This is a genomic window from Curtobacterium pusillum, assembly GCF_007673235.1.
In the GTDB taxonomy this organism is placed as follows: domain Bacteria; phylum Actinomycetota; class Actinomycetes; order Actinomycetales; family Microbacteriaceae; genus Curtobacterium; species Curtobacterium pusillum_C.
In genome coordinates, this window is the sequence record NZ_VDZH01000008.1 from 1 (window position 1) to 56429 (window position 56429).

At 68.1% G+C, this 56429-nt stretch carries 62 protein-coding genes (1 of these 62 running past the window's edge); 34 read left to right on the forward strand and 28 right to left on the reverse strand.

Features of this window, described 5'->3' with window-relative positions:
- Positions 1-281 precede the first annotated feature (281 nt).
- Positions 282-1445 (forward strand): MFS transporter, encoded by a 1164-nt coding sequence (locus FS532_RS17525; RefSeq protein ID WP_144757139.1) that lies wholly within the window; start codon positions 282-284, stop codon positions 1443-1445.
- Between the two features lie 430 nt (positions 1446-1875).
- Positions 1876-2544, forward strand: coding sequence for an Abi family protein (locus tag FS532_RS17530; protein WP_144757141.1), 669 nt, complete (start codon positions 1876-1878; stop codon positions 2542-2544).
- Positions 2545-2614: 70 nt separating this feature from the next.
- On the opposite strand, the gene FS532_RS17535 is transcribed toward FS532_RS17530, so the two are convergent.
- Entirely contained in the window at positions 2615-3523 is a 909-nt protein-coding gene (locus tag FS532_RS17535) for an S-4TM family putative pore-forming effector (RefSeq protein WP_144757143.1), read from the reverse strand.
- A 5-nt stretch (positions 3524-3528) separates the two neighbouring features.
- The gene (locus FS532_RS17540; RefSeq protein WP_144757145.1) at positions 3529-4353 is read right to left on the reverse strand and encodes an SMODS domain-containing nucleotidyltransferase; all 825 of its coding nucleotides are present in this window, start codon (positions 4351-4353) and stop codon (positions 3529-3531) included.
- Between the two features lie 499 nt (positions 4354-4852).
- Between FS532_RS17540 and FS532_RS17545 the strand changes: the two genes are divergently transcribed.
- Positions 4853-5173 (forward strand): hypothetical protein, encoded by a 321-nt coding sequence (locus tag FS532_RS17545; RefSeq protein ID WP_144757147.1) that lies wholly within the window; start codon positions 4853-4855, stop codon positions 5171-5173.
- 134 nt (positions 5174-5307) lie between these two features.
- Positions 5308-5871: a hypothetical protein gene (locus tag FS532_RS17550; RefSeq protein WP_144757149.1), complete on the forward strand. Its 564-nt coding sequence runs from the start codon at positions 5308-5310 to the stop codon at positions 5869-5871.
- 4 nt (positions 5872-5875) lie between these two features.
- Here the strand turns inward: FS532_RS17550 and FS532_RS17555 are convergent, their stop codons facing one another.
- Positions 5876-6481 carry a hypothetical protein gene (locus FS532_RS17555; RefSeq protein ID WP_144757151.1) on the reverse strand — a complete coding sequence of 202 codons (606 nt, stop codon included), beginning with the start codon at positions 6479-6481 and terminating at the stop codon, positions 5876-5878.
- A 433-nt stretch (positions 6482-6914) separates the two neighbouring features.
- Here FS532_RS17555 and FS532_RS17560 point away from each other — a divergent pair, with 433 nt between their 5' ends.
- From FS532_RS17560 to FS532_RS18815, 6 genes are all read left to right on the forward strand, one after another.
- On the forward strand, positions 6915-7577 hold the full coding sequence (locus tag FS532_RS17560) for a hypothetical protein (protein ID WP_144757153.1): 663 nt from the start codon (positions 6915-6917) through the stop codon (positions 7575-7577).
- A gap of 93 nt (positions 7578-7670) precedes the next feature.
- Positions 7671-8330, forward strand: coding sequence for a hypothetical protein (locus FS532_RS17565; RefSeq protein ID WP_144757155.1), 660 nt, complete (start codon positions 7671-7673; stop codon positions 8328-8330).
- 311 nt (positions 8331-8641) lie between these two features.
- The gene (locus FS532_RS17570) at positions 8642-8824 is read left to right on the forward strand and encodes a hypothetical protein (protein ID WP_144757157.1); all 183 of its coding nucleotides are present in this window, start codon (positions 8642-8644) and stop codon (positions 8822-8824) included.
- A gap of 46 nt (positions 8825-8870) precedes the next feature.
- Complete coding sequence (locus tag FS532_RS17575; RefSeq protein ID WP_144757159.1) at positions 8871-9170, forward strand: hypothetical protein; 300 nt, start codon at positions 8871-8873, stop codon at positions 9168-9170.
- Between the two features lie 841 nt (positions 9171-10011).
- A complete protein-coding gene (locus tag FS532_RS17580; protein ID WP_144757161.1) occupies positions 10012-10404 on the forward strand; it encodes a DUF3846 domain-containing protein in 393 nt (130 codons plus the stop codon).
- 101 nt (positions 10405-10505) lie between these two features.
- Positions 10506-12041, forward strand: coding sequence for a ParB/RepB/Spo0J family partition protein (locus FS532_RS18815; protein ID WP_186322122.1), 1536 nt, complete (start codon positions 10506-10508; stop codon positions 12039-12041).
- 374 nt (positions 12042-12415) lie between these two features.
- On the opposite strand, the gene FS532_RS17590 is transcribed toward FS532_RS18815, so the two are convergent.
- A complete protein-coding gene (locus tag FS532_RS17590) occupies positions 12416-12601 on the reverse strand; it encodes a hypothetical protein (RefSeq protein WP_144757163.1) in 186 nt (61 codons plus the stop codon).
- 452 nt (positions 12602-13053) lie between these two features.
- Here FS532_RS17590 and FS532_RS17595 point away from each other — a divergent pair, with 452 nt between their 5' ends.
- From FS532_RS17595 to FS532_RS17650, 12 genes are all read left to right on the forward strand, one after another.
- Positions 13054-13260 (forward strand): hypothetical protein, encoded by a 207-nt coding sequence (locus FS532_RS17595; RefSeq protein ID WP_144757165.1) that lies wholly within the window; start codon positions 13054-13056, stop codon positions 13258-13260.
- A gap of 80 nt (positions 13261-13340) precedes the next feature.
- Positions 13341-14249 carry an ArdC-like ssDNA-binding domain-containing protein gene (locus FS532_RS17600; protein WP_144757167.1) on the forward strand — a complete coding sequence of 303 codons (909 nt, stop codon included), beginning with the start codon at positions 13341-13343 and terminating at the stop codon, positions 14247-14249.
- A gap of 94 nt (positions 14250-14343) precedes the next feature.
- A complete protein-coding gene (locus FS532_RS17605; RefSeq protein WP_144757169.1) occupies positions 14344-14895 on the forward strand; it encodes a hypothetical protein in 552 nt (183 codons plus the stop codon).
- A gap of 270 nt (positions 14896-15165) precedes the next feature.
- Positions 15166-15357 carry a hypothetical protein gene (locus FS532_RS17610; protein ID WP_144757171.1) on the forward strand — a complete coding sequence of 64 codons (192 nt, stop codon included), beginning with the start codon at positions 15166-15168 and terminating at the stop codon, positions 15355-15357.
- Positions 15358-15697: 340 nt separating this feature from the next.
- A complete protein-coding gene (locus tag FS532_RS17615; RefSeq protein ID WP_144757174.1) occupies positions 15698-15958 on the forward strand; it encodes a glutaredoxin domain-containing protein in 261 nt (86 codons plus the stop codon).
- Positions 15958-16470, forward strand: a complete 513-nt coding sequence (locus tag FS532_RS17620) for a hypothetical protein (protein WP_144757176.1) — start codon at positions 15958-15960, stop codon at positions 16468-16470. The genes FS532_RS17615 and FS532_RS17620 overlap by 1 nt, the downstream gene beginning before the upstream one ends.
- Before the next feature lie 13 nt (positions 16471-16483).
- Positions 16484-16714, forward strand: coding sequence for a hypothetical protein (locus FS532_RS17625; protein ID WP_144757178.1), 231 nt, complete (start codon positions 16484-16486; stop codon positions 16712-16714).
- 63 nt (positions 16715-16777) lie between these two features.
- Positions 16778-16987 (forward strand): hypothetical protein, encoded by a 210-nt coding sequence (locus FS532_RS17630; protein WP_144757180.1) that lies wholly within the window; start codon positions 16778-16780, stop codon positions 16985-16987.
- A 419-nt stretch (positions 16988-17406) separates the two neighbouring features.
- Positions 17407-17790, forward strand: a complete 384-nt coding sequence (locus FS532_RS19100) for a hypothetical protein (RefSeq protein WP_260852804.1) — start codon at positions 17407-17409, stop codon at positions 17788-17790.
- A 14-nt stretch (positions 17791-17804) separates the two neighbouring features.
- Positions 17805-18053, forward strand: a complete 249-nt coding sequence (locus FS532_RS17640; RefSeq protein WP_144757182.1) for a hypothetical protein — start codon at positions 17805-17807, stop codon at positions 18051-18053.
- Complete coding sequence (locus tag FS532_RS17645; RefSeq protein ID WP_144757184.1) at positions 18050-18553, forward strand: hypothetical protein; 504 nt, start codon at positions 18050-18052, stop codon at positions 18551-18553. The genes FS532_RS17640 and FS532_RS17645 overlap by 4 nt, the downstream gene beginning before the upstream one ends.
- Before the next feature lie 57 nt (positions 18554-18610).
- On the forward strand, positions 18611-18913 hold the full coding sequence (locus tag FS532_RS17650; RefSeq protein WP_144757186.1) for a hypothetical protein: 303 nt from the start codon (positions 18611-18613) through the stop codon (positions 18911-18913).
- Between the two features lie 56 nt (positions 18914-18969).
- Here FS532_RS17650 and FS532_RS19185 read toward each other — a convergent pair whose 3' ends face one another.
- The gene (locus FS532_RS19185; protein ID WP_144757188.1) at positions 18970-19191 is read right to left on the reverse strand and encodes a double zinc ribbon domain-containing protein; all 222 of its coding nucleotides are present in this window, start codon (positions 19189-19191) and stop codon (positions 18970-18972) included.
- 6 nt (positions 19192-19197) lie between these two features.
- Positions 19198-19638: a hypothetical protein gene (locus tag FS532_RS17660; RefSeq protein ID WP_144757190.1), complete on the reverse strand. Its 441-nt coding sequence runs from the start codon at positions 19636-19638 to the stop codon at positions 19198-19200.
- A 446-nt stretch (positions 19639-20084) separates the two neighbouring features.
- Between FS532_RS17660 and mobF the strand changes: the two genes are divergently transcribed.
- Entirely contained in the window at positions 20085-24443 is a 4359-nt protein-coding gene (gene mobF, locus FS532_RS17665) for a MobF family relaxase (protein WP_260852805.1), read from the forward strand.
- A 145-nt stretch (positions 24444-24588) separates the two neighbouring features.
- On the opposite strand, the gene FS532_RS18820 is transcribed toward mobF, so the two are convergent.
- Positions 24589-25311, reverse strand: coding sequence for a CPBP family intramembrane glutamic endopeptidase (locus tag FS532_RS18820; RefSeq protein ID WP_186322123.1), 723 nt, complete (start codon positions 25309-25311; stop codon positions 24589-24591).
- An 81-nt stretch (positions 25312-25392) separates the two neighbouring features.
- Here FS532_RS18820 and FS532_RS18825 point away from each other — a divergent pair, with 81 nt between their 5' ends.
- The 4 genes from FS532_RS18825 (at position 25393) to FS532_RS17685 (ending at position 30001) form a co-directional block, all read left to right on the forward strand.
- Positions 25393-25929, forward strand: coding sequence for a serine acetyltransferase (locus FS532_RS18825; protein WP_186322124.1), 537 nt, complete (start codon positions 25393-25395; stop codon positions 25927-25929).
- Positions 25930-26122: 193 nt separating this feature from the next.
- Positions 26123-27559 (forward strand): polysaccharide biosynthesis tyrosine autokinase, encoded by a 1437-nt coding sequence (locus tag FS532_RS17675; protein ID WP_144757196.1) that lies wholly within the window; start codon positions 26123-26125, stop codon positions 27557-27559.
- A gap of 13 nt (positions 27560-27572) precedes the next feature.
- Positions 27573-28538 (forward strand): hypothetical protein, encoded by a 966-nt coding sequence (locus FS532_RS17680; protein WP_144757198.1) that lies wholly within the window; start codon positions 27573-27575, stop codon positions 28536-28538.
- A gap of 62 nt (positions 28539-28600) precedes the next feature.
- Positions 28601-30001, forward strand: a complete 1401-nt coding sequence (locus FS532_RS17685; protein WP_260852806.1) for a sugar transferase — start codon at positions 28601-28603, stop codon at positions 29999-30001.
- Between the two features lie 7 nt (positions 30002-30008).
- Here FS532_RS17685 and wecB read toward each other — a convergent pair whose 3' ends face one another.
- Positions 30009-31160, reverse strand: coding sequence for a non-hydrolyzing UDP-N-acetylglucosamine 2-epimerase (wecB, locus tag FS532_RS17690; RefSeq protein WP_144757202.1), 1152 nt, complete (start codon positions 31158-31160; stop codon positions 30009-30011).
- A 453-nt stretch (positions 31161-31613) separates the two neighbouring features.
- Here wecB and FS532_RS17695 point away from each other — a divergent pair, with 453 nt between their 5' ends.
- From FS532_RS17695 to FS532_RS17720, 7 genes are all read left to right on the forward strand, one after another.
- Positions 31614-32570 (forward strand): hypothetical protein, encoded by a 957-nt coding sequence (locus FS532_RS17695; RefSeq protein WP_144757203.1) that lies wholly within the window; start codon positions 31614-31616, stop codon positions 32568-32570.
- Between the two features lie 49 nt (positions 32571-32619).
- Positions 32620-33843, forward strand: coding sequence for a lipopolysaccharide biosynthesis protein (locus FS532_RS17700; protein ID WP_144757205.1), 1224 nt, complete (start codon positions 32620-32622; stop codon positions 33841-33843).
- A gap of 10 nt (positions 33844-33853) precedes the next feature.
- The gene (locus FS532_RS17705; RefSeq protein ID WP_144757207.1) at positions 33854-35044 is read left to right on the forward strand and encodes a glycosyltransferase family 4 protein; all 1191 of its coding nucleotides are present in this window, start codon (positions 33854-33856) and stop codon (positions 35042-35044) included.
- Positions 35045-35064: 20 nt separating this feature from the next.
- A complete protein-coding gene (locus FS532_RS18830) occupies positions 35065-36087 on the forward strand; it encodes a glycosyltransferase (protein ID WP_186322125.1) in 1023 nt (340 codons plus the stop codon).
- Entirely contained in the window at positions 36084-36968 is an 885-nt protein-coding gene (locus FS532_RS17710; RefSeq protein ID WP_186322126.1) for a glycosyltransferase, read from the forward strand. The genes FS532_RS18830 and FS532_RS17710 overlap by 4 nt, the downstream gene beginning before the upstream one ends.
- Before the next feature lie 129 nt (positions 36969-37097).
- Positions 37098-38807 carry a DUF4012 domain-containing protein gene (locus FS532_RS17715; protein WP_144757211.1) on the forward strand — a complete coding sequence of 570 codons (1710 nt, stop codon included), beginning with the start codon at positions 37098-37100 and terminating at the stop codon, positions 38805-38807.
- A gap of 97 nt (positions 38808-38904) precedes the next feature.
- Entirely contained in the window at positions 38905-39465 is a 561-nt protein-coding gene (locus FS532_RS17720) for a sortase (RefSeq protein WP_144757213.1), read from the forward strand.
- Between the two features lie 159 nt (positions 39466-39624).
- Here FS532_RS17720 and FS532_RS17725 read toward each other — a convergent pair whose 3' ends face one another.
- From FS532_RS17725 to FS532_RS17820, 20 genes are all read right to left on the reverse strand, one after another.
- Complete coding sequence (locus FS532_RS17725) at positions 39625-40236, reverse strand: hypothetical protein (RefSeq protein ID WP_144757215.1); 612 nt, start codon at positions 40234-40236, stop codon at positions 39625-39627.
- Positions 40237-40378: 142 nt separating this feature from the next.
- Positions 40379-40762 carry a DUF4913 domain-containing protein gene (locus FS532_RS17730; RefSeq protein WP_144757217.1) on the reverse strand — a complete coding sequence of 128 codons (384 nt, stop codon included), beginning with the start codon at positions 40760-40762 and terminating at the stop codon, positions 40379-40381.
- 97 nt (positions 40763-40859) lie between these two features.
- Complete coding sequence (locus tag FS532_RS17735) at positions 40860-42479, reverse strand: type IV secretory system conjugative DNA transfer family protein (protein ID WP_144757219.1); 1620 nt, start codon at positions 42477-42479, stop codon at positions 40860-40862.
- Positions 42479-43234: an HNH endonuclease family protein gene (locus FS532_RS17740; protein ID WP_144757221.1), complete on the reverse strand. Its 756-nt coding sequence runs from the start codon at positions 43232-43234 to the stop codon at positions 42479-42481. Before FS532_RS17740 ends, FS532_RS17735 begins: the two co-directional genes overlap by 1 nt.
- A complete protein-coding gene (locus FS532_RS17745; RefSeq protein WP_144757223.1) occupies positions 43231-43461 on the reverse strand; it encodes a hypothetical protein in 231 nt (76 codons plus the stop codon). Before FS532_RS17745 ends, FS532_RS17740 begins: the two co-directional genes overlap by 4 nt.
- Positions 43455-44192: a hypothetical protein gene (locus FS532_RS17750; protein ID WP_144757225.1), complete on the reverse strand. Its 738-nt coding sequence runs from the start codon at positions 44190-44192 to the stop codon at positions 43455-43457. The genes FS532_RS17745 and FS532_RS17750 overlap by 7 nt, the downstream gene beginning before the upstream one ends.
- Positions 44193-44236: 44 nt before the next feature.
- Entirely contained in the window at positions 44237-45319 is a 1083-nt protein-coding gene (locus tag FS532_RS17755; protein WP_260852807.1) for a C40 family peptidase, read from the reverse strand.
- Between the two features lie 4 nt (positions 45320-45323).
- Positions 45324-45785, reverse strand: coding sequence for a hypothetical protein (locus FS532_RS17760; protein ID WP_144757227.1), 462 nt, complete (start codon positions 45783-45785; stop codon positions 45324-45326).
- Between the two features lie 5 nt (positions 45786-45790).
- Positions 45791-47155, reverse strand: coding sequence for a nucleotide-binding protein (locus FS532_RS17765; protein ID WP_186322127.1), 1365 nt, complete (start codon positions 47153-47155; stop codon positions 45791-45793).
- A 31-nt stretch (positions 47156-47186) separates the two neighbouring features.
- On the reverse strand, positions 47187-48653 hold the full coding sequence (locus tag FS532_RS17770) for an ATP-binding protein (protein ID WP_260852808.1): 1467 nt from the start codon (positions 48651-48653) through the stop codon (positions 47187-47189).
- 68 nt (positions 48654-48721) lie between these two features.
- Entirely contained in the window at positions 48722-48928 is a 207-nt protein-coding gene (locus tag FS532_RS17775; RefSeq protein WP_186322128.1) for a hypothetical protein, read from the reverse strand.
- A complete protein-coding gene (locus FS532_RS17780) occupies positions 48928-50457 on the reverse strand; it encodes an SCO6880 family protein (protein ID WP_144757235.1) in 1530 nt (509 codons plus the stop codon). The genes FS532_RS17775 and FS532_RS17780 overlap by 1 nt, the downstream gene beginning before the upstream one ends.
- Entirely contained in the window at positions 50450-51772 is a 1323-nt protein-coding gene (locus FS532_RS17785) for a hypothetical protein (protein ID WP_144757237.1), read from the reverse strand. Before FS532_RS17785 ends, FS532_RS17780 begins: the two co-directional genes overlap by 8 nt.
- A complete protein-coding gene (locus FS532_RS17790) occupies positions 51765-52388 on the reverse strand; it encodes a hypothetical protein (RefSeq protein ID WP_186322129.1) in 624 nt (207 codons plus the stop codon). Before FS532_RS17790 ends, FS532_RS17785 begins: the two co-directional genes overlap by 8 nt.
- A gap of 186 nt (positions 52389-52574) precedes the next feature.
- Complete coding sequence (locus FS532_RS17795) at positions 52575-52928, reverse strand: TrbC/VirB2 family protein (protein ID WP_144757241.1); 354 nt, start codon at positions 52926-52928, stop codon at positions 52575-52577.
- Positions 52925-53746: a hypothetical protein gene (locus FS532_RS17800; RefSeq protein WP_260852809.1), complete on the reverse strand. Its 822-nt coding sequence runs from the start codon at positions 53744-53746 to the stop codon at positions 52925-52927. The genes FS532_RS17795 and FS532_RS17800 overlap by 4 nt, the downstream gene beginning before the upstream one ends.
- 56 nt (positions 53747-53802) lie before the next feature.
- Entirely contained in the window at positions 53803-54939 is a 1137-nt protein-coding gene (locus tag FS532_RS17805) for an alpha/beta hydrolase family protein (RefSeq protein WP_144757243.1), read from the reverse strand.
- Positions 54936-55853 carry a hypothetical protein gene (locus tag FS532_RS17810; RefSeq protein WP_144757245.1) on the reverse strand — a complete coding sequence of 306 codons (918 nt, stop codon included), beginning with the start codon at positions 55851-55853 and terminating at the stop codon, positions 54936-54938. The genes FS532_RS17805 and FS532_RS17810 overlap by 4 nt, the downstream gene beginning before the upstream one ends.
- Complete coding sequence (locus FS532_RS17815; RefSeq protein WP_144757247.1) at positions 55850-56368, reverse strand: hypothetical protein; 519 nt, start codon at positions 56366-56368, stop codon at positions 55850-55852. Before FS532_RS17815 ends, FS532_RS17810 begins: the two co-directional genes overlap by 4 nt.
- Positions 56369-56409: 41 nt before the next feature.
- A protein-coding gene (locus tag FS532_RS17820; protein ID WP_144757249.1) for an XRE family transcriptional regulator crosses the window boundary here: on the reverse strand, positions 56410-56429 show its 3' portion. It continues 652 nt past the right edge of the window; the window shows 20 of its 672 coding nt (coding positions 653-672); its start codon lies off the right edge, out of view; the stop codon is at positions 56410-56412.

Here is a 56429-nt window from a genome sequence, read left to right on the forward strand (position 1 = left end):
GCCGAACACACCCCGTGCGAGGGTGGAGAACCAGCGATGTGCGGCTGGTGAGCGCTCCGGGTGACTCCCGGTCTGTGCAAGCTATTCGGCGCCCTCCGGCGAGGAGATTGGAATCCCGTACCCCGTTACCGCATCGTGACCAGCGCCGTCTTGATAGCCGATCGGCTACCGAGACGTCGACATGACCCGCGCGGTGTGCGTACGATCGGCGCTGTCGGCGCTTCCGTCGGCGGATTGGGAGTGTGTCTCCCGGGTGGGTGGGCTCCGTTCGTGGAGCTCTCATGGCTGTCGTCTATAAACGTCTCCTCGCAGATCGGCCCTTCGTCGCCGGTATCGGATCGGTTGCCCTCTCGGCTATTGCGCTCGGGATGATCCCCCTGTCGCTGATCCTCTCCTCCGGAACGTCCCTGGTCGGCGGAGCTTTCGCCGCTGGCGCGTTCGGTCTGGCGAACGCGGTGGGCGTCCCGGTGCAGGGGGCCCTGATGGCTCGGGTCAGTGCGCGTTGGGTCGTGGGTATCAGCGCATGTGTGAGCTGCGGCCTCATGCTCGCGGTCTCTGTAGCGCCGGTTTCGGCGGCGCTGGCGGTCCTCCTAGCTGGAGCCGGGGTGTCGTTTCCGGCCCTTGCTGCAGCACTCCGAGCGTCGATCCCGCGCTCGTTCTCCGAGCCGGGGGAACGCGCCGGCGCCTACGCGCTGCTCTCGGTCGCGTTCCAAGCGGGACTCGCGGTCGGGCCGGTGGTGGCGAGCCTTGTGGCGACCTCTGCCTGTCGACGTCTGAGTTTCGTGATCGTCGCGGCAGTGATCGTGTCTGCGGGGCTCCTGCTGGCGTTCTCGACGGGGGAAAGCGCTCCCGCGCGCTGTTCCGGGCCGCCCCTTGGAATGGCCGGCGTGGCGACGTTCGGCCGGGTCCTCGCGATCGGCGGGCTGGTGAGCATGGCGACTGGGTCGTTGACCGTCATCGTGCCGGCGGTCGCACAGGCGGTCGGGAGCCGAGGACTGGCGGGGCCGGTGTTGGCGGCGCTGGCGCTGGGTGAAGCGGTTGGTGCGCTGCTCGTGGGCGCCCGCCCGTTGCCCGGCAGTCGGCGGTCGCACCTGGTCGCTGCTCTGGCGCTGACCGCGAGCGGGTACGCGGCATTGGCGCTCGTTGCTGACCAGCTCGTGCTCGTGGCGGCCTTGGTGTTCATCGCCGGGGCGCTGTCGAGCCCGGTGGCGATCCTCCTATCCGCTTCGCTCGACGACGTCGTGCAGCCGGGGATGCTTGCGAGCGCGTACGGCTTGGTCGTCGTGGCTGCTGTCGGAGGCGCTGCACTCGGGACGAGTGTGGCCGGCCTCATCGTCGTTGGCTCGTCTGGCATCGCCGGCGCAGCTGCCATGTCGGCCACCACGATCGCGGTCGCCGCGGCACTTGCTATTCCCCGCATCAAACGTCCGCCGATGTCGCACTGAAGGATCGGCTATCGGACACTCGTGCGGTACAGCCGGGAAGCGTTGCGCGCCTCTGCGCGGCCGTCCTCGTTCAACACTCGTGTCGCGCATCGGCTTTGAACCCAGAAAGTGTGGTGACGCTCGGCGCGGACGGATGGCTCCAGTAATCGTCAGCGGCCGGGGTGGGCGCTTTTGGGGCGCCGCGACGCCATGTCTAGTCCGGGACGGTTCCGCTGGCGGCCGACCAGCCGACGCATACGGATCGGGGGCGCCTAGTAGTTGGTCAGGCCCGAGCGTCCCAGCCACCCATGTGAAGCGGACCTCGCCGGGTCGCGGGCAATGTCACATGCCTGGTAGAAAAGCAGAACCCCGGCCGTGTGATCTGACCAACAGGTGGCCTACAGGGACGGTTCCGGGGTGTTGACTCAACACTATACGCAGGTGGGGGAGCATGAGCAACCAGTCTTGGGCGTTCTTCGAGCGACACTTCGGACCGGATCGGTTGAAGCACTACCTCGCGGCCGCGGGTAACGACACGGCAAAGGCTGAGGCGCTGTACGAGTGGAACGTCGATGCTGCATCGGCGTTCTGGGGATCACTCGGGCACCTTGAGGTCGCGCTCCGCAACACGATTGATGAGCGTATGACGATCCGACATACGCGCCTGGGACGACCGAGCCACTGGATCTTCGACGACGACCATGAGTTCGGCCGACGGAATCCGCCGGCAAAACACAGGTACCCGTACGTCGATGTGGACACAGCGAAACGACGTGTGACGAAGAACCACAAGCCGGTCACCCCCAGCCAGGTGATCTCGGAGATCTCGTTCGGGTTCTGGCATCAGATGGTGTCGCAGGGCCAGATGGTCTTCTGGCCGGACATCGCCACTGGGTTCCCGCATGCCCCGGACCGCGCGCAAAGCACTGTGCGGGAACCGATCAGTCGGCTTCGTGACTTCCGGAACCGCATCGGTCACCACCATCGCATCTGGTCGGAGGATCTTCATGCTCGGTACGGCGACATCCTCACCGTTGCCGGCTACATCGCTCCCGACCTTCGGGCGTGGATCGATGCCCAGTCCGCTGTTCCGGGGGTACTCGGAACACGTCCGGTCTAGGCCGAGCGGTCTGGCGTAGGGAGCGGTTTATCGGGTGTCGGGTCGCCCCCGTGGTCTGTGTACCGCTGCGTTAGCCGTTGCCGCGCAGCGTGGCTGCAGCGGCGTGCATTGCTCGTTCGTTGCGTCGGCGGGTAATCCGGTAGAGCCAGTCGGGGATCTGTGGGGTGGTTCGACGGAGGTCGAAGAGCCGTTCTTGCCACACCAGAAGCTCCTGACCGTCGATCGCGGGTTGGTCCGGGGACAGGCGCAGGGCGATGGTCGCGGCGAGGTCGGAGCGGTCCCGGGCAGCTTTCCAGGTACTCACGAGGTACTCGCTGACGTCGAGAACCGCTGGCAAGACGGGGAACAGCGCGCCGAGGAGGAAGTCCGACAGGGTGATGTCTGTTACGGACGCCCAAACGATCAGGATGACGGTCCATAGGACCGCGACCGCAGCCCAGATGATGACCGTGGTGCGGATGAGCCGGCCGGTGTAGGAGGCGTTACTGCGCTGGGCGATCGCGACGGATACCGCACCGGCATCAGCCGGGTCGATCGGGTACCAGTCGAGCAGGTTCTCCTTCGCCGCGATCTGGTGCAGGCGGTCGTCCCTGCCGCTCAGGAGCGCTACTTCCTCGGGCTCTGGCCGTTCAGACCGGGTGATGGTTCTGGGCATGGCGAAGAGCATCTGGTCGAGCTCCTCCTGCACGCAGGCGGCTTTCACCATCGTGCGGGCCTCCAGTACCGTCAGGAGGGTTCGTCCAGCGAACAGCCACGCCCCGGTGATCGCGCCGATGACCACTGCTGCGCTCGGGACCAGCAACGCCACGAACGGGGCTGCGAGGCCGAGCACGAGCAGCCCGACCCATCGGATGCCCTGCCAGGCCTTGGCGCGCGTGTAGAGGCGCCGCTGCGCGATGAGTAGTCGGAGCGCGCCAGCCTCGTTCTGGCGTTGCTTGATGACGGCGCTCTCCGGCGGCGTGTACTCCGCGTGCGCCATGGGCATCAGACGCCGAGGAGCAGCTTCAGCTGCGCGATGGCGTTCACAGAATCCCCTGCCGCGTCGTACTCCTTCGCCTTGCGCGCCCGAGAGACTGCCGTGTCCAGCTTCGACAGCGCATCAGTGCGGGTGGAATCGGATGATGTTGCGGTGAACCGGGATCCCAGACCAGTCGGATCGTTCATGGCGGCGAGCTCGGCGTCGTGCATCTTCTTCAACGCCGCGTGTAGGTCCCAGACCGCGGAGTACGAGGACTCACCGTCGATGTGCTTCGCTGCGCGCATCTCGAGGTAGCAGGACGACACCGGCACGTTCCTCTGGTACTTCCAGATCTTGACCTGCCGAGCGAGCTTCTTCGCAGCGCCGTCGAACTTCTTGTTGACGGTGTTCACCCACGTGTTGTGGTCATCGGGGTGTGTCTTCATCCACCCGCCGGTGGGGTCTGGGATCGAGTAGCCGCTGTCCGTGATGTAGCCCGGGACGACTTCCACGTCACCGTCCGCGAACCGGCAAACCACCGCCGGTCGTCGGACGACGACCGTGGTGAACGGGAACCGCTCCTGCAGGGCGCTCTTGACATTGTTGAGGGCCGTCCAGGGAGACTCGGGCTTGGTTCCCTTCAGGGACACCAAGTAGTCGGCGTCGCTGTAGCTGCGGATGCCGGTGCCATGGCGGAGCGACCCGATCTCGAACATTCGGTAGACGCCGAGCTTTGCGTCGAGCTTGTTCTCGATCTCGGTCCGGTGCCGTCGTGCGCCGTCGAACTGCGTGGACGAGGGGATCCAGGCCCGGGTTGTGTCCTGGAGCCATGCGGAGGCCGTCTGTGTCACGAATGTCCTCGTCTCTAGTGTCGGTCAGCGCGGAAGCGCTAGTGACAATTATTCACCCAACGTCCGACATCTCCACAAAGCCCGCGGCGCGGGAGACGGTCACGGTGGGGGAGGGCTGTGCGGCCAGCGCTAGGGGGCGCTGGCCGCACGAGGTGCCGCGTATCCGGTTGGTGGTGGAGCTGCTACCGGGTGGGATCAGTCACCCGGTGGGACCCAGTTCGTGCCGCGGGTATACGCCCGGCTCAGGGAGCGCGCCGGAAGCATTCCAAGATCATTCGAACGCACCGCAGCATCGTTGTTGAACCGTCAGTAGGGAAGATCACTCCAAATCTCACCCGGTCGCGAGCGGTTGCGGAGCTCGGGCGTGAGTCAGGTGCGATCTCGCGATGCCGGCAGGGCGAATTCTGCTCACATCGCGCGCAAGCGGATCGGCTAACGGACTCGCGGTGACGGCCAAGGTTCGGCTATCCGCTTAGCCGAAAGGTGGTTCGGTGGAGTAATGGGTGATGCGATGGCGGACCGGATTGAGCGAGTGGCGGCGGACGCGATCCGTACCGGGTTCCAGGAGCAGGGGAGTGCGCAGGTCGCAGCTGGCGATCTCCGGCTGCCGCCCGAGCGGTGGCGTGCGCTTGCGCGCAAGGTCGGGCGTGAGGTCGGTCGCGGCGTGCAGACGCTGGAGTCGGGCGGTTCGGTGTGGGCGGTATTGCGGGACTGGCCACGCGATGAACGCGAGCAGGGTATCCACGACGCCGCGCTCCGCGCGGCGTCCGCCGCAGCCGTCCTGCATCCGCCGAAGGGCGGCCCGCGCCCGATCCTCTGAGGAGGGTGTGCGCGGGGCTGTGGCTCTCGACATCGACGCCTGATGGTGGGAAGTTATCCACAGGCCCTTCGGGGTGATCGGGAGGAGACAGGATGCGTTCGGATCAGCCCATCGAGTCGGCGTGGCCACAAGACATGGCGTTGGTGATCGAGGAGTTCCCCGCCCCGTTCATGCAGTTGCTCTATGTCCGTCACGCGTGGCGGATAGAGAACTGGATCCAGGTGCCGGCGCTGGACCCCGAACCGGCTGTCGGGTCGTCGGCGCGGCCGGCGTCCCTGTCGGCGGAGACCGCGGCAGCCCGGTGGGAGGCGGCGTGGAAGCAGAACTTCTACTGGTACCACCGGCCGCTACCTGGCTCGAGCACCGAGGAGTTCGACCTCGCGGAGCACTTCGGGTACACGGGTCCGTCGTGGTGGTTCACGGAGTACGGCACGGACGGTATCGACGTCGCCGCGTACGACGCGTGGACGAAGCAGCTCGAGGCGTTGAAGACCACGCATGTGTTCCAGACGCCGGAACGGGTCGCTGTCGACTCGGTCGCGGCGGCATGGCGGAAGGGGCTGCGGAGCATCTTCGTGATGCCGTTCGCGACGTCGGATGGCGCGGAGTGGAACGGGGTCAGTTCGGTGACGGTGGGCGCGCGAACGCGGTTGGACCCGGACCGGTATCCAACCGCGTTCACCTATCAGCCGGCGTGAGTGCTCACCAGGTGTCGAACGGGCCGCCGGAGTAGCAGACGTCTCCGTCGACGAGGATTGCGTACGAGCCGAGGGTGACCTGCGCGTCACCGCCGCTGCCGGAGTACGCGATCGTCGCCGTCTGCGGCTGCCCGGTCCAGCTGGGGCTGCTGTTCAGGCCGGAGAAGTTGAACACGTGTGCGATCTTCCCCGTTGCGGCGGGGACAGCGTTGACGTGCCAGTTCTGCGAGACCGAGGTCAGGCGGACCTTGTAGCTGGTAAACACGGTCACCTTCGCGGGGCTCGTGTAGTACGCGGTGACTGTGGAGGAGCCGCAGTCGCCGGAGACGGTGTTGAGTACGTGCACACCGGTCGGCTTGGAAGCGGCGACGAGCGCTTTCGCGTCGTCGGTGACGGGTACGGAGCTCTGGGTGCCGTCGGCGGCGGTGACGATCTTGAAGCCGTGCGCTTCGGCGACCTTCGCGTCGTAGCCCTTCGACACCATCGGGGCAGTCGAGGTGACCACCTTGGGTGCGGTGTCGGCCAGCGCGGGGGCGCCTGCGCCGAGTGCTCCGAGCGCGACGACTGCTGCTCCTGCAGCGGCCAATGGGCGCCATGAACGATGAGTCATTGCTGTTCCCTTCAGCAAGAATCCGGGCCGCGCGGCGGAGATGCCGGACTGCTACCGGAGCCGGAGCGTGTCCGACGGGGACAGGTCTACGCCCTGGTAGGCCGCACCGATAGGGCGCAATGACGTTCCGTCACGAAATCATCCTCTGGGAGGAGGAGGAAACTGCCCACCAAAGTGCGGCGAACGGGGCACACAGCGAGGTATGCCCTGACGTCGCTGCGTTGCGCAGGCCTTCGGAGGAGTCGTGGCAATCTTGTCGATATCGGCTGCTCAAGGTGGATGCGTACGGGCAGAGTGGTGTTCTTCCCGGCTGGCACACCAATCACGCAGTCGGAGCTCGCGGACGCCGTCAGTCGGTTCGCTGGGGGTGGACTGGCCGTTCTGCTGAACGTCCCCCGCTTGAGGTACAGTCCTGCCAACAAGGGAGGACCGGATGGTGAATGCGATTGTCAGTGCCGCCGTGTGGGTGGTTCTGAACACGTTGATCGTATTGGGGGCGCTGTGGCTGTGGAACCGTCGAGGCGACCGCTCCGCGCGCCAAGCCCAGCGTCTGGTTCTCTTGACCAGCCTTGCGATGATCTTCCTTGGACTGCTGCCCCTGTATGAGCACCCGGTGCTGTTGCAGCGAGCGTTCTTGTTCGCGTTCACACTCGGCCTAGTCGGAGCTGTCTTCGGCGTCATCCTGGACGTGCGTGAACGAATGGAGGCTCGCCGCCGGCGGAGGGACGCTCTCTTGCGTGGCTACCCCACGGTCCCAACGTACGTCGGCGGTTGGGGAGCGTTCTGGATCGGGATGGCCACGTACTTCATCGCGGGGCTCGTTCTCCTCGCCGCGGCGTCCGCGCTGTCGTGGGTAAGCGCGGTAGCGGCGGTGGCCGACGGATCGCCGGAACGGTGGCACACCCTCACCTCCGACAACTTGATCACGTTGGCGTGCGTCGCGCTTGTCATCAGCATCGTTGTTGGTGTTGCTGTCTGGGCGCGCGGCGTTGTTCGCAGGCGTTACTGGGCGGACTTGACCGCCGGCATCGAGTACCGAGAAGCGGCCGCGGGCGAGCGAGCTGTACAGCAGCTGCGCGGCGAGGCCGTGCAGTAGCGTCACGGCGCGCCCGCTGACGCGGTCAGCATTGATCGTCTATCGGGACGGGAAATCGCGCGCTTGGACCCCTCGACCTCCTACCCTGACGGGATGGACTCCTGGATGATCGAGGCTCAACTTCCGGACCACCCTGTGACACTCATCGTCATCAGCGCGTACGGGTTGGTGGATCATGTCGCTCCATTCGACTCGCCCTTGAAGATCGCGCACGACATCGACGGATTCAACGACGTTGGGACCGAAGGGTTCCCTTTTGATCCGCCCACTGTGCCCATCTTCGAGGCGACCGAGGGGGGACGGGATGTTTCGGGTATGGAGCTGCAGTTCAGAGCGTCGGCCTCCACCCCGATCAGGTCGAGCGCCGTGGTCCTCAACATCACGTACGTCCCAGACTTCACGATGCCGACAGCTGCCGAGGAGTCGCTGGCGCAGGCACGCATCGACTCAATGGAGCAGTACCAGAAAAGCACTGACGGTCCGCAGCCGGGCGACGATGTACCGGTCGCGGTGACCGTTCGGCAAGTGCAGAAGATCGCAGCCATCATCGATGCTGCCCGGCAGGGCCAGGCGGCGTATGCGGACCTGCTCGACAAGGTGACCTGGTTCCTCACGGTCGCGGCTCTGGAAGCGAACCCGCACATCGACGCTCGACACAGCCGGTCGGCGGCGGAACTTTGGGCGGAGCTCGATGTTTCGGTGCCGTGGCCACTCCATGGTCCGCCGCGTTCCCAGCCGGACATCGACTCGTGACGTATCAGGGCTAGCACCGAAGCGATGCACGGCGTAGCCTGCTGCTCGGATTCGGTTTGAGCTTGCTCCTGGGTCCTCGGCTCGCCGTCCGTTCGCGGTGAGGTCGCGGCGACGGTGCCGGACCAGTGGGGCATTGGCACCGTCGCAGCGATCGACACCAGAGTCGGCCGCTGCGCGGCTGCGCCCTGTCTCCGCTGCGCTGCGCAGGCCATCGAATGGGCCGTGGATGGTGTCCGACGTCGGCCGTCTGTGCTCGAGGTGGCCGGTAGTGGGGAGGGGGTGTGCCCTGTTCATCGGGTTACGCTCCGCGGGTGGACGATGAGCTCGAGGCGTTGCGGTGGCTGACCGTGGACGAGCTCGCGGCCGCGCGTCGACGAGCGATTAAGGCGTGGAATCTTCTGGACCGCTCGGCGCCGGACTACGCGCAGCGGCAGGCGGCGTTGCAGCGGGAGTTGTTGAAGATCCGGCTGGTGCAGGACGAGCGGCGGTCATGACGCGCACTGTTCGAACATACGTTCGAACACGTGGGATCATGGCCCGATGTCGAAGAATCGCCGCTACGGGACTGACGTCTCACGTGCGGCGATCAACGAGTTCCTGACCCGGCCAGCGCCGGTGACACTGACCCCTGAGGAGATCGGCTCCGGGCCCGTCCAGGACGGGGCGGGGGAGAGCGTCGACGTGTGGTTGCGGTTCGTGGAGATCCGCGACCAGGAGCGCGCCGTGGTGCTCGCGTACACGGACCGCGCCGTGCAGGTCGAGGTCACCCGTCGGGACGGGTCGACGTACCGGGTGTGGGTATGGCGGGGCGCGGTCACGACGCCGGGACGTGACCGGTGACGGCCGCGCCGGTAGAGGAGCACCGGTGGTCACCGCCGTCGCATCCAGATCCGCCAGAGGACCAGCCCCTCGGCGTCGACGCGCCGGCGTCGTCGACGCCCGTCGACGGGTACCCGGCGGTGCATGTGCCGGTGCGGTTCACGAAGACGCCGGGGGAGCAGCGCTGCCCTGGGCTCGTCGAGCGTGACGCCGGCGCGGTCGTCACGTGCAGCTGGTGCACATGGGGTTCGTGCACCACGTTTGGATCCCGCGCGAGCACGTCACCAGGCGCACTCTCCGGCTTTGCACCGGCTCAGCAGCCTCATAGCGCGACGGCGCGACTTGCTAGGCGCTCTAGGGATACCGTTGATGTGCGCTCGAGCTGTTCCCCCCAACGCCTCGAGCGTTGCTACTTGGACTGTTCCCCCCAACGGTCCGGGCAGCCGGCCCCGGCTCTGCATCCCCCGCAGGCTGGGGCCGCTTCATGCCTGGAGTAGCGCGTCGACGGTGTCCCGCAGCTCGAGGTGAAAGACCTCAGCGGGCCGCCGTGCCGGCGGACTGTTCTGGTCTAAGCTGCCCCGCCTTCGGCGGACTGTCCGACTGAGGGGAACCGGCTTCGCCGGCCAGTGCTGGTCGAACCCTGCGGGTTCGTTGTTTGCCCGTGAAGCCTGCGGCGATTGTACGGTCGGCTCTCTCCGTGCAACCCGCTCCGCTTCGGCCCGCACGCGGAAACTTCCTTCCCCCGCTGCGCTCCTCCAGGAACTTTCCGGAGCGTTCCGGCTCCGGGGTTGCACTCCGATCCCCTCCCTGATCGGCACTTCGTGCCTTCACGGGCAAACAACGAAAGGGAAGGAAGAACGACATGAAGTTGATGGGTATCCGAGCAACCGCGGATGGTCGCGTGGACGGCGCTGTGGTGAACGTGGGGGAGTCGATCCTCGCGGGCCTGCAGGAGCAGATCGGGTGCGGCGCGGTGGACGTGGTCCGCCTGTCGAACCAGATCGAGGCGTGGGTCGATGACGACGGCGCGTACGTCGCCGACGTCAACCCGCTGGCGACCGTCGCCGCGGTGATCCTGGGTCGGCCGCGGCACGCGGCCCCGCTGTACGGGTCGGTGGTGTTCCTCACCGCGGACCGGGCCGGGGACGTCCGGTCGCTGTCACCGGATCAGTACAAGGCGGTCATGGCTGCGTTCGAGCACGCAGCCGCGGCGCTCGACCGAGCCGAAGCCCTGACCGCGGCGCTCCACCAGTAACACACCAGCAGCACCCATAGAAAAGACCGGGTGCGGAATCCCTGACAAGGACTAGTTGCCAGGACCTGCACCCGGTCACTACCGGAAAGCGTAGCAAGACAATGAGCATTGCAGAACACATCACCGTCACCCACCTGACGGACCAGCCCGACACGACCACCGACGCCAACATCATCGAGGCCCCTGCCGAGGCGGCTCCCGCCGCGACCGGCGTGGACCTGGTGCACGTCCCCGCGGGGGACGTGGTGATCGAGGACAACGTCCGCACCGCGGCCGACCTCGACCCCGCGTTCCTGGCGTCCGTGAAGCGTCACGGTGTGCTCCTGCCGACCATCGGCTACCGGAACGCTGACGGGGCCGTGGTGGTCCGCGACGGCCAGATGCGCGTCCTCGCCGCCCGCGAGGCCGGACGCAACGTCCCGGTGTTCGTCACCGAGCGCGGCGACGGTGCCGCGGCGCGGATCGCGGAGCAGTTGGTCGCGAACGAGCGCCGTACCGCCTTGACGGACGGTGACCGGCTCGCTGCCTACCGCCAGTTGGAAATCGAAGGCCTGTCGGTCACCGCGATCGCCCGCGAGACGGGCACGAAGCGGGACACCGTCAAGCAGACGTTGGCGGTGGCGAAGTCGGACGCCGCGGCGACCGCGGTCGCTTCCGGTCAGGCGACGTTCACGCAGGCGTTGATCTTGGCCGAGTTCGACGGCGACGCCGAAGCGATCACGGAACTGACCGGGTGGATCGAGGAAGGCTACGACGACGACGAGTTGACTCACGTCGCCGCGCGGCTGCGCCGCGATCGGGAACGCGCCGCCGCGGTGGCCACCCTCACCGCGGAGTTGACTGCCGCGGGCAAGCGGGTCGTGACCGATGAGGACGACTACGAAGTCCTCTCCCGGTTCACGAACGCTGGTGACGACGTGACCGACTACGACGAGCGGACCCCGATTACCGAGGACGAGCACGCCGAGTGCCCCGGCGCGGCGTTCGAGGTGATGCAGTACGGCGACGTCGTCGCCCGCCCGGTGTGCACCACCCCGACCGTCCACGCCCGCCGCAGCCCGGCGTACGTCCCGGCCGGTACCGCCGCCCAGGCGGAACCGGTGTCGGACGAGGACGCCGCCGCCGAAGCGGAGGTCCGCAAGGCCGAACGACGCGAACTGATCGCGAACAACAAAGCGTGGGACGCCGCGGAGGACGTGCGCCGCGAGTGGGTCACCGGCCTGTTGCAGCGCAAGAACGCGCCGAAGGACGCCGCCCGGTTCCTCGGCCTGGCGCTCACCCGACACGCCACCACCCGGTACAGCAACGGCGTGGTCAGCGTCCGGAGCCTGCTCGGGATCGAGAAGTCCGGGTGGGAGCCGGAGGTCATGGGCGCATGGGTCGAGCAGCACCCCACCAAGGGCATGCACGTGGCTCTCGCGGTCGTGATCGCCGGGTTCGAGAACACGGCAGACCGGAACTGGTGGCGGTACCCGAACGAGCACAGCCGCGGCTACCTCACCCAGTTGGCCGCATGGGGGTACCCGCTGAGCCACGTCGAGCAGTTGGCCGCAGACATCCAGCCCGCCACCGACCAGCCCGACACCGACGGGGCCGACGCCGAGCCGGAGGACGGCGAGGACACGGCCACCGAGTAGGTGACACGGCGTGAGGGTCGCAGCCAGCTGCCCTCACGCCCACCCCGCCCCGGTTCGTGTCCCACCTGGCCCCGAACATGTCCCATCGGTCCGTCTGGGTGTTCGTGGGCTGCGTCCCGGCTGCGCCGTGACTCGAAGGGGCTTCGCCCCCTCGAAGCTCCCCGGAGCCGCTCGACGGAGCTCGCGGCTGTCACCGCCTCCGGCGGGCCAGGGGAGCATCCGAGGTGTTGGGCCCGCCGCTCGAGCTGCGGTCGTCGACGTCGACCTGGAGGCTGTCCGCGAACCCGGCGAACAGCCACTCGAGCGAATCGTCCGGATGAGGTGTGCGATCGTCCATGCCCGACCACGGTCGACGCCGCGCCCTCCGTCGCGACTCAGGTTCGCGCCGGCGGGACCGGGCCGAGCAGCGTCGCGGGGTCCTCGCTACGCGCGGCCGCGTCGTACTTGTCCCATGACTCCAGCTGCAGCGGCGACGATTCGATGCCGGCCTCACGGGCGGCCTGGATCTCGGCGCCGTACATGTCGCGCATCTCCTCGGCGTGCTTGCGCAGTGGTGCCATGACGTCCCCCCTCGGGTCGGAGTGCAGCACCGACGATGCGCCCCCCAGGGCGGTGCGCCACATCGTCGATGCGCTCGCATGATTCTGCCTCACGTTATGGCCTGCGCGGTCTACCTCGTCTACCCCACAGCAGGGGCCAGTCCCGCTCAGTGCTTCCGGCCGGGGGCCGGGAGTCGCCTTCGGCTCCGAGGGGAACCGGGCTCCGCCCGGCACTGTGAGGCCCTTCGGGCCGTTGTTTTGCCGTGAAGCCTTCGGCAGCGTACGTCCGTCCGGGCTCCGCGCAAGCGGCAAGCCGCCGGCTCCTCCGAGATTTTCGGCACGCGGTCGCTTCGCTCCCTTATTTCGCGCCGAAATTCTCTCCCCCACCGCCCTCCGGGTTGCACTCCGCCCTCCCCTCCTAGCGGCGACAAGTCGCCTTCACGGCAAAACAACGAGAGAGAGAGGAAGAGCACATGCGCTACCAGATCGAAACCATTCGGACCGTGGTCAGCAAGGCCGACGACGCGACCGAGACGAGGACGGCAGCCCTGCGCGAGCGGGACGCGGAACTCAAGACCGCGGCGTCGCTGGGGTGGACGCTCGCGAACACCGCCGTTCTGGAGGGCGTGGAGATCGCAACGTTCGTCGACACGATCACCTACACGCCGCCCGCGGAGTGACCCAGAGCGGGAGGGGACGAACCGTAATCGCCCCCTCCCGTCTCCCATCCTCACCGATCGAGACCCCGGAGGTACAGACCATGACCACCACCACCGCGAAGCGCACCGGCAAGACCCGCCGCCCCGCCGTGACCCCGGAGCAGCGGAAGGAGCAGGCGGCCACGCTGCACGAGTCCATCGCAACCCAGGTGGAGGCGCTGCGCGACTCCGACCGGTGGACCGCGTTCCTGCAGTTCGCGTCCGCGTTCCACGCCTACAGCCTCAACAACGTGTTGTTGATCCTCAGCCAGCGCTCCGACGCCGAGCGCGTCGCCGGGTTCCGGAAGTGGCAGGCCCTCGGCCGCCAGGTGCGCAAGGGGGAGAAGGCGCTCCGCATCTTCGGCTACAGCACCAAGAAGGTGACCGAGCAGGACGAGAACGGCGACGACGTCGAGAAGCGTTACCCCCGGTTCCCCATCCTGCCCGTGTTCGACATCGCCCAGACGGACCCGATCGACCCGGACGCTGACGACCCGTCGACGCTCACCGCGCCGCTGACCGGTGCGGATGACCACGGCGTGATCGACGCGCTGACCGCGCACCTGGTCGCGGACGGGTGGACCGTCGAGCACACCGAGCCGGGGCAGCACCGCAACGGCTTCACCGACCCGGAGGCCCGTCGCGTCGTCATCGGCTCGCACCTGTCGCCGGAGCACGCGGCGAAGACGCTGATTCACGAGCTCGCGCACATCGTCCTTGGCCACACCGACGACCTGACCGAGTACGCCGAGCACCGCGGCCTCATGGAGACGGAGGCCGAGAGCGTCGCGTACGTCGTCGCCGGACTCGTCGGGTTCGACACCGCCGCCTACTCGGTCGGCTACGTCGCCGGATGGTCCGACGCGGACGCCGACCTGATCCGTTCCACCGCCGCCCGCGTCCTCAAGGCGGCGCACCAGGTCGCCGCGATCCTCACGCCCGACGACGACGACGAGGCCGCGGCCGAGTGAGACGGGCCGCGCCGCCGATAGCGACGGCGGCGCGGCCCGTAACCCGCGGCCCCGGACCAGAGGCCGACCCGTGAACTCTACGAAGGAGCACCGCATGATCATCACCTACGAACGCCCCACCGACCTCCACGAGGAACAGACCGACCCGGACGCCCCGGCCGCGGACATGGCACCCGGCGCCGACGTCGACCCGCGCGTGCCCGTGTGCGGTGCGACGACGCACGACGTCGCCGGGGCGCACTGGACGTGCACCCGGCCGCCGCAGCACGACGACGACGAACACCGCGCCGTGTTCGACCGGTACCACGGCGGACCCGTCGGCCAGGTCGCGATCGCATGGGCCTACGACTGGGGCGGAGCCGGACATGGGCCGTCCTCCACCGAGCCCATGACGACCGTCACGGTGACGGTGCGGTTCCCGTCGACGGCGTGGACGAACGAGCAGCTACCCGAGTCGATCGCTGACCAGGTGCGCATGGCGTTCTGGGAGTGTGACCACGACGACGTCGAGGTCACCACCACGGCGACGAGCACTCCCCGCGCCCAGGCCGGGTGCACGCCGGCGGGCGGCCGTGGGGCGTGGCCGGCCTCCGGCCGTCCGTGGAGGCGGCCCGCCCCCACACCCCTGGCGCGCCTTCGGCGCTGATGGAACCGGCGACGGAACGCCGGCCCTGCCGGGTCTGCGGCCCGCGTTTATTTACCGTGAAGCCTTCGGCAGCATACGGACGTCCAGGCTCCGCGCAACTGGCTTTCGCGGCATATCCTCCCTTGCTCCGCTTCGCTCCACTCGGTCCGGTATTCCACGACCAGTTGCACTCCACCTTCCCGTCCTAGCGGCGACAAGTCGCCTTCACGGCAAAAAACGAGAGGGAGAGAAAGAACAATGACAAACAACACTATTACCGCCTCCGATGCCATGCAGCAGATCGCAGCGTTGGAAACAGAATGGGCGACAGCCGACATGAACGCCGAACGGTTGGTCGACATGTACGACGACCCGCACGCCGGCGACCACCTCCGCCAGCGGCAGGCCCAGATTCGGCACCAGATCGCGGAACTCGCTGTCCGCGCAGGCATCGGCTACGAGGACGACGGCCCGGAGCGCTGACCGTCCCACGGATGGTGAACCCCGCCGGGACGAGCGACGTGGGAAGTGCGCTGCACGCTATGCCTGTCGGGTACCGGTGCGCGTAAATAGGGTTTCATGCGCCCGGGGATTACCAGCCCTCTCGCTGTTATATATGCCCCAGCCGTACGTTCGTAAACGTCATGCCCTGGTGCCAGATAATGCGTATGCAATGACCTGACAGTAGGTGTGCTGCCCGGTAGAAAATACCGTAGAAAAGGCCGGGAAAAGGGTTCCTATATAGCCCCCGGCGTTATAGAATAGACGCATGCAACGGGGAAGGGGTCCCCGGCATCACAAACTTTACGAAAAGGTGATTTCGATGAGCATCACGGTTTACACCAAGTCCGGGTTCTGCGGCATGTGCAAGGCCACGGAGCGTGCTCTCGCATCCGCCGGCATCGAGTACACCGAGCTGCACCTCGAAGACGTCGACCAGGCGCAGATCGAGGAGTGGAAGACCACCCTCGGGATGAACGCCCCCATCGTCGTCACCGACACCGAGACAGGCTCCTGGAGCGGGTTCCGCCCCGACAAGATCGACGCCGTCGCCGCGCTCATCGAGACGGGGAAGGCCGCGTGATGACGATGACGCTCGAACGCCCGACCACCGTCCGACCCGACCTGATCCAGCCGGAGACCCGCGCAGCCGTCGACGAGCTCTACGCCGGCGACACCGTCACCGCGTTCCGCGCGATCGACGCCGCTACCGCGGACCCGACCGAGGACGTCCGCACGTGGGAACTCGACGACCAGCAGCGCCAGGTCTACGAAGCGGGGTTCATGATGGGCTACCAGCTCGTCGCCCCGGCCCTCGCCGCCGAGGTCATGGAGCTGCGAGCCCGCCTCGAGCAGGCCGAGCACGACGCGGACCGGTATTACGCCGAGATGTGCCGCCGACCCCCGGCACGCGACCACGCCACCATCGAGGAGTTCCTCGCCGCGCAGAAGCACCGCGGCGCCGAGGCCGCTGCCAAGCGCGCCGCGCAGATCCGGGCGGAGATCGGCGGGAGCGCGGCCGACCAGTGGGACACACCGGCCGAGACTCAGGCAACGGCGGCGCGACCGTTCCAGTTCGCCGGCAACCGCGCCTAGAAAGGGAGCCACCATGGACGGACTCAACAGCGGCCCTACCCGGCCGCCCCTGCACATCTTTGACACTCTCGGACAAGGGTGCGTTGTCGTGGCTATCGCTGCGGCCGTCATCGCTCTCGTGGGCGTGATCGTGTGGTTCCGCGTGCCTGCTGCACGCCACAGCCCGATCATCGTGCGACTGTGGCTCGTCTGCGCAGGTGTCGGTTTCTTCGCGATCGTCTTCGCGATTCTGCTGCTCGCCTGACCACCCAACCACCCCGCGCGCTGACAGCGCTTGGTAGAATCGACCCAGAGCAGGGGAGTCCCCATGAGCATCAACACTGAGCACAACACCGCCCGCACGATCGACGTGGAGCAGGAGATGGCGCTGGTCGAGAAGGGCCAGCAGCTCGCCGGCCACTTCCCGAACGCGGAAGCGCTCGGCCGTGCCCGGCGCATCCTCGAGGGGACGTTGTCGCCGGAGGACGCGCGCGCGGAGGTCGCAGCGAAGCACGGGTTTCCGCTCCGCAAGCGCTGAGCGTCGACGTCCTGCGGGGGAGCGGATGAGCGTCGACGACAAGTACACCTACCCCGGCAGCGGCGGGGTGCTAATCAACGCCGCCGGCTACCGGACGCACCGTGAACTCGACGAGGCGATGAACGACGTCGCTTCGATCACGATGGCCGAGGTCCGCTCCGAACCGGTCCCGGACCGTCCCGGCTATGACTACCTGCAGAGCATCCACGAGCGCATGTTCGGCGACCTGGTGCCGGGCATCGCCGGACGGCTCCGCGACGTCGACGTGCAGGCCACCGGGACGGGGATCCCGTACTGCCGGCCGGAGTACATCGACGCGAACCTGTCGACGTTGTTCGGGAAGCTCGAGCGGGAGGACTACCTCGCCGGCCTCGACGCGGACACGTTCGCGGACCGCCTCGCGGACCGGTGGGGGGGAGTTGTCGGCGATCCATCCCTACCGGGACGGCAACACCAGATCGCAGAGCACCTACGTGGGCGCGATCGCGGAACGCGCCGGCCACCCGATCGACTGGGAACGTGTCGACGTCGACGAGCTCCGCACCGCAAGACTCCACGCTGTCGCCGGCAACGACCGTCCCCTCGCGGACTACCTCCGCACACACCTGGTGAGCGCCCACGTCGATGCCGCACGCGACGGTCGCGAACTCGGAGCATTCGAGCGTGAAGACCTCGAGATGATGCGCGACGCCGGCGTCGACCTCGACGCCGCATCCCGTGCGCCCAGCACCGACCTATCGAGTCGTCTGGAGCAGTGGCCGTCACTGCCCGAGCAGTCCCGCGGCAGCGACCTCGAACGGTAACCAAGGAGCCCGACATGACCGACCGCACCGACGACCTGATCGTGCAGGACAACTACGACCTCGCCGTGGCTCTCGCCACGGCACTGCGCGACGCCCGGTCCGCCGGCGACCCCCAGTGGGAGCGGACCCTCGCCGCAACACTCGCGCAGACGGCGCACCACCTCGCGTTGACAGCCGGCCCAGGCCAAGAGGTCATGCCCGCGATCACGCATCTGAACGGGTACCCGGACCCCACCGCGATCCGGACCCTGCTCCGCCGATGACTCCCGGACCGCAGCCCACGTCCGCCGCCGAGCGCTTCTGGACGCACGTCGTCAAGGGACCGGGAGCGTCGGACTGTTGGATCTGGACTGGCGCGATCGGCGACGACGGATACGGCCGGTTCTGGGTGCCACAGCCCGACGGCGGGCAGCGCGCCATGCGACCCCAGCGGTGGCTGTTCGAGCACCTGACGGGCATCGCACTGCACCCGCGGGTGCTGCTGCTGCACGCGTGCGACGTGCCGTTGTGTGTGCACGTCGACGTCGACCAAGCGGCGTCGCACCTGGCGCCCGGTACGCACCGCGGGAACATGCTCGAGCGTGTTCAGCGCGGCCGCCACCGCAACGCCTCGACCGCACTCCGCATCGCGGGCCTGCCGCGGTCGGAACGGGTCCGGCTCTCGCGTGAGCTCCGCCAGGCGTTCCGCGACCACGGGTGGGACGCGGCCGCGGTGCGCGCTTGCCGAACGGGGATCGCGACGGGCACTCCGACGTTGTTCTGACGAGCACTGTCGGACGCCGGCGGTACGGTCACCGGCAACCACGAAGGAGACAGGACTATGACGAACTACGGACCGATCGGGTGGGTACCCGCTCCGCAGCCGGCGCAACGGGTGAGGTCGAAGGTTGCGGGGACGCGGCTGTCGCGCTGGAGCGTGTTCCTCGGCATCCAGTCGGTGGTGTTTGGGTTCCTCCTGCCGATCCCGATCCTCGCGGCTGTGTTCGGCATCGTGGCTCTCTGCCGTGGCACGGCGATCCCCGGTCGTGCGACCGTCGGGATCGTGTTCGGCTGGTCGGGTCTGACGTTCTGGGGCGGCGCAATCGCAATCGCCATCTGGTCGATGCACGTCAACTACATCTAACGGCCACAGCACACACCACGGCCCTCGATCACTCATCCAAGTGATCGAGGGCCGTGTCACGTGTAAGAGACGCTACCGCGCCCGATCCGGAACGGGCGCCCACACTCGGAGCACTCGCTGTCGTCGCGGGTGAAGGCCGCTTCGCATGTCGGGCACCGTTCGATTTCCATCGGTTCTCCGGTGCTGCGCCAGTCGCTCGGGAGATACATCAGCGTGTGCCGGCAGCGCGGGCAGTACCGTGCCTCATCGTCGAACTCACCGAAGCACCACGGGCACACGTCTGGCTACGCCGCGACCGACTCGTGGGTGCCGCCCTGCGCGTCGTCGACGTCTGCGGTCTGGGGCTCGCCTACTGCCTCTCCTGTGTCCACGTCGGCGGTTGGCGCCGCCTTCGGCTTGCTCCGCTTCACATCGCGCACGGACAGGCCCAGTCGTTCGGCGACCTCGTCGCGAGTGACCTTCGTGTCGAGCATCCGCCCGACGATCTCCTGCGCGCGTGCTTCCGCCTCCGTGACTGCGGCGGCGGCTTCGTCGCGGATTTTGTGGATGCGCGTCTCGGCGTCATCGTTGATCGCATCGACCGCGTCAACGGTGACGAAGTACTCCGCCGCGAGCTCTTCGAGCTGTTCCTGCCTGCGGCGGAACTGTGCTGCTTGCTCTACCGCTCGCTCACGCGCAGCTTTACGTGCTGCGGCCTGCTTCCCCGACGTCCGAACCTGAGTCATGTCACTCCCCAATCCCTAACGGCCACCACCCGCCTGAACCGGGCGGCACCTGCCTATCAGCGGTGCCCTGCGGCGCTTCTGTTGTCGCCCAGTGTAGCTCGCACCTGCGGCGCGGCCTGTGACAGTTATCGACCCGGATGCGGACGGCCCGACGCTCCTCGTTCCTCGTCGCTGGCCGCCGCTCCCAGTCTCCACCTGTCTACCGCGCTCGGATCTCCGCCGATTCCGCTCCGCTCCACCGACTCCGACCCTCCCGGCCACGCCTCCCTCCCTTCAGCCTGCGCTCGTTCCTCGCTCCAGCCTCCGGTCATCAACGCGTCACACCTCAGGCATTACAAATGAATGAGGTAGAGTCGCCCCATGCAGACCGTCAGCAGCCGGCACCGCGGCTGGGATGGACTGCGGTCGGTGACACGTCCCCGAGGCGGTGACCGCGGATGATGACGATGCACGTTCTCTCCGCCGGTGACGGGTACACGTACTACACGTCCGAGGTCGCCACTGGCGACGCACGGCGTGACCACGACCGTGAGCTCGGGGACTACTACACCGCCGACGGGAACCCTCCGGGACGGTGGATGGGCGGCGGCGCCGCCGTCCTCGGCGTCTCCGGGACCGTCACCGAAGAGCAGATGAAGGCGCTGTTCGGTGAGGGGCTGCACCCCGACGCGGACCGCATCATTGCCGAAGCCCTGCAGGCCGGCAGGAGCGGCAAGGAGGCCCAGGGGGCGGCGAAGCTCGGCCGGTCCTACTACGTCTACAAGGCCGACGAGAACAGCCTGCAGGGACACATCCAGGCCGGATACGCGACCTTCCAGCGCATTCAGGGACACGAGCCCAACACCGAGGAACGCCGCCTCATCCGCTCCCGCGAGGGCGCCCAGGCGTTCCGAGACGCGAAGGGCCGCGAACCCGCCGACAAGGAAGAACTCGGCCGCTACATCACCGCCGCAACGCGGCCCGACCAGCAGGCCGTCGCGGGGTTCGACCTGGTGTGCTCACCCGCGAAGAGCGTTTCTGTTCTCTGGGCACTCGGTGACGACGAGACCCGGAGGGCCATCGAGCGGGCGCAGGATCGCGCCGTCGCATCGACGATCGCCTACCTCGAGCGGGAAGCCCTTGCCACCCGCGCGGGGACGAACGGTGTCGAGCAGATCGAGGTCAACGGTGGTGTCGCGGTGACGGCGTTCCGGCATTTCGAGTCCCGCAACGGCGACCCGCAGCTGCACGACCACCTCGTGGTCGCGAACAAGGTGCAGGGCTCCGACGGCAAGTGGCGCACCATCGACTCCAAGCTGCTACACCGCATGAACGTCCCCATCTCCGAGTACTACAACGCAGCCATCATGTCCGAGGTCACGAAGGCCCTCGACGTCACCACAGAGGCCCGCACCGTGTCCGCCGGCAAGCGCCCCGTGATGGAGATCGCCGGCGTCGACACCGACCTGCTCGAGACGTTCTCCTCCCGCTCCGCGTCGATCCGCGAGCAGGTGGAACGCCTCACCGCGGAGTACCAGCGCGACCATGGACGCGCCCCGGACACGAAGGCGCAGATCCGCATCGCCCAGCAGGCGACGTTGGAGACGCGTCCGCAGAAGGAGCACGGACGGTCCCCGCAGGCAACCCACGACGACGCCGTTGCCCGCGTCGGCCAGGAGCGTGCCGACCAGGTCCTCCCCGCCGCGCGGCGCGTCGCGGAGACTCGCGCACGTGACGGGTTCGGTGTCCCGACCGTCGACGTCGACGAGCGGGCGAGCCTCGTCCTGGCCGCGGTTGAGGAGCGGTACTCCGTGTGGGGTGCCGGCGTCATCGAGGCCGAGGCCCGCCGACAGCTCGCGCAGATTATCCCGGATCAGGACGTCGCCGAGCCCCTCGTGCAGCAGGTCGCCAAGACCGCCCTGCACGGGTCGATCTCGCTCACGCCGCCGTCCCCGCACGGTGCGTTCAAGCCGCTGACCCGCTCGACCGGCGAGTCGGTGTTCGAGCACAAGGGCAAGACCGTCTACACCTCCGGTGCCATCCTCGCGGCCGAGGACCGCCTCCTCGACGCCGCTCGCACCCGCACGATGGCGTCCGTGTCGATCGACGTGTTCGAGCGCGTCGCGGCCGCCTACGACGGTCCCCTCGACCAGGGGCAGCGGGATCTCGCGAAGGCGTTCGCGACGTCCGACCGGCAGCTGCTGATGGGGATCGGTCCCGCCGGCGCGGGCAAGACCACCGCACTCAAGCTCGCCAACGACGCGCTGGAGTCAGGCGGTGTGCGCATGATCGGCCTCGCCCCGTCTGCCCCTGCCGCATCCGTCCTCTCGGACGCGGTCGGCATCGAAGCAACCACGATCCACGGCTTCATCGTCGCCCACCAGCAGGATGAGGTCGCCGAGAAGTACGCGCTCAAGCCCGGCGACGTGATCGTGGTCGACGAAGCCGGCATGGCCGGTACGTTCCGCCTCGACGACGTCCAGGCGATCGCGAACCAGTACGGCGCCGTGGTCCGCGGGATCGGTGACGACCGGCAGCTGTCCGCTGTCGAGGCCGGCGGCGTGCTGCGGCTCATCGACCGCGAGGTGGGGTCCGTGCAGCTTGAGCACGTCCACCGTTTCGGTGACGCAGGCGAAGCCGAAGCGTCCCTCCGGCTCCGCGACCCGATGCGAGCCGGCGACCCGTTCGCCTGGTACCAGGACAACGGCCGTGTCGTCGGCGGCGACAGCGAACGGATGACCGCCGCGGTGTTCGAGGGCTGGCAGCACGACACCCTCACCGGCACCCGGTCCCTCATGCTCGCCCCGACGGCCACTGCCGTCGCGGACCTCAACGCGCGTGCGCAGGCGTTCCGGATCTCCACCGGCGACGTCGACACCAGCCGTTCCGTCCCGCTGCGCGACGGGCTCGCCGCGCACGTCGGCGACACCATCGTCACCCGCCGCAACGAGTCCGATCTGCGGATCCAGGGCGGCCGCGACCGGGTCAAGAACGGCGACCTGTGGTCTGTCACCGGGATCCGCGACGACGGCGCCCTCGACGTGGCCCACGCCGAGTCCGGCGCCGTGATCCAGCTCCCCGCCGGCTACGTCAGCCGTCACGTCGAGGTGGGCTACGCCCGCACCATCAGCCGCTCCCAGGGCCTCACCACCGAGCGCACCCACGTTCTCGGCGACGCGACCATGAGCCGCGAGGACGCCTACACCGCCCTCTCCCGCGGCAAGGAGAGCAACCGGCTCTACCTGGCCCTCGACGACGCCGCGACCGTCCCCGACGCCCTCGAGCAGATCGCCGCCCGCTCGGAGCGGATGCTGTCCGCTCACGAGACGATCCGCCTTGAGCAGGACCGCGTCGAGGACCTGGTGACGTTGATCGACCAGCACGCCGACGTCGCCGTGCACGCCGACGAGCTCCGCGCCGGCGCAGTCGTCACCACAGCCCTCGGCGCCGAGCTCGCCACGTCGCTCGAGGCGCAGGAGTCGTGGGGTGCCCTCGCCGCGTCGCTCCGCCACGCGGAGGACTACGGCCACGACCCGATCGCAACGCTGCGAGACGCGTACAAGCAGCGAGAGCTCGGCACCGCCGACGACGTCCCCGCGGTGCTGCACTGGCGCATCGAGAAGGCCCTCGAGGGGATCGGTCAGCCGATCGTCCGCGTCGTCGACCGGGAGCCCGTCGACGGCGTTCCCGCGTGGATCGCCGACGGCCGCCGCCACCAGGACGAGCTCCTGCCCGCCGAGTGGCGTGACCACCTCGCTGAGCGGCACCACTACATCGGCGTCCGCCTCAAGGAGCGCGGCGCAGCCCTCGCCGTTGAGCAGCCGGCGTGGACGCAGGATCTCGGACGACTCCCGTCGGAGCCGTGGCGCATGTTCGACTGGCACCGCACCGCGGCCGAGGTCGACGTGCTCCGCACGAAGTACCGCATCGACCCGTCCGAACCGCAGGCGATCCCCGACAAGCTCCGCGGCAACCCCGTCGCCGACTACCTGCAGGAGCGCGTGACCGCGTTACACAAGGCTGCGGCCCTGTCGACCGCACCCGAGGTCACCGAGTCCACTCGGGCGCACTACGCGGCGTCGGCTGCCGAGCGGTCAACATCGGCCCGTACCGCGCTCCGCGCTGCGGCCGAGCGCGCACAGCAGTCCGCATCGAGCGCTGTGAAAACCGCGCCCGATGGCGTTACTGAAACCCGTACCGAGACCGCCACGGAGGCCGCTCCGCAGCAGTCCCCGGCCGAAGCCGCACCCGCGACGTCGGCCGGCACCGGGACCACTCCAGTGGCCTCGGCGCCGCCCACCGTTACGCAGGAAGGAACCACCATGAGCGACCCCCTCGACGAGACCCTTGACCACCTCGGTCGGCATGCTGGCCGCGCCGGGCAGACGATCACCTCCGAAGTTGCCCGTCAGATCCAGCGGGCCAATGACGACCGACGCCGGGCCCTGCTCGACGCTCAGCGCAAGGCCGAACGCGACCAGGAGCAGGCAACGCGCGACGCCCAGCGCAAGGCCAATCGAGACCGTGAGCAGGTCGCACGTGAAGCGGCGAAGGAGAAGGAGCGCACCGACCGGCTCGCTGCCCTCTACGGGACTGCGAGCTCGAGCGAGACGTCCGCTCCCGCCAATACCGCCGCCGCCGGCGGCGAGCCCACCGAGCCCGCCGCCGGCACCCGAGCCGAGCGGGAGCGTCGCCTGCTTGAGGGCGCCGGCTTCGACCCCGACAAGCGCGCGACCTCAGAAGAGATCAAAGCTCGCGAGGAAGAACGCCGCACTGAGCACCGCGACACCACGCGTACTCGAGGTGACGAGGGCTTGGAACGCTGAGCGACAGTAGAAGGCGCACGACCACCTGACTGAGCGGACGACTTGGGAGAACACGCGATATCGCACCATCCCGCGGTCGAACGGCTCCACCGGGTTGGTATCTCGCTGACTACTTCGCGGGCGGTGGTATCGGTCTAGGACGCCTTCAGGAGGGCCAGGAGAGGGCGACTGCGACGCTGTTGAATAGAACGTGCGCCAGGATGGCCCCGCCGACGCGGCCGGTTATGGCAACGAGTGTCCCCGTCAGCAGGCCGAGCACGAACGTCGTCACGAAGATCTCGAATCCCGCGACCGACGATGTAGTCGTCGTGATCGCCAGGTGCGCCAGCGCGAACGCCAACGTGGTCGCCAGTACAGCGAGGAACCGCGTGCGCGGCGTCAGCTCGGACGATAGTCGGCGCTGCATTACCCCGCGGAACACGATCTCCTCGAGCACCGGACTGACCAGGCACACCCCGATCGCCGAGACCACGAGCAGCACCACATCCGGCGTGCCAAGGGTCACCTGCGGCGTCAACCCGGTCGTGCCGAAGAACGTGACGGACAGCACCGCATCGAGTCCGCGGCACACGATGACGATGCCGATCGCCGCGACTACGTCGGCCCACCCGAGCCCGAGTCGCCGTACGAGCACCGTCGGTGACGACCTGCGGAGCACCCACCCGACGCCGAGCGCGAGCGGTCCCCACACGGCAAGGTCGGCTGCGAGCATCTGTGTGACCGGGGACGGCAGGCCCCCAGTCCGGGCGACGCTACCGACGATCCGGGACAGCAGCACGGCGACCAGGAGCGCGATCATGATGACCAGCAGGTCCCGCACGGCCGAGGAAGGGCGGGCGGCGGTGGGCGCGTCCGGTTCGGGCTGCATGTCGCCACCGTACGGGACGAGGCCCAGCGTCGCCGGCCAGCCTCCCGCGCGCACTGCGGCTACCTTTGCACGTGAGTCGACATGCGCATCGACAGCAGGGGATGGCAGATGGCACGCGGGACGCAGATCGATCTTCCGTTGCGGAAGTGGCTGTTCCAAGACTGGGGCGTCAATGCCTGGAATTCCCGGTTCGTGCTCTTCAACTTCCGGGCGACGCAGTACCTCTACGCTCGAGCGGGTCTGCTCGGACGGCTCTGGGCGATCGGCTACCGCCTCGTGACGTCGCTGGTGCTCACGGTCGAACTCCCGCCTGAACTCAGTGCGGGTCCGAGGCTGCGTAGCTTCCATCCGCACGGGATAGTCATCCACGGAGCAGCAGTGCTCGGCGCCGACTGCCTCCTGCGACAGAACGTGACGATCGGGGCCATCACCCGCCGCAACGGGCAGGACACAGCCGCGCCGACGATCGGGAGCGGTGTCGAGTTTGGCGCGAACTGCGTTGTCGTCGGGAAGACGAGGATCGGAGATCGCGCGCGGATCGCGGCCCTCGCGCTCGTGACCGTCGACGTGCCAGAGGGTGCGACCGCTTCTGGGAATCCCGCTTCCGTGCGGGCGTAGGAGGAAGGCGACGCCTCCGCGGGTCCTCAACCGTCTCGAACTTCCTCAGGTCCAGCGGTCGACCCACTGGTGTGGGCGAGGTCAGCAGTCCTCCTCGGTGTGGCAGTATTTCCCTGCCGAACGCTGGGACGATCCCGGTCGACCTGCGACAGGGACTCTGCAGGGCGCGGCCACAGTCGGGGAAGGGTGCCGCGTGGAGCTACGCGACTACATCGCGGTCTTGCGCAAGGGATGGGTCTTCATCCTGGTGCTGGCACTGGTCGGCGTCGCCGCGGCGGCGGGCTTCTCGCTCCTCAAGCAGCCGGTCTACTCCGCGTCGGCGCAGGTCTTCGTCTCGACGCAGACCAGTGGCAGTGCGAGTGACCTGGCGCAGGGGAACACCTTCACGCAGCAGCGGGTGCTGACGTACTCGAACCTCGTCGATACGCCGATCGTGCTGCTCCCCGTCATCTCGAGCCTCAAGCTGGACATGACGTCGGACGAACTCGCCGAGCTCGTCACCTCGGATGCGCCGCTCAACACGACGCTCATCTCGATCACCGTGAACGACACGGGCGCCAAGCAGGCCGCCGACATCGCGAACGCGACCTCCGAGAGCCTGACGAACGTGGTGCAGAACATCGAGGCCACCGACGCTGACGGTACGAGCACGGTCAAGCTCACCCGTGTGAAGGAGGCCCAGGTGCCGAGCGCGCCGGTCAGCCCGAACGTGCCGGTCAACGTCGTGCTGGGGCTGCTCGTCGGCCTCGCGCTCGGTGTCGGTGTCGCGGTCCTGCGCGAGACGCTCGACAACCGTGTCCGCACCGAGTCCGACGTCGAGAAGATCAGTGAGAAGCCGGTCGTCGGCGGCATCGCCTTCGACAGCAAGGCGTCGGAGCGTCCCCTCATCGTGCAGGTCGACCCGCGCAGCCCGCGGGCCGAGTCCTTCCGAACGCTCCGCACGAACCTGCAGTTCCTCGACCTCGGCACCGGGTCGCGTACGTTCGTGATGACGTCGTCGGTCGCGGCCGAGGGTAAGAGCACCACCGTCGCGAACCTCGCCATCGCGCTCGACAGCGCCGGCTTCCGCGTGATCCTGATCGACGCCGACCTGCGTCGACCGAAGATCGCCACCTACATGGACCTCGAGGGCGCTGCCGGGCTCACCGACGTGCTCATCGGGCGCGCCACCATCGAGGACGTCGCCGTGCCGTGGGGCCGCGGCAACCTCGTGGTGCTCCCCGCCGGGCCGATCCCGCCGAACCCGTCCGAGCTGCTCGGTTCCCGCGCGATGCAGGACCTGATCGCCGGTCTCGAGCAGCAGTTCGACTACGTGCTCTTCGACGCACCGCCCCTGCTGCCCGTCACCGATGCCGCCATCCTGTCGAAGAAAGTCTCCGGTGCGATCGTCGCCGTCGCGTCCGGCCGCACCCACAAGGGTCAGCTCGCCGGCGCCGTCAGCGCACTCGAGAACGTCGGCGCCCCGATCGCCGGCTTCGTCATGACGATGATGCCGACCAAGGGCCCGGGCGCCTACGGGTACGGCCGGTACGGCTACGCGTACGGCTACGGCATGGAGGACGAGGACACCCCCATGCCGAAGCCCCCGAAGCGCGGGCGCGTCGCCGCCACCCGTAGGGCTACTCGATGACGGCGGTCCGCACGTGAGTCCGCGCCGAGGGTTCCGCACCCTCGGCAGCGTCTCCTCGCGCCGCACGCTCGTCTGGGTCGCCGTGATCGTGGTCGCCCTGGTGGTTGTCGACGTGCTACTCGTCGCACTCGCGCTGACGCGCACCGCACCGGCGTCCAACGGGAACCCCGGACCAGTGCCCACCTTCTCGAGCGCGCCCCGTTCGCCGAGTCCCACGACGGCCGAGCCGTCCGACGCCGTCACGACGGATCCCGCAGCAACGGTCGCGCCCGTCCGCCGTCTGCTGTCCGCAGTGGACGGACAGGAGGCATGGCGCGCCTCCAGTGGGGTGTGCGACGGAACCGACGGGGTACTGGAACACACTGTGGACGGCGGACGCACGTGGGCGCCGGTCGGTCGCGGGGCAGGATCCGGCGCCGTGCTGGCGCTCCGCGCCGGCACCGACGGCGTCTCGGTCGTCGTCGGCACGGGCGACGACTGCGAGCCGGCTGTTCGGACGTCGGTCGACGACGGACGGTCCTGGAAGTACGAAGTCGCCGGCGCGGCGGGAGCCGGTGTCGGACCGGACGGTCTGATCCTGTCGACCGGCACCGTCGACTCCCCGTGCGCCGACCCCATCCAGGCGTACGAGGGTACGTTCACCACCGCGGTCGTCTGTGCCGACGAGGTGCAGTGGCGCTCGGGTGACGGCGCCTGGGTGGGCGTGCCGCTCGTCGGGGCGCGGTCGCTGGCCGATGACGGTAACTCGTATCTCGTCGCCCGTGTCGGTGCCGCCACGTGCGCCGGTGCGGAGATCCGGTCGATGCCGGCGACCGGTGTGACACCTTCAACGAAGTCCACCGTCGTCGGGTGCGCTGCGGACGCGGACGCGGACGAGGACCCGGACGCGCCGCTTGCCATCGCCCGGGCAGGCGAGGCCGTGTGGTTGTGGACCGGGGCCGAGGTCCGCACCTCGAGCGACGGTGGTGCGACGTGGTGACCCTGAACGGTCGGCAGCCCACCGCCGCAGTGCCGTGGGCGGCGAACTACGCTCGCCGACTCGTGACCACCGACGTCCTCGTGCTGATCTGGGTGATCTTCGGCGTGCAGATCGCCTGGTTCGGACTCGACAGCGCGGGCGTCGCGGTCAGTGGCAGCATCGCGGACCTGGCAATCGGCTACACGACGGTCTCCCTGGCGATCATCGCTGCCTGGCTGGTCGTCCTCGCGCTCTACGACACCCGCGACAACCGGTACGTCGGCACTGGTTCGGCCGAGTACCGCAGGATCGTCGACGCCTCGATCCGATTATTCGCGTTCGTCGCGATCGTCGCCTACGTCTTCAAGATCGACCTGGCTCGCGGGTACATATTTATCGCCTTCCCACTCGGCACGTTGGTCCTGATGTTCAGCCGATGGATCTGGCGGCAGTGGTTGAACGCACAGCGTCAGGGCGGTCGGTACTCGGCGAAGGTCCTGTTGGTGGGCTCCACGTCGAGCGTCGCGCACCTCGCACTCGAACTCGCACGGCATCCGGAGGAGGGGTACCGGGTAGTGGCCGCATGTGTGCCGGAGGGTGCCATCGGTGACACCGTCGCCGGGACGAGCATCCCGATCGTCGGTCGGATCCCCGATGCGCTCCGGGCACTGAACAGCAGCGATGCCGACACGGTGGCAGTGACGAGCTCCGAGGAACTCGGTGCGCAAGCCGTCCGCGAGCTGAGCTGGGGTCTCGAAGGCGGCCGACAGCACCTGATAGTCGCGCCGAGTCTCACGCAGATCAACGGCCCGCGGATCCACACTCGTCCCGTCGCCGGGCTGCCGTTGATCCACGTCGAGATGCCTCGGTACGAGGGCTCAACACACTTCATGAAGCGCGCGTTCGACCTCGTCGGATCTGCGGCACTCATCACGGTGTTGTCGCCGGTGCTGATAGTCATCGCGCTCGCGGTCAAGCTGACGAGCGCTGGGCCCGTCTTCTACCGTCAGGAGCGGATCGGCCAGAACGGAGAGCCGTTCCTGATGCTGAAGTTCCGGTCGATGCGCGTCAACGCCGACGACGAACTCGCCGCGCTCCTCGTCCAGCAGGGGACCTCCGACAAGCCGCTCTTCAAGGTTGAGAACGATCCCCGCGTCACGTCGATCGGGCACTTCCTCCGCAAGCACTCACTGGACGAGTTCCCGCAGCTGTTCAATGTCCTGCAGGGATCGATGAGCCTGGTCGGGCCCCGCCCTCAGCGTGCAGGCGAAGTTGCGATGTACGACGATGCCGCGCGGCGGCGACTGCTCTTGAAGCCCGGTATGAGTGGGCTCTGGCAGGTCGGAGGACGGTCGTCACTCGCCTGGGAAGACGCAATCCGACTCGACTTGTACTATGTCGAAAACTGGTCGATAACCGGCGACATGGTCATCCTCTGGCGAACGATCAAGGCAGTCCTGCAGCCGGGCAGCGACGCCCATTAGCGAACTCCTAGCCGCGGTTGGACGGAGCAAAATCCGCGACGCCCGAGACCGGCCGTCCTGCAGTGAATGCTTCAAGGGCAGCGATCGTCCGTTCGGTCGCACGTCCATCGCCGTAGGGGTTCACTGCCTGCGACATCGCGGCGTACGCCTCGTCTGATCGCAGCAGATCATCGACCGACCGGACGATCGTCGACGGGTCGGTGCCGACGAGCTTGACGACACCGAAGTCGACCGCCTCCGGCCGCTCAGTGGAGTCGCGCATCACGAGCACCGGTTTCCCCAGTGCGGGCGCCTCTTCCTGGATGCCGCCGGAATCAGTGAGCACGATCGAGCAGGCGTCGAGCAAGTGGATGAACTCGCCGTACCCGACTGGCTCGATGATCAGGACGTTGGGTAGCGACTGCAGTGGCGGCAACAGAGCGTCGCGAACCGCCGGGTTCTTGTGGACCGGGAGGATGATGAGGAGGTCCGGGTGGGCGATCGCCAAGGTTCTGAGTGCCGAGGCGATCTGCTCCATCCCCCCGCCGAGGTTCTCCCGCCGGTGCGACGTGACCAGGAGGATCCTCCGATCGGTCTTGATCGCTTCCCCGAGTGCTGGGTCGGAAAACGCGACGTGGCTGCGGGAACGTGCTTCGAGGAGCGCATCGATGACGCTGTTCCCCGTGACGACGATCGCGTCAGCGGACACGCCCTCGTTCACGAGGTTCTGACGGCTGTGTGGTGTCGGAGCGAGGTGGAGCGAAGTGATCTGCGTCAGGAGCTTCCGGTTCCCCTCCTCAGGGAACGGAAGGCGGAGATCATGGCTCCTGAGCCCGGCCTCGAGGTGCACGACGGGGATCTGGTGGTAGAAGGCAGTCAGGCCCGCAGCGAAGGCAGTTGAGGTGTCTCCCTGCACCATCACGACGTCGGGATTCTCCGCTCCGAATAGGACGTCGAGCCCGTGCATCGTGGCTGTTGCGATGTCGACCAGCGTCTGGCGCGGTTTCAGGATCGCCAGATCGGTGTCCGGGATGATCCCGAAGACCTCGTTCACCTGGTCGAGCATCTCCCGGTGCTGACCGGTGACCGTGACGTGCGAGGCCAAGGAGGGGTGCGATCGGAGTGCCTTGACGATCGGTGCGAACTTGATGGCTTCCGGACGCGTGCCGTAGATCGGCATGATGTTCAAGTTGATCTCCGAGCGACGTGGGGAGCTCGTGTGCCCCCTCGCGAGATTCTAGACGTCGGAAGACCCCAGTCCGGTTGGATCTTCGTGGCAGAATGACCGAGCGCGGGGCTGGCCAGGTCCGCCGCGAAAGGGGACCTGTTGCCACGTCAGACCGTTGCGGATCGTTCCGCGGTTGGTGTGCGACGGGCCCCGGCGATCGAGACCCGTGCAGCCACCTTCGGCGTTACCGCCATTTTGCTGGCGCAGTGGACACTGCCGACCGTCGGTTTTGCGCTGCTCGTGCACGATCGGGGGCAGGTGCGCGGGACGGCTGTCGTGCTGCTTGCGCCGCTCGTTTTCGCTGCCGGGGGCTTCCTCGCCAGCCGCGTCGGTTCTCGAGGACTGGTCGGGGAACCGGACGAGCCAGCGTGGCTTCCCGCATTCCTCCGTGGCTGCATCTTGGTCTTGGGGTTGCTCGCGGTGGTGCACTTCTCCGCCGTCGGCATCCCGCTCCTGAGCAGCAGCGTCGAGACGAGCCGGTTCGACATCGGTTCGAGCGGGCTCGGTGGGTTCCCGAGTCGAGCGGTCCTGTACGCCCTGCCGATCGCGGCATTGATCGGTCTCGCGACCATCCGCGCTGCCTCGAAACGCGCCGCGGTGACCCTCTGGGGCCTGTTCGTCGTGACCCAGGTCTTCCTCGGGTTCAAGGGTGGCCTCATCGAAGTGCTGATCATCACCGCGCTCGGCCTGGCAATCCGGTACGGACGTCTCGGATTCAAGCAGCTCGCGGGGTTCGCGGCCGGTGCAGTAGTGGCCATCGGGTACGTCACGTACGTCGGCTCGAGGTACCAGACGCTCGCCGGCTCGGACGCTGGCATCGCCTACGTGATCCGGCGATCGACGAGTGACGCGATCATCGCCGGGTACACGGCACTGACAGCTCGGCCGGTGGGGATCTCAGACCACACCTCAGTGCTGTTGCGCGATCTCGGTGTGCTCTTCGGCCGCTACCTGGGGACTGCCCCGGAGGGGTACTCCTTCGACGAACTGGTCTCGTCGGTCGTGACGGGGACACCGATCCAGCGCGGGGCGTTCCTCGTGCCGGTGACGGTGGGCGGACCCGTCTACCTGCTCTACAGCATGCCGGTCCTCGCGTGCGTCCTCGTCCTCCTGGCGCTCGGGGTCGTGTGGCGGTCAGCGGTGGTGCGACTGCAGCGGGCAAAGGCGCCCCTGCTCACTGTCGGCGCCGGCGTGCTGGTGTACGGGATCCGTCTGTTCCTGATGAATGGAAACGGCGCCTACCTCCTGATCAACTTGACGTTCACGTTCGGGCTCCTGGTGATCTGCTTCGGCGTCGGTCACGTGTTCCTCCGACCACGTCGGGCTACACATGTCATCGCTGTGGGGAGACCACTCCATTAGCGCGCATCGAATCCGCTTCGCACTCTTCCAAGCCGGGCCGATTGCCGTCGTGGGGACCACGCTCCTCGTGTGGCCGCTCCTCGGTCGCCTTCTCGCACCGGCGTCCGTCGGTCAGTTGTCAGGTGTCCTCGCGTTCAGCAGCATCTTGGCGCCGGTGGTGACGCTCGGTGCGCACCTGCACGTCGCGAACCGTCTGGCAAGGGAACCGATGAGGGCCGGTGCGGCGGACGGCCGCCTCGTACGGTTCCTGCTCGTGGTTCTGATCGCGGTCGCGGTCGTCAGCGTCGTCGGCTTGGCCGTGACGAACGGGAGCCCGGTCCTGAGAGTGTCGGCAGTGGTCGCGGCGACGGGCTGCTCGATCCTAGGTCTCGGGGTGGTCCGCGGACTGAACAGGGCCGGTCTGTACGCTGCGGTGACGATCTGGTCGCAATTCCTGGCTCTGCTCCTGCTCTCTGCGGTCGCCGGGATCACCGGGTCTCTCGACGCCGGTCTCACCGTCTACGTCGTCGCCCTGATCCTCGGCGCGACCGTCGTAGCGCCACTCGTCAAGCACCAGCCCGACGCGGGCGTCTCAGAGAGCCCCCGGCAGATCGGCTTCCAGTCGGTCGGTCTCGTGCCGCACCTCGTGCTTGCTGTCGCCACGCTCCTCCTCGCACGAATCATCGTCGGGCTGGTCACCGGTCCGGTCGGGCTCGCAGGTTTCCAATACGCGTCGCTGCTGATCGGCGGAGTCACCACGATCGGAGCGTCCCTCGACGCGCACTGGTCCACCCGAGCGCAAGTCGCGGCCAGCGTGACGGAACTGCGCAGCCTGCTCAACCGGAACCTTGTCCGCATTCAGGTGGTGCTCGTGGCCGTCGCGATCGGCGTCGTAGTGTTCATCTTCGTGCTCCTGCCCCTGTGGCTTCCTCCCTCATACGACGCCAGCGCAGTGCGGCTCGCCGTCCTCGTCTCGCTCAGTGCAGGGTCGTTCCAGGCGCTTGCCGACAACAGGGCTGCAGCGCTGATGTGGCTCGGACGGTCCGGGGCGGTATCGGCCGGGACGACCGTCGGCGTGGTCATCGCCTCAGTGAGTTGCTTCCTACTGGTCACAGCGTTCGGCTGGGAGGCGGCGGGCGCAGCGATCGCGCTCGGCACCGCGTCACGAGCCTTGGTCACCTCTGTGCTCCTCCGTCGCGCCGAGCCTGCTCTCGGCCTCGACCGTCCAGCCGTGGTCGTCTCGACTGCCGCCGTCGGACTCGTCCTCGGGGCCGTCCTCCTCACGCAAATCTGAAGAAGGCGCAATGCGAATCCTGATGCTGACGAACAGCTACGTCGACCGGACCCGGGGCGGTGTGGAGCTGCACGTCTACAACCTGGCCAAAGAGCTCGAGGCAGCCGGCCACACGGTCACGGTGGGGCGCACCAGCCCGGGAGAAAGCTTGCTCGCGGTCGACGGGCCCGAATTGTGGGTCATCGACCCGCACACCGCAGGCACCGAGGGGCGTGCGCGGACCCGTCGGAGCACCGGGCGCGGCCGGTTCCTCTCGAACTTCCTCGCGCGCGTCCAAATCGGTCGACGCATCGGTCGGACCCTGCAGAGCGCGGAGCTGGAGCGCCGATTCGACGTCATCCACCACCACGACTTCGTCACGAGCGCCGTCATCGCGCGACGTCTCCGTCGCTCCGGTATCCGCCAAGTCTGGACAAACCACCTCGGAGAGTTCCTCATCCTGCGCCGGGTTCCCGTGATCGGTCGGTGGGTCACCAGATGGCTCACGACGCCGTTCCAAGCGGCGACCGGACCGTCACCCGAACTCGCCGACCAAGCGGCAGTGCGTTGTCCGATCCGGTACGTCCCCAACGGCGTCGATGTTCAGACCTTCCGGCCCGCAGAGGCCGTCGAGCGACGAGAATCTCGCGGCGACCTCGGCCTCCCTGCGGCGGAGACCGTCTGCATCGTCCCGCGACGCTGGGCACCGAGCAAGGGAGTGGTCTTCGTCGCCGAAGCGATCACACTGCCCGAGTGGCCCGCCGAGGTCGCCATGGTGTTCGTGGGAGCCGGCGAGTCCGACTTCCCCGAGTACGCGCAGGAAGTCCGCGGGCTTCTGGCGCGCGCACGAGGCACGATCGCGGTGGTCGATTCGGTCGACGCCGCCGGGATGGCGAGCTACCTCCGCGCCTCCGACCTGTGTGTGATCCCGTCGCTCCTGGAGGCAACCAGCCTCTCCGCCCTCGAGGCGATGGCGAGCGGACTCCCACTGGTCGCATCCGACGTCGGCGGGCTTCCCGAACTCGTCAACGACCGCACCGGTTTACTCGTTCCTCCGCGTTCACCGATCGAGCTGGCCGAGGCAGTGTCGCAGCTCGCGGCGCTGCCGGTCGAGGCGCGGCTCGCCATGGCGGAGGAGGCGCGTCGTTTCGTGGAAGAGTCGTACGCGTGGTCGAACATCGCGAACCGTATCAGCGAGATATACGACGTGGCAGCGTCGTGAGGATCGCCTACCTCTCCCACGTGAGCAGCAGGTGGATCAAGCAGCGTCCGCATTTCCTGAGTGAAGCGCTCGGCCGTGTCGAGGGCGTTGACGTCGCCTTCTTCGACTCCCTGTTCGTCAAGCGAGGTCGGTTGGTCAAGGGGCAGCGACTCGCCGTTCCGGTCTGGCACCTGCCCCTCGTCCCGCAGCGGCTCCGCGAACGCCTCACGGCAGTGGACGCAGTTATGAGTACCATGTCCGCGCTCTTGCTCTTCGTGCTCTGGCACCCAGACGTCGTCATCGTCACCCACGCACGACACCAGCGCCTCGTCCGGGTGCTCCGCACCGCGCGGGTGCGGATTATCTACGACTGCATGGATCTCAACCGCGAGTTCTCGGACGCGACCCAAGCGGACATCGCCGCCGAGCACCAGCTGCGGGCAGCAGCCGAGCTCGTGTGGTGTTCGAGTGCTGCCATCGCGGACGACGTCCGTTCGACACATCCAGACGCGAGGACCCAGGTGGTGAGGAACGCACTCGATCGAGCGAGTGCCGAATCGGTGTTCGCCGCACCCGGCGCGGTCGAGGCGGGTACCGTGCGGTTCATCGGCACAGTCTCGGAGTGGTTCCGGTTCGAGGACGTCCTCGCTTTGCTCCAGGCGGAGCCCGACATCCGTGTGGAGCTCGTGGGACCGACCGACGTTCGCGTTCCGAGCCATCCGCGTCTGATCGCGATCGGTCCGAAGCCGCATGCCGAGGTCTTGTCGCTCATGGCGACGAGTGACGTCCTGGTGATGCCGTTCGAGATCACCCCACTCGTCCTCGGAGTCGATCCCGTCAAGGTGTACGAGTACGTCGTGTCGGGGCGCCCGGTCGTGTGCTCCGACTACCCAGAGCTCGCGCACTTCGGGCCCGACATCTCTCGAGTCTCCGGAACGGAATCCTTCGTCAGTGCGGTCCTGGCGAGCATGGGCGCTCCGGGTCGTACCCAGACGGACGTCCGGTCCTTCGTGGACCACAACAACTGGGATGCGCGCGCTCGGTCGGCCACGGAGGCGCTGTGAGCGCGGTAGCCGTCGTCATCGTCTCGTACCGGTCAGAAGCTGCTGCCGTCTCGGCAGCGAGATCGGTGGCCTTCGAGCCGGACGTCGTGAGTATCACGATCGTCGACAACTCGGCGAGCGAGCGACGAGACGAGGAGTTCGCGCTCGGCGAAATCAGCGATCGCGTGGTCGTCGTGCGCCCTAGCCGGAACCTCGGGTACGCCGGCGGCAACAACGTCGGAATCCGAGCGGCCATCGCTGCAGGACACGAGTTCGTGCTGGTGCTCAACCCGGATGTCGATCTGCCTGCTGGCACGGTTCGCGCTCTGATCGAGGAGTCGGCGAGTTCGGGAGCGCACGTCGTGTCACCCGCACTCGCGGAAGCCCCGAACGGCCACGAGACCGTGCTGCGTCGACCGGGGTTCGACCTTCTGCTCGGCCGAGGGGTGCTCGAAGCGCCCGTCGGACGACGATTTATCCCCACCTTCTTCGGCGCCGCGTTCCTGGCAAGGCCTCGAACTTTCGAGATGTTCGGCTTCCTCGATGAACGGCTGTTCTTGTACTGCGAAGAGGTTGAGTTCGTCGAGCGACTCACCCGGCGGGGGGAACGTGCGGTGTTTCGGCTCGCCGAGGACGTCGTCGTCCGCCACAGACGGGGCGGCACGGTCTCTCCAGGCGGCTACGACGCCGGCGCTCGATCGATGATTGCCTACGAAGAAGCTTCGCGCTCAGCGGTCGTCTTCGGCAGAACCTACCACCCGCTTCGGGTCTGGTTGTGGATGTTCGCACGGCTCGGAATGGCGGCAGGACTGATCACCCGCAATCCTGCGGCAGCTCGAGCAGTCGTCCGTGGAGTCGTCCGGGGTCTCGGCAATCGAACGATCAGACCGGGTCGAGCGTGAGCCTGGGCAGACGATCTCGCGGGTTCAGCTTGCTGGCTTTCTAAGATGAGCACCATGTCCGACGCGCCGACCGCCCGACGCGCGCACCGTCGCTGGCTTCTATGGGGCGTCCTCTTCATCGTCCTGCTCGTGATCGCCGCGGTCGCCTGGGTGGCGATTCGTGGCGCGATTGCGAAGCAGGACCTCGAGTCGTCCATCGCGCACGTCGACAGCCTGCGGGCGCAGCTGTCAAAAGGGGACACCGCCGCTGCGCAGCGCACGGCGGTGAAGCTCGAGTTGAGCGCCGCCGACGCTCGGGCGAAGACGAGCGACCCGGTGTGGGCTGTCTTCGAGCACACCCCGTTCGTCGGCGGCAACCTGCGCGCCGTGCGCCAGGTGTCCGCGATCGTCGACGACATCGCAAGCGACGCCGTGCGGCCGGTTGCCGGCGTCCTGGGCGACGTGGACGTCGCCGCGTTCAGACCCGAGGACGGCAAGATCGACCTGCAGCCACTCGTCGCGGCGCAGCCTGCGGTCGCGCAGGCGACCACGGCGCTCGGCAAAGCGACCCGCGCGGCCGACCGCATCGACACCGGTGACACCGTGTCGGCCGTGACGGACGCGGTGGACCAGCTCCGAGCCTCCTTGGCGTCGGTGTCGGAACAGGCGGCCGTCGCGGACAAAGTGGTGCAGCTGGCGCCGGCGATGCTCGGCGACGGCGGTGCGAAGCAGTACCTGGTGCTCTTCCAGAACAACGCGGAGCTGCGGGCCGGCGGGGGGATCCCGGGGGCGGTGGCGCTGCTGGACGTCGAGGACGGTGGGATCTCGCTCCGGCAGCAGGCATCGACAGCCAACTTCCCGCAGGTGGACGAGCCGGTGCTGCCGCTGACCACAGACACGCAGGGCCTGTACGGCTCGATCACGGGGGAGTTCATCCAGGACGTGACCCTGACACCACGGTTCGACACCTCGGCGAAGCTCGCGCGGGAGATGTGGAAGCGCGAGTTCGGGCAGCGCGTCGACGGCGTGCTGTCGATCGACCCCGTGACGCTCGGCTACATCCTGCAGGCGACGGGCCCGGTGAAGCTGGCGACGGGGGACGAGCTCACCTCGGACAACGCCGTGCAGCTGCTGCTGAAAGACGCGTACGCGAAGTATCCGGACCCCGCGGTGCAGGATGCCTTCTTCGCGTCGGCGGCCAGCGCGGTGTTCACGAAGGTGTCCGAGGGCGGCTTCGACCCGAAGGAGTTCATCGCGGCACTGACGACGGGGGTCGACGAGGGACGAGTGAAGCTCTGGAGCGCCGACCGGGCCGAGCAGGCGGAGCTGACGGGGACGGCCATCGCGGGGGCGCTGCCCGCCAGCGACGACCGTTCGCAGCAGTTCGGTGTGTATCTCAACGACGCGACCGGCGCAAAGATGGACTACTACCTCGAGAAGTCCGTCTCGATCGGCAGCGAGGTGTGCCGGAAGGACGGCCGCCCGACATGGACGCTCGAAGTCACGCTGCAGAACACGGCCCCGGCGGACGCGGCGATGAGCCTGCCGGAGTACGTCACCGGCGCCGGAACCTTCGGCGTGCCGCCCGGCGCAGTTCGGACAAACGTCGCGATCTACGCCCCCTCTTCAGGGGTCTACGTCACATCCACTCAGGATGGCACGACGGCTTCTCCACAGACGGCAACGGACGGCGACCATCCCGTAGCGCAGTTTCAAACCCTGCTTTCACCAGGGAAAAGCACGACGATCCGGGTGCAGTACCTCGGTGGTGCGGACCTCGGGCGCACTCCGGTCGACGCGGTCTCGACTCCCGGGGTTCACCAGTCGGTTACAAAGCCGCTGGTCACCAGCTGTGAATAGCCGGTAGATTGAGCGGACTTCGCAACGCGCCTCCATGCATTCGGGTCTGGTAGCACAACCATCTGCGCGAAGCCATCAGGGTCTAGGGGACACATCCATGAAGAAGATCATCGTTGCGGTCCTCCTGGCCGCTACCGCATTCGTTGCCGTTCCGTCCGCTGCCAACGCCGCCGGCTACGTGCCCGCCTCGAACGTCAGCGTCTCGGGCGCGGCCGTCTCGGGCGGCACCGCAACTGTCGGCTTCGCCGCCGGCTCGTTTATCGCCAACGAGACCGTTACCGTCTCCGTGACCGGCGCGGGCGCCGTCACGCTGGGCGCGCTGCCCATCACGACCGTGTCGAAGACCTACACGGCGTCGTCGACCGGTGCCGCTGCGGTCTCCGTCACGCTGCCGCGGGGTGCTTCGGGCACTTACTCGCTCACTGCTACCGGTGCCACGTCGGGCAACGTCGCCACCTCGGCCCTGACGGTCGTCCCGGCCGACGGCACCGCGGTCGTCCCGGCCGCTGCTGCCGGCACCAACGGCAACGGCGAGCTCGCCTTCACCGGTTCGACGATCTCGATGCTTGCGATCTGGGTCGCCGGCGGCGCTGTCGTACTCGGTGGTGGCCTGCTGCTGGTCCGTGCGTCGGTCCGTCGTCAGCGCGAGACCGTCTGAGTCTCCACGCACTGAGAGAGGCCCCCGGAGCCCACGGATCTGGGGGCCTCGCTGTTGACCAAACCAATGCACTGCTGGTGTCGCTCGTGACCGACAGCGAACGCTACGAACAACCCGCCAGTGTGATCCTGCCCGATCACGAAGCTGACATAATCTATATTATCGGCGCTGCCACCAGCGAGCACGTCGGGCTGAGGTGCCGTCGTCTGTAGTGGTGGCTTCGATCTCAAGATATGCCTCGAGCCAGGCCGTTGCGATGGCGTGGAGCGCCGCGCGATCTCGGGCAATAACCCAGGCGAGGAAGATCGAGCCCACGACGACGGCTCCGATGGTGACAAGGAGCTCTCCGCCGCTGCTCAGCAGACTGTCCAAGCCCTTTAGGGTTCCGCTGAGGAATGTTCTCGCTTCCTCGAGCTTGCCGGCGTCGTGAAGAGCGTCCGAACGCACCTGTGCATCTCTTGCGGCAGCGACGCCGGACTGCATGAGGAAGATCGTGTACGTACCGATGAGGCCGGTGAGCGCCACGATCGCGGTCAGCCCGGCGCCGAGGACGGTTCCGGGAAGGGCGCTGCCGGCTGCAGCGGACCGGTTCCTGAGGGCTGCGCGGGCCTCGGCTCGGGCAGCATCGCTCGCGTCCCGATATGCCGCGAGCCGTTGCTCGAAGTTCCGCAGGTCAGAGTGGACGTGCTGAGGCGTCTTCGGGAACGCTCTGCGCCACCAGCTGCGAACTGCACGCCCGGCCCTCGGCAGGATTCGCCCCAACATCCTCACGCGAGCAGTCTGACATCACCTAGCGACCACGCCGCCCGGCCAGGGGCAGCATTCGCGTCCGCTGCCGGCGTCCTACGGGCGCCCGGCCGAGACCTGGCGGCACGTCGCCGCGGAGACGGAGCAACGGACTGCGCCATGCCGCTTAGGGCTCCCAACCGGTCGGCGGATCGTCAACCGTGATCGCGAGCGTGTCACGATCGACCAGGTTCAGGTGCCCCTTGTAGTTACAGGCCCGGAACGGTCCCGTCGTGGCGTTAAAAATGATCGCGGCGTGGTGATCCCAGTGGTAAACCCACCAGGAGGACAGCGCGAGCATGTCGCCCTCGTTCTGGCTCGCGGAAGACTTCACGTACGCCTGGTACGCGACGATCAGCCGTTCGACGACCTCCGGGTGCTTCCACCACTCCGGACACCACGCCGGCTTGTCCTTCGCCCCCGCTCCCCCGTACGCCTCGACCCGGCCGAGCTGCAGCTTCACCCACCCCAGGAACTGGTCGACGTTCAGATCCGCCGGCGACGGGGCCACCTCGCCCGTCCGCGGGTCCGCCGGCGGCGATGGTGCGTCCTCAGCGTCCGGGGCGTCGAGATCGCGCGGGCCATACCCGGCCGGCCACAATTCGGCATCAAACGGCGTCGACACTGGCCGCTCCGCTCTGCTGCGCCGCAGCCGACGTCTTCGGCTGCTTTACGATCCTGCCGCCCACGACCTCCTGGCCGTTCACCATCGCGGTGAGCACCTTGTCCCGGAACCACGGCCGCGTCTCGATCAGCACCGGCTTCGCCGCCGCCGGATCGAGCACAGCCCGCCACTCCGGCAGGTGCGCGAGCTCGTCCGCCGGCAGGATCGGCACCGAGTGCGAGGTCCGCGATCGCGAGGACCCGTTGCGGCCAGAGGAGTGGTTCGTGGTCCACTTGTCGTACGGACCGATGCCCTTGCTGAACCGCTCGAGGAACGCCGACTGCGTCGACTCACCGCCGCCGTACACACGGATTGGCGACGTCGTCCACAGTGCGCCGGCGCCGGCAGCGCCGAACACGCGCACCATCTGGTCCCAGCCCTGGAAGTAGATCCCGAGGATGAGACCCAGGGAGCCGTAGAACGAAACCAGGTCCGGCAGCTCTGGCCAACGGACCACGTTCGCAGCCTCGTCGAGCTCGAACACAACGGGCACCTTGATCCGACCCCCGTCCGCGGCCGCGGCACGCTCGCCAGCCTTCGCGATCGCGCGCACGAGCGCGGCGACGAACGCCGACCCGGAGCCGGGTCCGTTCCGGGAAATCAGGATCGCCGTGTCGTTGCTGCGCACGAAGGCCTCCGGATCGAACTTGCGGACACCCGGAGCCGACGTCCACGCGAGCAGCTTGTCGTTCGCGAGAGCGGACGCCATGCGCTGCGCGGTGGCGTAGACACTGCCGCGGGTCTTGTCCGGCTGCGACTGCAGCCCCTCGAGGGCCATCGACGGACCGGTCTGGCCGTGGCGCTCGAGGAGCTCGCTGAGCTCCATGTGGTTCTGATGGATTACCCAGTCGTAGACCTTCCGCAGCGACTCGCCCTCGAGCTTCGCTGCCAGCAGGGCATACGCGAACAGGTCGAGCCCCTGCGAGTCGAACTGGGCGTCCTTCTTGCTGTCGGCGTCCTTGGTGCTGGCCTCGAAGATCGCCGCGAGTTCCTGCGCGTCGACGAGGTCCTCGATGGCCGTCAGCGGGTCGTAGATGAAGTCGGGGCGCTTCTCGTGCCGGTACACCTGTGTCGGGTCGTACACCCACGCGTCGCCCGACCGCTTCCGCCCGGCCAGAACCTCCTTGACACCGTCGACCTTGTTCGTGGTCATCACCGCGGCTCCGACGGCCTCGAGCATGTGCCGGACCACGAGCGAACTGGTCTTCCCGCGGCCGGTGCCGAAAATGTAGATCGCGACGTCGCGCCACCCCTGCCAGACCCACGTGCTCGACGCGCCCACAATGGTGCCGATCCGCTGCCCGGCGGGCAGGTTCTCGGCGTACGGGTGGAGCTGCTTGGCGTCCTTCCGCCGCCGCGGGTAGAGCACGGGGGCAAGGCTGTTCCCGGCACGGAGATGCTTCTGCATCCGGTCGATGGGGTACTGCGCGTGGAACCGGATCCCGGCGACGATCGCGCCGGCGATGATGAGCACCCCCACGGCGATGAGCACCGGCGTGCCCCACGCCGGCCAGTGCAGGTCCGAGAACGCTGCTTGCATCGGGTCCGGGCTGGCGGTCTTCATCACTTGCTCCCCTGCGTCATGCACTCGGTGAGAGTGCGGTCCAATGCCTGCTCGTCATCCGTCGCGATCGACAGTCGCCACTTCGTGGACACCGCCACGAACGACGTCGCGTACGCGCAGGCGTCGCCGGCGTGCTGCGGCATCCACTCGCCGGGCCCGGAGTCGGACTTGTCCTCGTTTGCTTGCCCGTCGACGGCGATGAGGTTCGTGGTTTGGTCGTTCGCGAACGCTTCCCGCTGCTCGGTCGTCCACGATGCGGCTCCGTGACGCCAGGCCAGCGCCAGCGGATACCGGTGGTCGATCTGCACCGCCAGGCTCGACGTCTCACCACGCGTGAACGCGATCGTGCGGCCCGTGTACGGGTCGTGCAGCGTCCCCGAGAGGACCACACACCCACGCGTGCCCGGCTTCGTCACGACGTCGACCAGGTCGCGGCGGAGGACGTCGTTGCGGGTGTCGCAGCCGTTGTGGTCGACGTCGGCCCCTGCCTGCCCGAACAAGGCCCGGTCATAGCCCGGCACATACGCGTCCGACACCGGCAGCGCGCGGAGATCCTGCAGCGCATCCGACGCCGCGGCCGCAGCCACCATGCCCGACGCGGACGGCCGACTCGTCGGCGTCGCTGCCGACGTCGACGCTGCGCCGGCACCCTCGGCGGGGCCGAGGTGCACGTAGGGCGCGACCAGTGTCCCCACGCCGACGGCGGCGACAAGCGCGGCCGCGGCTAGGAGCTGCCCGCGGGTACTGCGTCTCATTGAGGGTCCCCTGACCGTTCGGCCGCGGCGGCCTCGTCGACGATCTGCCGCACCCTGCGCCGGGACAGACCCGACGCCTCAGCGGCGCCACGCTGGCCGAGGACCTCGACGGCGGCGACGATCACCGCATCCCGGTCGCGACGGGCTTGTTTGTACGTGTCGACGACCTCACGGACGGACGCTGCAACACCGGTCACGGCTCGGCTGAACGAGGCCACGGTCACCACATCCGAACGGTGAGCGCACCGGACCCGTCGGGGTCGGTGACGGCGAACGGGCGGGCGCCGAGCTGCTCGAACGGGGTCCGCTCGAGCAGGGTGTGCACCTCGGCGTTCATCCACGCGAGGATCTGCGCGAGCGTGTGGTGCTCGACCGGGTCCTGCAGCTCCGAGACGACCCCGCTGGCGTCAGCGAGGGCCCACGTGTCGTCGACGCCCTGCACGGCCGTCATACGGGCGCTGGCGGCATCTCCGGCCACGGTGTCCGTCACGCGGTGCGAGAGGGTGTCCTGCCAGGACACCCGAAACCCGCGGAGGTCCCGGCGGCTGCCGGTGAGCGGCACCTGCCAGGCCGGCACGTCCGGGCCGGTCCAGAGCGCCACGGCGGGCACATCGCGAAGGCCACGTGCGTCGAGCTCACGGCCGGTCGCGAACCGGAGAACCGGGGCCGCCGGCACGAGCGCGTCGACCTGGTCGAGGACCTGCGCGAGCGTCGCGGTGCCCTTCCGCAGCGTCGCGGTGCGGCGGTAGCGTCCCGCGTCGGTGAGGTGGAGGACGTCGACCTGCGGTCCGTCGACGAGCACGACGATGTCGGGCGCGGTCTCCCGCTCGAGCGGGGAGAACAGCGTGCCGTGCTGCGCCGTCCACCCGTTCCACGCGACGGTCGTTCCCACCTCGAGGGCGTCGAAGACGGTCAGCGGTACCGCGGCCGCGTCGACGCGGTGCGTGAGTGCTGTCATGGTCTGCTCCTTCGCTACGTGCGTTGGCCGTTAGAGGCGACGTCTCAGAGCGCGTCGGTGGGTCGCCACACCTGGCTGTTGGGGGTGCCCCACACCTTCTGGATCTTCACGACGTCGCCGGGCTTGGGAGCGGCGATCATCATGTCGCCGCCGAGGCTGATGCCGACGTGCCAGGCGTCGTTGCCGCCCCAGAAGATGAGATCCCCGGGCTGCGCCTCGGAGAGGGGGTGCATGTTCCCGGACGCGACGCCATTGCGCCACTGGGTGGTGGCGGAGTGCCCGGCGTCGATGTTGATGCCGATCTGCGCGTACGCGACCTTCGTCAGCCCGGAACAGTCCCACACGTTCGGGCCCGCACCGCCGAGGACGTAGTCCTTCCCGAGCTGCTGCTTCGCGAACCCGATCACCTGGTTGATCTGCGCCGCATGCGGGCCCGTCGCGGGCTGCTCGCCGGCGGCCAGGGAGTCGTTCGTCGCTCCGGAGCCACCAGCCGACGCGGTGTCGGCGGTGCACGTCGCGCCCTCGTTCGTCTGCGACACCGTCGAGACAGTGACGCCGGAGAGGGCGTTCATCATCTCGACCGCGTACGCCGACTTCGTGTCGTACGCATCGGGAAAGGCTGACCCTTCGAGCGCTTGCGCCGCTTCACCGGGGGTCATCGTGTCCCAGCCAGGGATCTTCACGAGGCGCTCGTAGAACAGGTTGATCGCGTAGCTGATGTCGGTGACTTGCGCGTGGGTACCCCATCCCTGCGAGGAGCGCATCTGGAACAGACCCGCCGAGTCCCGGTCGCCGCCGTCGAGGTTGTTGAGCGAGGACTCGGTCATCGCGGCCATGAGCGCGGTCTGCTGCGCGTGCTGCGTCACGCCACGCTCTTGGCCGATGGAAAGGATGGCGGCGGCGTTTTTGATCTGGTCGCCGGAGTACGGGCCGACCTTCGCCGGCAGCTCGCCGTCCTGCACCGACACAGCGGTGCCCGACACGGTGCCGGCGGCGCCGCAGGTCGCGGCCGCGGCGTCGTCGTCGCCGGCGCCGGTGATGATCGTGAACAGCACGACCACGATCACGACGATGCCGATCACCGGCGCCAGCGCCGCGATCGCGATCATGCTGCCCTTGCCGCCCACTGCTCTACTCCTGTCCGGCGTTGATGTAGGACGCCAGCCACGGGTCCGCGGCGGTGTCGCGGTGCAGCGTCACGGTGACGGGCCCGCCGGTCGCCGCGGTGAACTGGTATGCGCGGTCCGTCGCGGTCTGCTGGTCCCCGACCGGCTGGCCGTCCTCGTGCACGCCGGCGCACGGCACGTTCGCTGGCTGCACGGCCGAGTACAGCTGCCACGCGTCCGGGGTCAGGTATTGGGTGAGGGAACGCTGCCATGCGTTCTTCGTCGCGGCGGGCTGGCAGAACCGGTCAGCAACCGTCTGCGCGATCGCTGCGCTCGAGGGGGCGGCCGACCGCGTCGGGATCGGCGTCGACGTCTGCGCCGGCTCGGTGTGGGTGTGCCGCAGCTGCGTCGCGACCCGGATCGTGATGATGGCGAGCAGGACCACGAACACCGCGGCGAGGATCAGCGCCGCCCGCTTCCAGGTCATCGCTTTCAGAGCCCCTTCGCGACGGCGGCACCGGCGGCGAGCCAAGCGAGCTTGGTGGGCTCCTGCAGCGCGTCGAAGTTGATGACCCGAGCCTTGAGGCCGGCGTCGTACGGGATCGTCAGGACGTCGCGGCCGAGGCCGGCGTCCTTGAACCGGCGCACCTGCTCAGCGACCTTCGCGCGGCTGACGTCGCTGGTCTCGACACCGACGATCACTACGGCATTCTCCGCGAGCTCCCGGTACCGGCCGCCGGCCTTGACGAGCTCCTCGAGCAGCAGCGCCGCGGACTCGCACCACTTGTCGTCCGTGGTCGTCGGCACGACGAGCTGATCCGTCCGATCAAGGCCGGCGAGCCACATCGGGTCAGTTTCGTCGTTGCCGGAGTCGATGAGCACGAGACGGTAGAACTTCGTCAGCACCTTGTGCACCCGGTCGACCGTCTCGGCACCGAACCGCTGCGCCGAGGCGAGAACGTCGGGCTTGCTCTTGAGGACGTCGTACCGGTCGCGGGTCTGGTGGTGCACGTAGGAGGCCATGTCCGCGGACTGCGCATCGGTGCCGAGCAGCCGGTCGATGTCGGGCAGCAGGTCCAGCACGGACGCGTCGTGACGAGCGGACTCAGTCGACCATCCGAGCGTGCCGCGGGTCTGGTTGTTGTCCCACGCGACCGTCGGTGCACCGGAGTAGCGGGCGAGGATGATCGCCAGGCACACTGCGGCGAGGGTCTTTCCTGCCCCGCCCTTGCCGTTGGCGAACATGATCGTGCGCGGGCCGACGTGGTGCTGGCTGACCAGGTGCACCCACTCCCGGTACAGCCGCTCCGCAGCCGACGGCGAGACCTTGATACCCATCCGCGCCAGCAGGCCCCGGAAGCCTTGCTTCGCGGGCTCCTCCACGGTCTCCTGGGTGAGGAACGACTGCCGCGCCTCCCGACGGGTCACCGGCGATTCCTCAGCAGTTGCCGCAGTCGTCGACGTCGACGGGGTGAGTGGTGTGGCTGCTTCCTGCCCGCCGCTCTCGGTGGCCGCGGTGATCCACGGCGACTCCGTCCGCTCCGCCGTCGACGGCGCGATCACCGGAGCGGCTGCAGGCGTGGTGGGGACGGGCGGGATGTCGAGGCCGCCGTGGACGGTGCCGGTGACGGGTGCGATCGCGCCGTGGCCGTCGACGCTGAAGAGTGTGTCCTGCCCGGTGTTCCGGTCATGGCTGCGGACCACGACGGCGCTGCCGACGTTGCCGGCGACGGCCCGGAGCCACTCCATGGCGTCCTGGTAGGCGGTCTCGCCGGTGAAGGCGGTGTCGCCGATGGTGAGGGTGCCGGCGTCGGCGATGAGGGTGTAGTCGACGTGCACGGTGTTGCTGTTGGGCATGAGCGGAGTGTCCTTGTCTGCTCGAGGCCGGTTACGACTGGACGGCGGCCACGGCCGCCTGGTCGTCATAGCGGGCGTTGGTGTTGTGGAGGCTCATCTGCGTCTTCGTGCGGAGCATCTTCACGGGGATCCCGACCCGCTCGTTGATCTTCAACATGACCTTTCCGGCGCCGGGCGGGGCGGGCGGTGGCCCGTTCTTCCGGCGGGCGCCGGTCCAGTTCGGTGCCTGCGTGAACGAGACGACTTCCCGGATCTCCCGTGGGGTGAGCGCGCGCACCTTGTTCAGCGTGAGGAGGTCTTCTTCGCTGAGCCCCATCAGCAGCAGCAGGCCGGAGCGCTCGATGAACCCCTTCGCCTTCTGCCGGTCCTCCTCGTTCTTCAACGACAGCAGGTCCTTCGGGGAGTGGGTGATCTTCAACTCCGCCGTGCCCACGGACCGGTTGGTGCGGGAGAGCCGGTCGATCAGCTCGACCATCCCCTCGCAGGCGCGCAGCGGGTACCAGAACTCGTCCATCAGGGTCGTGTACCCGCCCCACGTCACCTGCGGCTCGTACGCCTCGCCCTGGGCTGCGGCTCCGGCCTGCAGGCGGAGTTCGTGCTGCGCGAGTTCCCAGTGCGCGTCGATCGCGTCCATGCCCAGCGACCAGGTCGAGAGCATCGCGGCGGAGAGCAGCTTCGTCTCGGACGCGTTGATCGAGGATGTGTCGAAGCAGAACCCGCCCCGGTTCCCCGGGGTGAACTCGACCGGGTTGTTGCCGTCGAGCATCTGCCCCATCTCCCCGACGAGCAGCCACTGCAGCGTCTCCCCGAGGTCCGAGAAGCGGGCGTGGAAGGAAGCAGCATCCTGTTGCCGGGCCAGGGTCAGCATCCGCTCTGACGGGTGGTCGAACGCCTGCAGCAGGTGCGCGGTCGACGGGTTCGGTTCCCGCTCGAGGATCGTGTCGACCATCGCGACCAGGGCGGTGTCCTCACCGGTGCTGATCGAGGGGCCGCCTCTGTCGTCGCTGCGGGCCAGCCGCACGCAGGTGCGGACCAGGTCGATCGCCTTCGCCCGCGCCAACTGCAGCAGCTCCTTCCCGACAGCCCCACCGATACGGGCTGCCGCGTAGCCGAGCGGTCCGGGCGAGAGCAGGTTCAACTGGTGGCGGGCACGCGGTCCGACGGACACCACGGTCGCGCCGAGCTCTTCCGCCCACTGCACGTGCTCGCCCTTGATCGGGTCCCAGATCCCCGGAGTCAGGCCCCGGCCGACCTGCCCACCGATGACGGTCTGCGCGGTGGTGGACTTCCCGAGCCCGTTCAAGCCGAACTCGAACGCCGACGGCGACGAGATCACACCCGCCCGGAAGAGCGCGTCGTGGTCGGTGCACACCGCGCTGCCAGTATTCATGTCGCGGCCGAGCGGGGCGCCGTTCGTGGGGCGGCCGGTGCCGACCCCGAACGGATAGAACCCGCACACCTGATTGCTGGTCCCGAACCACCGCGGTGGCTGCGGCATTTGCTCCCACCCGCCACCGCCTGGCCCGAAGAACCCTTGCGGAGTGCGCATCAATAGCTTCGCAGCCATCACAGGCTCCTGCCTTGAGTGAGGGTGTCGACGAAGGTCGCGTCGTGCTCGCCCTCGAGGACGGCGGTGTGCGTGAGGGTGAATCCCTGCGCAGTGGCGTGCTCGAGCTGGCGGAGCCGATGGGTGAGTTGGCCGCGGCGCGCTTCGGCTGCGTCGTCGCGTTTCGGGACGACCGTTTCAACGGTGCCGACGTCTTGGCGGAGCATCACTGGGTCCGGTCCGTGACCTGCTGCATCGCGGTCGCGTACGCCCACGGCAGGACGCCTAGCGGCAGCGTCGAGTGGAACCCGGCGGCGGTGTCGGTCTCCACGAACCGGTACGCCAGGTCCCCGGCGCCCTCGAGGAGGTTCTTCAACGCCGTCTCCGCGTCCAAGAGGCCCTGCTCGGTGGCGGGGAAGGTGACGGTGACCTGCACCGCGAACGCGACCATCGACGCACCACCCTGCAGGTCGTCGAGGACCTTGCTGGCGAGCTTGCCGCGGCGGCCAGCGGCGATGTCCTGCCGGCCCGTGATGGTGGTGTTGCCCCGGACGGCGTTGTCGCCGATCTTCTGAACCGTCTTGAACGCCTTGCCCTGCGCCATCGGCCGGTAGTAGACCGCGCCCCGCTTGCGGAGGAACGCCCCGTTCGGGCGGAACAGGTCATCGAGGATCTGCTCGGTGATGTGCATCTGCGGCGGCGCGACCATCATCGCCGTCATCGACGCGACCCCATCGTGGTAGCAGACTCGCCGGTCGGAGTCATCGAACGTGTCGGGGCCGGCCTGCGTCACCTGCAGCATGAGCGGTCGGTCGGCGAGCTCGTCGGAGGCGAACTCCCGTGCCCGGTCCGGCCGGTACGCGACCCGCACCGCCCGGGCGAGCTCCGCCGACGTGGCCACGGTGGGGCTGCCGGCACCGGCCATCGCGAGCCTGTCCCGGTGGCCGGGCAGCTTCGCGGCGATGTTCGCAACCGCGTCATCGAGGTTCCGGGCCACCTTGTTCTGGTTCCACACCACCGAGGCGAACACCTCCACCTCGGAGTACATCCCCGACAGAGCGCGGGCGCCTTCACGGAGCTGCCGTTGCGCGGCCGCGGGTGCGTGTGGAGAGACGTCCCGGTCGATCTTCGCGATGAGCGGTTCGATCGACTCGAGCGCCGAATCGACGACCACGACAGCGCCCTCGATGCTGGTGTCTCGGCTCAGGGAGGTGATCCACCCGCCGAAGCTGACGACCTGCTGGTCGATCTGGCCCTGCGGGAGCAGGTCGGTGCCGTCGGGACGGCAGGAGAACGTGGCCGCGAGCAGCGGGTTCCGGGACCCCTTCCGGTGGTGCAGGAGCACGTATTCCTGCCCCTCACCGTCGGTGCCGGTGATCTCGTCCAGGTCCGACAGCATTCCCGGCAGCGCCGTGAGCGCGTCGTCCGGGAGGGCGGAGAACAGGCCGGTCTCGTAGTGATTCGTGCCTTCTCGGGTGCGCTTCTTCGCCAGGTGCCGGTCCCAGATGCGCGCCGCGAGGGTGCGACCGGCGATGGGGTCGCCCCACCGGATGATGAAGAACAGGTTCGCCAGCAGCCCGCCCAGGAGCGCGACGAGCCCGACGGCCCACCAGCCGACGACCAGGCACACCACCATCACCATGACTCCGCCGAGGAGCATCCCCCAGCCGATCCCGGTCAGCCCGCCGAGGGTGCCCTTCGCGGTCGGCAACCAGTTGCCGAACTTCACCCGCACTCGTTCTGTTGCGTCACTCACCGATCAGTCCTTCCGCCGTCTCGCCGGCATCACCGGCGCCGTTCGCAGTGGACTGCGCTGCAGCCCACCCCGCCTTCGAACCCGTCGACTGGCCAGAACCGGACCCGCTGGCCCCGTCCGCAGCTGCACCGCCCCCAGCCGAGCCGTCGCTGCCCGCACTCCCGGCGGCACCGTCAGCTCCGGAACCGGTCATCCCGTCGACACCCGACGCACCATCCGCGCCGGCACCGGCACCGGCACCGGCGCCGGTCGAGGGCGTGGCGTCGCCCCCGTATCCGGCACCGGTTGCGCTGGAGGCAACCTCGCCACCTGCCGCGGTACCGGCACCCGTCGTCGCGCCGGTCGATGCGCCCGCGCCGGCTCCCGCGCCGGCGGCGCCGCTGGCGCCCCCGGTCGCGATCGCCGCGCCGATGGCGACCCCGGCCTGCGCTGCGAACGTGACCGCGCCGAGCGCCATCGCCCCGCCGACCGCGTTCCCGATCGCACCCGACGCCGGCAGCAGGAGCCGCATGATCGCCGGCAACGCGATGACCGCGAGCCCGATCAGCATCAGTCCGTAGAGGACACCGCCGGCACCGTCCTGGCCGTTCTTCAACCGCCACGCGAACGCGTAGATCGACGCCGCGAGCGGCATGTAAAGGATGAACGCGATGATCCAGGCGGTGATCTTCTCGAACGCCTGCTTGCCCTGCTGCAGCAGCGCCGCGGATGCGGAGAGCTGCCAGTACGCGTTCAGCAGCAGCAGCATCGCCTGCCGGATGAACATGATCACCCACTGCAGCGCGACCGCCATGACGCCGATGAGGCCGAAGATCAACGCCAGGCCCGGCGAAGACGCAGCGAACCCCGCGTCCGCGATTCCCGCCTCCGCGGTGGTTCCTGACGCCTTTAGGATCCACTGCGCGTACGCATCCCCACCCCAGGACAGAACCTGAATCGCGGCGGACCCGAGGGTGATCACCGCGACAGCCTTCCCGAGTGACTGCATCGCTTCCCGGAACGGCTCCGCACGGTGCGCGAGCATGATCCGTGCCCCGGCGACAACCAACCCGATCGTCAGCAGGAACACCGACAGCACGAGGTTGCTGTCCTGGAACCACTGTGTGGCCTTGTTGTCGAGCGACACCAGGAACCCCGAGTTGACCCAGGACGTCATGAACTGCTTGAAGATGTCGTCGTAGGCGGCGAACAGCGTCTCTGCGGCCTTGTTGAATCCGCTCGACGCGGCCGCGGATGCTCCGGCGCCAACGATCGCTTTTGCGCCCTCACAGCCGACCACGGCCTGACAGACGGCGTCTCCGACTCCGTTAGCCATCGGAACCTCCCCATGCAGTGAAATCGCCCTGAGAGGGCGTGAGCGGGTTGCCGGAATAGAGCTCGCCGTTGTCGAGCACCGACACCTTCCAGTCGCCGTCGACCCAGATCATGGTCAGCGGCACGGCGAAGTACCCCGTTGACCCAGACGGCTGCGTGAGTACCACGTCGACGATCGCGCGGTCTTTCGTGAACGACTCGACCGAGTAGCCGGCGACACTGAGGCCCTGTGCACGCATTTGCTCCGGGGCGGTCTGGTTCTTCACCGTCCCGTCGACGGTGATGGACTTGCCGGCGCTATCGGCGATGTAGAAGTTGAGCAGCTCGCGGACGCTGTGTCCGGTGTCGTACTGTCCGAGGTACCCGGTCGTTGCGGCAAGGGCCGCGCCGGTCGCGGTGCGCGCAAAGCACGCCGGGAACCCGTCCACCTTCTTCGTTGGTCCCACCGCGGCCGACACCGGCCAGGTGATTCCCCCGCGGCCGGCATGCCAGCTGAGATCGCTCGGTACCTTCTGCGCGGCCTGACCCGATGTCGGCACGTTGCAGGGGCCGTCTGCCGCGGCCGACGTCGTCGGCGCCGGGTTTGCCGCGCTCCCCTGCCCGTCGTCGTGCTTCACCGGGGCGAAGACACCGAGGAATGTAGCGAGGAGCACGACGAGGACGGCGAGAGCGACGATGACGGTCGCGCCGATGCCAGCCTGCTTCGAGTTCCAGCCTCGCTTCACGGCCTGGCCGAAGCCGCGGCGGTTGGGGTTGCGAGTGGATGGTGCCATGACGGCCTCCCAGGAGTCGGTGGTTATGGGCTAGGTGCCGGGGAGCTCCTTGCAGTTCGACGACACGGATCCGATGAAGACCGACGCGATGCCCACCGCGGCACCGATGATGGTTGCACCACCGATCCACCAGCCGAGGCTCTTGAGCATTTCGCCGCCGTCGTGCCGGCGGCCGGCGAAGAACATGCCGATGCCGAGCAGCACCAGGGCGATCACGCCGAGCGCGATCGCGACTATGCGGGTCCACAGGGTGGCGGTGTCGAGGGCGTCCTGCGCCTTGCCGGGCAGGCAGTACGCCTGCGCGACGACCATTCCGGCCCGGTTGGCCGCATCGACGGCCTTGGGTGACTTCGCCACGACGGCGTAGATGGCGTTGCTGATCATTCGGCCTGCTCCTTGTTCGTTGACTGCGCCCCCAGGAGCGCCTTGCTGACCCGCTGCACCGGGCGGGCGAGCTGCCCGGCCAGTTGCGGGGAGATCTCCGACACCGCGCGCAGCCGCGGCAGCCACGGCACCGGCACGACGGTGACGGCGCCGGCGAGGACACGCTGCTCGCGTACCGCGGCCGGGACTGGCTTTCCGGGCGCATCGGCGACGACGAGTACCGCGTCGACGGCAGCGGTACCGAGCGCGTTCACCGCCCGTTTCGCCGCGTCGATGCCGGCGGGAGTTGATCGGCACACCAACACCACATGTCCTGCGTGTTCGACGGTGAGCTCATCTTCGCGAAGGTCGAGCAGGCGTGCCCAAGTGCTGGCGCCTGCGCTGCCGTGAACGCCGACAACCGCGGTCCCGTGATCCGAGGCGGTTGCCGTGGGTGCTGCTGCAGGAGCCGTGGTCGTGCCGGGTCCGGCCCAGGCCGCGGCGTCATCCCCCTCGGCTACCGAGCTGCCGTCGAGCCGCAACACCAGCCGCGTCACCCGGGGTCCATCGGTCACGACGACGCGCACCGGCGCAGTCGCGGCGACCATTCCAGCGACCGCGTCGAGGATGACGCGCCGCAGGTCCTCCCCCGCATTCACGGTGAGCACGTGGCCGTTTACTGCCCACATCGGGCCGACCGCGTGCGTGACGACGACCGGCGGGACGAGCTCGGCCGCGCACTCGGTGCAGTACCGAGAACCGATCTTCTCACTACCGCACGACGGGCAGGATCGGAGGGCGTCGCCTCCGCCGGCCTGCACTTCGACTGCAGCACTCATGAGGACGAGTGTTGCAGATTTGCGAAATCATAGCAACAAAATGGCCCCAATTGGGGTTACACGGGGGTTTCGGTGGCTTTCTGTTGCTGATGTGCGCTGATGAAAGAGTTGATGGAACGCTGGAACCGCCCCGGGTCGACGTTCCACTCCATGGCATGGGGGGAGTCGGGGAACGTGTCGAGCGTGACCAGGGACGACGTCGCAGCAACCCGCTCAGACGCGCTGTAGGGAGTCGTGCGGTCCCCTGCAGAGTGCACGATGAGCGTTGGCATCGTGATTGTCGGGAGGCCCCCAGGCAGTTCGAGCGCGCGCGGGAGTGAGAGCAGGCGCGCGTAGGTGGCCGAAGCCAGGGCACCGATGGCTGAGGAAGCGACCCACCGAGGGACGTGCTGCTGGCGCATGCCGAAGTGGATCGTCTCCCGCCAGTTCAACACGGGTGACACGAGCACGAGCGCGTCGACGGCACCGCGATGCGCTCCGCGGCGCTGCTGCTCGATCGCGATCGTCGCACCCAGTGACCACCCGACCACCACGATCCGGGTTGCTCCTGAGCCGAGGGCGAACCCGATCGCGGCGTCGAGGTCTTCCCACTCAGTCTGCCCGAGCATCGAGGGCATGCGCTTCTCCCCCGGCTGGTCGCCGTCGCCGCGGTAGGACACGACGAGGGAGGTGTACCCCGGAGCTGCTACGGAGTGCGCACTCCGTAGGGCAGAGTCGCGACCGGCGAGCATCCCGTGGACGTGGATGGCCCACGTGCTCGCGGCAGCTCCGACGCCGGCGTAGAGCCATGCCGGTTGACTTCCGCCTTCAGATCCGATCTGCACTTCCGTTGGTCGTTCGCTGGTGACTGCGTCCACCTCGAACACGTTGCCGCAGGCCCGACCGTCGGTACCGGCCGGGATCTCGGATGCCGAGAGCACCGCGCGGCGGACTGTGTCATCGCTCCCATCGACCTCTCCTGATGCGAGGACGGCCAGCTTGGTCTCTTCGTCGTAGAGCAGCCCGAGCGTTCCGTGGAATCGAGTGAGCTGGTTGGCGCTGACGACCACCTCTGTCGCCGAGGGAACGGCGACGATCGCTGTCGGCTTCGCTCGACGGGGGTACACGACAGCGTGGGCGAGGACGTAGACCGCGGCCGCGTACAGCGCCGCCACGAGGACGAGGATGGCCAGGATGGTGAGGGCGAGGGTCATGCGCGGGCTTTCTTGAGCTGGTTCGAGAGCATGCGTTCCACGACGGTGAAGATCAGGCGCTCCAGTGGGGTCAACCGTTGGTGCCCGAGCTTGACTCGGTCGCGGATGTCGGCGGCGGAATCGAGCGCAACCTGACGGTTCGTCCACTTCCCCTTGGCCACGGCCTGTTCGCGTAGCTGCAGGAACATCGGGCCCTTGACTTGCGAGTCGATGTGCAGCGTCCAGCGCGCGATCACCCACCAGAACGAAAGGGTGACGATGATCCAGATGAAGCCGGCTACGGCGATGATGACGCCGGAGAAGAACGGGAGTTGGGCGACGTAGTAGAACCGCTCTCGGAACTCGGCGCCGACGTCGCCGAAGTGTGCGATGGCGAGGTAACCCACCTCGAGCACGTCGCTGACCAGCATGAGCGAAAGACCAGTCACCCAGAGCTTCGTGGGTACGGTCCTCCTCGATGCGAGCATGGCGATTGTCCGGCCCGCGAGCGTTCCCATGAGTGCGGTGTACACGGTCGAGAACAGCCAGACCGGGAACTGGTCGAGGCGATCGAGGACGAAGCTTTGCGACGTGGGCCCTGGCTCGTGGATGAAGGCGAACGGCACCGCGAACGATGCGATCGCCAGGCACAGCCCCCACCAGGGCAGGCGGCGTGATTGGTAGTCGCGCTGCGCTGCTACCGCGTTGTGGAAGAACCACATCGCGGCTAATGCGGCGGCGTCGCGTACCAGGGTCAGAGCGTTCTGACCGCCGATGAGGGAGTCCAGCACCGCCGGCGGTGCCATGAACAGCCCGTAGGTGCTCACGGAGAGCAAGCCGAACGCCGTGGCCCACCACGCGGGCTTTCGCCAAGACTTCTTCACGCGGAAGGCGACCGCGACTGCGAGGAGGAACAGCGTCAGACTCTCGATCATCCGAAGTGCTCCTCCTCCGACGAGTCGCCGAAGCTTGCAAGGCGTCGCATGAGTTCCCGCGCCATTTCTTCCACGATGGCCTCTTCCCACACAGTGTCGGCGTCTGCCGACTCCGAGCTATTCCGCGGGCACAGTCGCAGATGCTGCGGCGAGTTGGGGTGCGGCTGCTTTGGCCGGGTCACTCCCTCTGGGAACCAGTCGTCCGGCGCCTGTCGGACGATGAGGTGTCCGAGCTCGTGCAGCTTGCTCAAGGTGCTGTAGTAGGCGCTGTCCTCAGCGACCACCAGGATCCCAGTAAAGGTCTGTGCCTCCACGAGGATCCCGGTAGTCGCTCGCAGCCGGGCACCCGGCATTTCGGCGAATACGAGTCGGCGGCCATGCAGCAACCCGACCGCGTTGCACACGTCGTCCACGTCAGCGAACTCCGGCAGTGGGAGGTTCCAGACCAGCGAGGCCGCTACGGCTGTGATCGGATGCACGTTGTCTGCCGAGCCAGACCCCCGCTTGCCCCTCATGCCTGTTCCCCGTCCTTCACAACGCGTTTCGCCCTACTGGTCTACAGCTGAGGACCCTCTT

Bases quoted from the DNA above. Each gene is read 5' to 3' on its own strand.
- FS532_RS17575 (WP_144757159.1), top strand. From the start codon at position 8,871: ATGTCGAAGAATCGCCGCTACGGGACTGACGTCTCACGTGCGGCGATC.
- FS532_RS17735 (WP_144757219.1), bottom strand. From the start codon at position 42,479: ATGAAGACCGCCAGCCCGGACCCGATGCAAGCAGCGTTCTCGGACCTG.
- FS532_RS17580 (WP_144757161.1), top strand. From the start codon at position 10,012: ATGAAGTTGATGGGTATCCGAGCAACCGCGGATGGTCGCGTGGACGGC.
- FS532_RS17760 (WP_144757227.1), bottom strand. From the start codon at position 45,785: ATGACCTGGAAGCGGGCGGCGCTGATCCTCGCCGCGGTGTTCGTGGTC.
- FS532_RS17640 (WP_144757182.1), top strand. From the start codon at position 17,805: ATGACCGACCGCACCGACGACCTGATCGTGCAGGACAACTACGACCTC.
- FS532_RS17560 (WP_144757153.1), top strand. From the start codon at position 6,915: ATGGTGAATGCGATTGTCAGTGCCGCCGTGTGGGTGGTTCTGAACACG.
- FS532_RS18815 (WP_186322122.1), top strand. From the start codon at position 10,506: ATGAGCATTGCAGAACACATCACCGTCACCCACCTGACGGACCAGCCC.
- FS532_RS17525 (WP_144757139.1), top strand. From the start codon at position 282: ATGGCTGTCGTCTATAAACGTCTCCTCGCAGATCGGCCCTTCGTCGCC.
- FS532_RS17630 (WP_144757180.1), top strand. From the start codon at position 16,778: ATGAGCATCAACACTGAGCACAACACCGCCCGCACGATCGACGTGGAG.
- FS532_RS17810 (WP_144757245.1), bottom strand. From the start codon at position 55,853: ATGATCGAGAGTCTGACGCTGTTCCTCCTCGCAGTCGCGGTCGCCTTC.
- FS532_RS17545 (WP_144757147.1), top strand. From the start codon at position 4,853: ATGGGTGATGCGATGGCGGACCGGATTGAGCGAGTGGCGGCGGACGCG.
- FS532_RS17750 (WP_144757225.1), bottom strand. From the start codon at position 44,192: ATGACAGCACTCACGCACCGCGTCGACGCGGCCGCGGTACCGCTGACC.
- FS532_RS17785 (WP_144757237.1), bottom strand. From the start codon at position 51,772: ATGGCTAACGGAGTCGGAGACGCCGTCTGTCAGGCCGTGGTCGGCTGT.
- FS532_RS18825 (WP_186322124.1), top strand. From the start codon at position 25,393: ATGCGCATCGACAGCAGGGGATGGCAGATGGCACGCGGGACGCAGATC.
- FS532_RS17610 (WP_144757171.1), top strand. From the start codon at position 15,166: ATGCAGCAGATCGCAGCGTTGGAAACAGAATGGGCGACAGCCGACATG.
- FS532_RS17590 (WP_144757163.1), bottom strand. From the start codon at position 12,601: ATGGCACCACTGCGCAAGCACGCCGAGGAGATGCGCGACATGTACGGC.
- FS532_RS17770 (WP_260852808.1), bottom strand. From the start codon at position 48,653: ATGCCGCAGCCACCGCGGTGGTTCGGGACCAGCAATCAGGTGTGCGGG.
- wecB (WP_144757202.1), bottom strand. From the start codon at position 31,160: ATGCCGATCTACGGCACGCGTCCGGAAGCCATCAAGTTCGCACCGATC.
- FS532_RS17600 (WP_144757167.1), top strand. From the start codon at position 13,341: ATGACCACCACCACCGCGAAGCGCACCGGCAAGACCCGCCGCCCCGCC.
- FS532_RS17650 (WP_144757186.1), top strand. From the start codon at position 18,611: ATGACGAACTACGGACCGATCGGGTGGGTACCCGCTCCGCAGCCGGCG.
- FS532_RS18820 (WP_186322123.1), bottom strand. From the start codon at position 25,311: ATGCAGCCCGAACCGGACGCGCCCACCGCCGCCCGCCCTTCCTCGGCC.
- FS532_RS17565 (WP_144757155.1), top strand. From the start codon at position 7,671: ATGGACTCCTGGATGATCGAGGCTCAACTTCCGGACCACCCTGTGACA.
- FS532_RS17555 (WP_144757151.1), bottom strand. From the start codon at position 6,481: ATGACTCATCGTTCATGGCGCCCATTGGCCGCTGCAGGAGCAGCAGTC.
- FS532_RS17605 (WP_144757169.1), top strand. From the start codon at position 14,344: ATGATCATCACCTACGAACGCCCCACCGACCTCCACGAGGAACAGACC.
- FS532_RS17530 (WP_144757141.1), top strand. From the start codon at position 1,876: ATGAGCAACCAGTCTTGGGCGTTCTTCGAGCGACACTTCGGACCGGAT.
- FS532_RS17660 (WP_144757190.1), bottom strand. From the start codon at position 19,638: ATGACTCAGGTTCGGACGTCGGGGAAGCAGGCCGCAGCACGTAAAGCT.
- mobF (WP_260852805.1), top strand. From the start codon at position 20,085: ATGCACGTTCTCTCCGCCGGTGACGGGTACACGTACTACACGTCCGAG.
- FS532_RS17550 (WP_144757149.1), top strand. From the start codon at position 5,308: ATGGCGTTGGTGATCGAGGAGTTCCCCGCCCCGTTCATGCAGTTGCTC.
- FS532_RS17765 (WP_186322127.1), bottom strand. From the start codon at position 47,155: ATGCCCAACAGCAACACCGTGCACGTCGACTACACCCTCATCGCCGAC.
- FS532_RS17705 (WP_144757207.1), top strand. From the start codon at position 33,854: ATGCGAATCCTGATGCTGACGAACAGCTACGTCGACCGGACCCGGGGC.
- FS532_RS17535 (WP_144757143.1), bottom strand. From the start codon at position 3,523: ATGGCGCACGCGGAGTACACGCCGCCGGAGAGCGCCGTCATCAAGCAA.
- FS532_RS17795 (WP_144757241.1), bottom strand. From the start codon at position 52,928: ATGATCAGCAACGCCATCTACGCCGTCGTGGCGAAGTCACCCAAGGCC.
- FS532_RS17645 (WP_144757184.1), top strand. From the start codon at position 18,050: ATGACTCCCGGACCGCAGCCCACGTCCGCCGCCGAGCGCTTCTGGACG.
- FS532_RS17800 (WP_260852809.1), bottom strand. From the start codon at position 53,746: ATGAGTGCTGCAGTCGAAGTGCAGGCCGGCGGAGGCGACGCCCTCCGA.
- FS532_RS17615 (WP_144757174.1), top strand. From the start codon at position 15,698: ATGAGCATCACGGTTTACACCAAGTCCGGGTTCTGCGGCATGTGCAAG.
- FS532_RS17620 (WP_144757176.1), top strand. From the start codon at position 15,958: ATGACGATGACGCTCGAACGCCCGACCACCGTCCGACCCGACCTGATC.
- FS532_RS17805 (WP_144757243.1), bottom strand. From the start codon at position 54,939: ATGACCCTCGCCCTCACCATCCTGGCCATCCTCGTCCTCGTGGCGGCG.
- FS532_RS17740 (WP_144757221.1), bottom strand. From the start codon at position 43,234: ATGAGACGCAGTACCCGCGGGCAGCTCCTAGCCGCGGCCGCGCTTGTC.
- FS532_RS17775 (WP_186322128.1), bottom strand. From the start codon at position 48,928: ATGCTCCGCCAAGACGTCGGCACCGTTGAAACGGTCGTCCCGAAACGC.
- FS532_RS17720 (WP_144757213.1), top strand. From the start codon at position 38,905: ATGAAGAAGATCATCGTTGCGGTCCTCCTGGCCGCTACCGCATTCGTT.
- FS532_RS17815 (WP_144757247.1), bottom strand. From the start codon at position 56,368: ATGAGGGGCAAGCGGGGGTCTGGCTCGGCAGACAACGTGCATCCGATC.
- FS532_RS17625 (WP_144757178.1), top strand. From the start codon at position 16,484: ATGGACGGACTCAACAGCGGCCCTACCCGGCCGCCCCTGCACATCTTT.
- FS532_RS17595 (WP_144757165.1), top strand. From the start codon at position 13,054: ATGCGCTACCAGATCGAAACCATTCGGACCGTGGTCAGCAAGGCCGAC.